36 protein-coding genes, 1 tRNA gene and 1 pseudogene (1 of these 38 running past the window's edge) are annotated in these 57,671 nt (G+C 40.7%); 13 read left to right on the top strand and 25 right to left on the bottom strand.

Annotated features, from left to right (window positions below; genetic code table 11):
• The 3 genes from AC2SLL_RS08620 to pheA form a co-directional block, all read right to left on the bottom strand.
• A protein-coding gene (locus tag AC2SLL_RS08620) for a bifunctional prephenate dehydrogenase/3-phosphoshikimate 1-carboxyvinyltransferase (RefSeq protein WP_486531286.1) crosses the window boundary here: on the bottom strand, positions 1-1,207 show its 5' portion. 1,094 nt of this gene lie to the left of the window's left edge; 1,207 of the gene's 2,301 nt are visible here — the first part of the coding sequence; its start codon is at positions 1,205-1,207; its stop codon lies off the left edge, out of view.
• A gap of 299 nt (positions 1,208-1,506) precedes the next feature.
• Positions 1,507-2,610, bottom strand: a complete 1,104-nt coding sequence (hisC, locus tag AC2SLL_RS08615) for a histidinol-phosphate transaminase (protein WP_486531285.1) — start codon at positions 2,608-2,610, stop codon at positions 1,507-1,509.
• Positions 2,611-2,808: 198 nt separating this feature from the next.
• A complete protein-coding gene (pheA, locus tag AC2SLL_RS08610; RefSeq protein ID WP_486531284.1) occupies positions 2,809-3,981 on the bottom strand; it encodes a prephenate dehydratase in 1,173 nt (390 codons plus the stop codon).
• A gap of 535 nt (positions 3,982-4,516) precedes the next feature.
• Here pheA and AC2SLL_RS08605 point away from each other — a divergent pair.
• Positions 4,517-5,464 (top strand): transaldolase, encoded by a 948-nt coding sequence (locus AC2SLL_RS08605; RefSeq protein WP_486531283.1) that lies wholly within the window; start codon positions 4,517-4,519, stop codon positions 5,462-5,464.
• A 342-nt stretch (positions 5,465-5,806) separates the two neighbouring features.
• Here the strand turns inward: AC2SLL_RS08605 and AC2SLL_RS08600 are convergent, their stop codons facing one another.
• Positions 5,807-6,358, bottom strand: coding sequence for an adenine phosphoribosyltransferase (locus AC2SLL_RS08600; RefSeq protein WP_486531282.1), 552 nt, complete (start codon positions 6,356-6,358; stop codon positions 5,807-5,809).
• Between the two features lie 172 nt (positions 6,359-6,530).
• On the opposite strand from AC2SLL_RS08600, the gene AC2SLL_RS08595 reads away from it, so the two are divergent.
• The 3 genes from AC2SLL_RS08595 to AC2SLL_RS08585 all read left to right on the top strand — a co-directional run bounded on the left by AC2SLL_RS08595 (position 6,531) and on the right by AC2SLL_RS08585 (position 9,261).
• Entirely contained in the window at positions 6,531-6,695 is a 165-nt protein-coding gene (locus AC2SLL_RS08595) for a rubredoxin (RefSeq protein WP_486531281.1), read from the top strand.
• Positions 6,696-6,820: 125 nt separating this feature from the next.
• Positions 6,821-7,789 (top strand): alpha/beta fold hydrolase, encoded by a 969-nt coding sequence (locus AC2SLL_RS08590; protein ID WP_486531280.1) that lies wholly within the window; start codon positions 6,821-6,823, stop codon positions 7,787-7,789.
• Between the two features lie 464 nt (positions 7,790-8,253).
• Positions 8,254-9,261 (top strand): alpha/beta fold hydrolase, encoded by a 1,008-nt coding sequence (locus AC2SLL_RS08585; protein WP_486531279.1) that lies wholly within the window; start codon positions 8,254-8,256, stop codon positions 9,259-9,261.
• 223 nt (positions 9,262-9,484) lie between these two features.
• On the opposite strand, the gene argJ is transcribed toward AC2SLL_RS08585, so the two are convergent.
• From argJ to cysS, 6 genes are all read right to left on the bottom strand, one after another.
• On the bottom strand, positions 9,485-10,726 hold the full coding sequence (gene argJ / locus AC2SLL_RS08580; RefSeq protein WP_486531278.1) for a bifunctional glutamate N-acetyltransferase/amino-acid acetyltransferase ArgJ: 1,242 nt from the start codon (positions 10,724-10,726) through the stop codon (positions 9,485-9,487).
• 79 nt (positions 10,727-10,805) lie between these two features.
• Complete coding sequence (gene xthA / locus AC2SLL_RS08575) at positions 10,806-11,621, bottom strand: exodeoxyribonuclease III (RefSeq protein WP_486531277.1); 816 nt, start codon at positions 11,619-11,621, stop codon at positions 10,806-10,808.
• Positions 11,622-11,699: 78 nt separating this feature from the next.
• Positions 11,700-12,347, bottom strand: coding sequence for a pyridoxamine 5'-phosphate oxidase (gene pdxH / locus AC2SLL_RS08570; RefSeq protein WP_486531276.1), 648 nt, complete (start codon positions 12,345-12,347; stop codon positions 11,700-11,702).
• 50 nt (positions 12,348-12,397) lie between these two features.
• On the bottom strand, positions 12,398-13,759 hold the full coding sequence (gene glmM, locus AC2SLL_RS08565; RefSeq protein WP_486531275.1) for a phosphoglucosamine mutase: 1,362 nt from the start codon (positions 13,757-13,759) through the stop codon (positions 12,398-12,400).
• Positions 13,760-13,920: 161 nt separating this feature from the next.
• Positions 13,921-15,390, bottom strand: a complete 1,470-nt coding sequence (gene guaB / locus AC2SLL_RS08560; RefSeq protein ID WP_486531274.1) for an IMP dehydrogenase — start codon at positions 15,388-15,390, stop codon at positions 13,921-13,923.
• A 387-nt stretch (positions 15,391-15,777) separates the two neighbouring features.
• Positions 15,778-17,295, bottom strand: a complete 1,518-nt coding sequence (cysS, locus tag AC2SLL_RS08555; RefSeq protein WP_486531273.1) for a cysteine--tRNA ligase — start codon at positions 17,293-17,295, stop codon at positions 15,778-15,780.
• Between the two features lie 139 nt (positions 17,296-17,434).
• Here cysS and AC2SLL_RS08550 point away from each other — a divergent pair, with 139 nt between their 5' ends.
• Positions 17,435-18,100: a cob(I)yrinic acid a,c-diamide adenosyltransferase gene (locus AC2SLL_RS08550; protein WP_486531272.1), complete on the top strand. Its 666-nt coding sequence runs from the start codon at positions 17,435-17,437 to the stop codon at positions 18,098-18,100.
• A 134-nt stretch (positions 18,101-18,234) separates the two neighbouring features.
• Here the strand turns inward: AC2SLL_RS08550 and AC2SLL_RS08545 are convergent, their stop codons facing one another.
• Positions 18,235-19,275 carry a hypothetical protein gene (locus AC2SLL_RS08545; protein WP_486531271.1) on the bottom strand — a complete coding sequence of 347 codons (1,041 nt, stop codon included), beginning with the start codon at positions 19,273-19,275 and terminating at the stop codon, positions 18,235-18,237.
• Positions 19,276-19,602: 327 nt separating this feature from the next.
• Here AC2SLL_RS08545 and AC2SLL_RS08540 point away from each other — a divergent pair, with 327 nt between their 5' ends.
• The 7 genes and pseudogenes from AC2SLL_RS08540 to AC2SLL_RS08510 all read left to right on the top strand — a co-directional run.
• Positions 19,603-20,481: a glycerophosphodiester phosphodiesterase gene (locus AC2SLL_RS08540; RefSeq protein WP_486531270.1), complete on the top strand. Its 879-nt coding sequence runs from the start codon at positions 19,603-19,605 to the stop codon at positions 20,479-20,481.
• A gap of 225 nt (positions 20,482-20,706) precedes the next feature.
• The gene (locus AC2SLL_RS08535) at positions 20,707-22,098 is read left to right on the top strand and encodes an acyl-CoA desaturase (RefSeq protein ID WP_486531269.1); all 1,392 of its coding nucleotides are present in this window, start codon (positions 20,707-20,709) and stop codon (positions 22,096-22,098) included.
• A gap of 210 nt (positions 22,099-22,308) precedes the next feature.
• Complete coding sequence (locus tag AC2SLL_RS08530) at positions 22,309-23,901, top strand: protein adenylyltransferase SelO (protein WP_486531268.1); 1,593 nt, start codon at positions 22,309-22,311, stop codon at positions 23,899-23,901.
• Between the two features lie 389 nt (positions 23,902-24,290).
• On the top strand, positions 24,291-26,573 hold the full coding sequence (locus AC2SLL_RS08525; RefSeq protein WP_486531344.1) for an NADP-dependent malic enzyme: 2,283 nt from the start codon (positions 24,291-24,293) through the stop codon (positions 26,571-26,573).
• Positions 26,574-26,773: 200 nt separating this feature from the next.
• Positions 26,774-28,027 (top strand): tRNA nucleotidyltransferase/poly(A) polymerase-related protein, encoded by a 1,254-nt coding sequence (locus AC2SLL_RS08520; protein ID WP_486531267.1) that lies wholly within the window; start codon positions 26,774-26,776, stop codon positions 28,025-28,027.
• Positions 28,028-28,107: 80 nt separating this feature from the next.
• A tRNA-Ile gene (locus tag AC2SLL_RS08515) sits at positions 28,108-28,184 on the top strand.
• A gap of 110 nt (positions 28,185-28,294) precedes the next feature.
• Positions 28,295-28,664, top strand: a pseudogene (locus tag AC2SLL_RS08510) (transposase domain-containing protein); the annotation flags it as partial.
• Positions 28,665-28,994: 330 nt separating this feature from the next.
• Here AC2SLL_RS08510 and AC2SLL_RS08505 read toward each other — a convergent pair.
• The 13 genes from AC2SLL_RS08505 to AC2SLL_RS08445 form a co-directional block, all read right to left on the bottom strand.
• Positions 28,995-31,409, bottom strand: a complete 2,415-nt coding sequence (locus AC2SLL_RS08505; protein WP_486531266.1) for a TonB-dependent receptor — start codon at positions 31,407-31,409, stop codon at positions 28,995-28,997.
• A 243-nt stretch (positions 31,410-31,652) separates the two neighbouring features.
• Complete coding sequence (locus AC2SLL_RS08500; RefSeq protein WP_486531265.1) at positions 31,653-32,339, bottom strand: RraA family protein; 687 nt, start codon at positions 32,337-32,339, stop codon at positions 31,653-31,655.
• A 91-nt stretch (positions 32,340-32,430) separates the two neighbouring features.
• Positions 32,431-34,650, bottom strand: coding sequence for an IucA/IucC family protein (locus AC2SLL_RS08495; RefSeq protein ID WP_486531264.1), 2,220 nt, complete (start codon positions 34,648-34,650; stop codon positions 32,431-32,433).
• A gap of 4 nt (positions 34,651-34,654) precedes the next feature.
• Positions 34,655-36,736 carry an IucA/IucC family protein gene (locus AC2SLL_RS08490; RefSeq protein WP_486531263.1) on the bottom strand — a complete coding sequence of 694 codons (2,082 nt, stop codon included), beginning with the start codon at positions 36,734-36,736 and terminating at the stop codon, positions 34,655-34,657.
• 238 nt (positions 36,737-36,974) lie between these two features.
• The gene (locus AC2SLL_RS08485; protein WP_486531262.1) at positions 36,975-38,450 is read right to left on the bottom strand and encodes an MFS transporter; all 1,476 of its coding nucleotides are present in this window, start codon (positions 38,448-38,450) and stop codon (positions 36,975-36,977) included.
• 46 nt (positions 38,451-38,496) lie between these two features.
• Complete coding sequence (locus tag AC2SLL_RS08480; RefSeq protein WP_486531261.1) at positions 38,497-39,111, bottom strand: GNAT family N-acetyltransferase; 615 nt, start codon at positions 39,109-39,111, stop codon at positions 38,497-38,499.
• Between the two features lie 110 nt (positions 39,112-39,221).
• Entirely contained in the window at positions 39,222-40,625 is a 1,404-nt protein-coding gene (locus AC2SLL_RS08475) for a lysine N(6)-hydroxylase/L-ornithine N(5)-oxygenase family protein (protein WP_486531260.1), read from the bottom strand.
• 66 nt (positions 40,626-40,691) lie between these two features.
• Entirely contained in the window at positions 40,692-42,500 is a 1,809-nt protein-coding gene (locus AC2SLL_RS08470; protein ID WP_486531259.1) for an IucA/IucC family protein, read from the bottom strand.
• A gap of 25 nt (positions 42,501-42,525) precedes the next feature.
• Positions 42,526-44,052, bottom strand: a complete 1,527-nt coding sequence (locus AC2SLL_RS08465; RefSeq protein WP_486531258.1) for a pyridoxal phosphate-dependent decarboxylase family protein — start codon at positions 44,050-44,052, stop codon at positions 42,526-42,528.
• A gap of 89 nt (positions 44,053-44,141) precedes the next feature.
• Positions 44,142-45,491, bottom strand: coding sequence for a diaminobutyrate--2-oxoglutarate transaminase family protein (locus tag AC2SLL_RS08460; protein ID WP_486531257.1), 1,350 nt, complete (start codon positions 45,489-45,491; stop codon positions 44,142-44,144).
• Between the two features lie 565 nt (positions 45,492-46,056).
• Positions 46,057-48,168 (bottom strand): Fe(3+)-hydroxamate ABC transporter permease FhuB, encoded by a 2,112-nt coding sequence (gene fhuB, locus AC2SLL_RS08455; RefSeq protein WP_486531256.1) that lies wholly within the window; start codon positions 48,166-48,168, stop codon positions 46,057-46,059.
• On the bottom strand, positions 48,155-49,294 hold the full coding sequence (locus tag AC2SLL_RS08450; protein ID WP_486531255.1) for an ABC transporter substrate-binding protein: 1,140 nt from the start codon (positions 49,292-49,294) through the stop codon (positions 48,155-48,157). Before AC2SLL_RS08450 ends, fhuB begins: the two co-directional genes overlap by 14 nt.
• Position 49,295: 1 nt before the next feature.
• The gene (locus AC2SLL_RS08445) at positions 49,296-50,060 is read right to left on the bottom strand and encodes an ABC transporter ATP-binding protein (protein ID WP_486531254.1); all 765 of its coding nucleotides are present in this window, start codon (positions 50,058-50,060) and stop codon (positions 49,296-49,298) included.
• Between the two features lie 214 nt (positions 50,061-50,274).
• Here AC2SLL_RS08445 and AC2SLL_RS08440 point away from each other — a divergent pair, with 214 nt between their 5' ends.
• The gene (locus tag AC2SLL_RS08440; RefSeq protein WP_486531253.1) at positions 50,275-51,549 is read left to right on the top strand and encodes an SIP domain-containing protein; all 1,275 of its coding nucleotides are present in this window, start codon (positions 50,275-50,277) and stop codon (positions 51,547-51,549) included.
• A gap of 351 nt (positions 51,550-51,900) precedes the next feature.
• Here AC2SLL_RS08440 and AC2SLL_RS08435 read toward each other — a convergent pair.
• Positions 51,901-57,671, bottom strand: a 5,771-nt coding sequence (locus AC2SLL_RS08435; protein WP_486531252.1) for a Calx-beta domain-containing protein, incomplete at its 5' end; no start/stop codon positions are given.

Here is a 57,671-nt window from a genome sequence, read left to right as displayed (position 1 = left end):
TTGGTCTTAAACCATTAATACCGACACCATGAATGATGACTTGACCATTTTCTGGCCCTTCTATCGTTACCCCCATGTCTCTAAATGCCTGTAGAGTGGCTAACGCATCCTCTCCTTCCAAAAATCCAGTAACCTTAGTGATGCCTTCTGCTAAACTGCCTAGCATAATACTCCGGTGCGATATCGACTTATCGCCAGGAACTGATATTATCCCTTTGACTTGAACACTTGGTGTAATAATGTAAGCACTGGAAGTTGATTTATGATTAGACATAGATTTATCCGTAGTCGAAGGTTCCGACAAAGTTGTTGTATATGGGGTGCTGGTAAGCATATGACCAAAGTGTTTTCGCGCAGATTGCGCTCTTCCAAGTAGACCTAAAAGCTCAGTCGATTCTTCATTGTCTATGAGATGACGTAGCTTAGCCAGATACTCGCTGTACTCATCAAGCGCATTAACTAAGGCGTGCTTATTAGCAAAAAAGATATCGTGCCACATTACAGGGTCGCTTGCAGCAATGCGGGTAAAATCTCGGAACCCACCTGCAGCATAACGAAAAATATCCATATTATCATCATGACTGGCCAACTGGTCAACTAAGTTATAAGCCAATAGATGAGGTAAATGACTCGTATAAGCAAGAATTGCATCATGGTGTGCAAGATCCATTTTCATTACCGTTGCACCAACAGATTCCCATAGGTTTATAATACTATCAATCGCATACTGTGAAGTCGTTTCAAGCTCACACACGATAACACTATGGTTAACAAATAGGTTGCCTTGACGGGCATGAAAGCCAGACAGCTCCGCCCCTGCAATTGGGTGTGCAGGTACTAGCCCCGAAGGTAGGTTGGTAAATATCGATTTAGCGGCATCCACTACATTTTGCTTGGTGCTGCTGACATCACTAATAATACAATCCTGATTTAATATGCCTTGATCAATAGCGCACTGTATGTCTGACAAAACCTGAGGTACTGCTTTGACAGGTACAGCAATAATCACACAATCAGAGCCACTAGCAACGTGTTCTAAAAAAGCACCCCCTTCATCTATGACCGATTCGGCAATGGCAGCTTCAATACTTGGTGCATGTTTATCAACTGCGACAATACGTTTTGATAGTTCCCGGTCTCTTATGGCTTGTGCAAGACTGGCACCGATAAGTCCTAGACCAATAATACAAACTTGCTCAAACAACATACACTCTAAACCTTACATGGTAACAACACTGTTTTATAACAGTAGCTAATAACAACTGATAATGCTACGACAAACAATGGGCTTAACTTAATAGTGAGGTATCTTTTATTAATGACGCCTATTACTATTCACTAAGCTCGATGATTTACTATGACTGTGTTTAACCACCATATTAAACAACGGGCGGTATTCATACCAAACTGTTAATACCAAACTGAAATAAGCTAAAAAATAGAGCCACAATATAGCTCCTTAATGACCTACAAATATCCAAGATATTAAGATTAAAAGATATGTATCTAATAAGACTCAAGGGTATCGCGTAGGGTATCAATCAAACGTGTATTATCCTCTGGAGTGCCAACCGTAATGCGTAGCCAACTATCAAGACCATATCCAGCTAACATTCGCACAATAACACCTTGTTCTAGTAATGCCTGATAAATACCTTTTGCATCGCCAACATTGACCATCACAAAATTGGCATGCGATTTAATATATTCTAACCCCAACCCATCAAACTGTTTGCATATCCAGCGCATCTGACCATCATTGATTTTCCATACCTTGGCAATAAAGTCTTGATCACCAAGTGCAGCAATGGCAGCAGATTGCGCCACTAGACTCACATTGAAGGGTTGGCGAATCCGGTTCAACATATCCGCTATTTCAGGATGACTCAAGGCATAACCTACTCGCAAACCAGCCAGACCATATGCCTTTGAAAAGGTACGAACAATAATAACATTGTCAAACTCATCGATAAGTGCACGATTATTACTCTCTGGCGTATACTCAATATAAGCTTCATCAAGAACCACTAAAATATGACTGGGTATTTGTTTTACAAATTTACGAATCTGCTCGCCAGTTAGTAGTGTACCTGTAGGATTATTAGGATTTGCTATAAACACTAACCGTGCATTTTCAGTATTTTGTATAGCCTCAAGCATAGCATCTAAATCATGCCCATATCTCTTGGCAGGTACTTCTATGCCAGTTGCGCCTAACATTTTAGTTACCATTGAATAAACGATAAACGCATATTCGCTATAGATAATGGCATCATCATTAGCAACAAAAGTACGGGCAATGATATCTAATAAATCATTTGAACCATTGCCTAAAGTAATTTGATCAATATTGGTATCAGTGTAATCAGCAATGGCCTGCTTTAAGTAATAAGCATTACCATCGGGATAACGAGCCAGCTGACCTAATTGCTGAGTAATCGCTAAAGTAACATAAGGCGAACATCCAAGAGGATTTTCATTGCTGGCCAACTTTAAAACATCACTTACCCCGTATTCACGGGTCAACTCCTCTATGGGCTTACCTGTTTGGTATGCCTTAAGATCTAGTATACTGTCGTAAGCGGGTGTGGCAAACGTTTTATTACTCATAGTTCTACCTAAAATATTGAAGATTAAGGGCTATTTTTATTTTGAAAATATTGAATATATAGGGTGTTTAGCATGACCTTACCCATAAATCATTAGTTAGCAGATTACCTTAACCAAACACCAAGACCAAATACCAAGACTAATCCTCACGTTATCATCCACTTTACTGAATAAGTCATGATCAAAGAGTCACTAACTTTAAATAACGGCTTTAGGATAAGACCCAAGTACACGCACTTCTTTAACGATTGGTTTAATTTCTTCAATCGCCGCTTTTACATTGTCGTCATCAATATGACCTTCCATATCTATAAAGAAGACATAAGCCCATTTGTTTGGACGCTCTGGACGAGTCTCAATACTGGTCATTGACACACCGTGTTTGGATAATGGCTGTAAAATCTCGATCAAAGCACCCGCTTTATCATGGGCTGAAACGACAATGGAGGTCTTATCAGCGCCAGAGGGGGCAATATCTTCATGACCAATAATTAAGAAGCGGGTGGTATTGCCTGGGTTATCTTCAATATTTTCATGAAGTTTATGCAAATTATATTCAGCAACAGCAACGTCACCTGCGATAGCGGCAGAGTGCCATTCGTTTTTTAAACGTCTTGCCGCTTCACCATTACTTGAAACCTGTACACGCTCTACATTGGGGTAGTTAACATCTAACCAATGCCGACATTGAGCCAAAGACTGTTGATGTGAATAAATACGACTTAGGCTGTCAACTTTAGTGTGTTCAGCAACCAAAAAGTTTTGATGAATAGGCAATTCCACTTCACCGATTATCTTTAACGATGATGCCAGAAACCCATCAAGTGTATGATTAACTACCCCTTCAGAAGAGTTTTCAACCGGAACAACACCATATGCTGCTGAGCCTGACTCAACCTCACGGAAGACATCGGTAATCGTGGTTAAAGGTACTGTTGTAGAAGCCTTACCAAAATGTTTGAGTGCGGCTGCATGAGTGAATGTACCAACAGGACCTAAAAATGCTATCTTCTGAGGTGCCTCCAAGTCTAAACATACTGACATAATTTCACGAAACAGACGTGCCATTTTTTCATCGCTAATGGGGCTATCTGATTCTTGATTGCGGCGCATAATATTTTTCAACACTTGAGCTTCTCGCTCAGGCCGATAAAAAATAGGATCTGCTTCCGCCTCGTTAGCATTTTCTTTTTTGAACGCCGCAACGCTTTGAGCTATTTTAGCGCGTTGACTAATAAGCTCAAGGATACTACCATCGACACTATCAATTTGATCTCGAAGCTCAGATAAGGATTGCGTTAGAGCCGAATCACTACTATTTACGTGGTTATTTATACTATTATCAGTATCGTTTTTTGATTGTGAGGTCATAAAAAAGCCTATGGGTCATGTTATGATAATTTTTAAAAGTGACTGCTTTAAAACTGCCTATCTTTAAGTTTAAGGCGATTATTTTTAAAGAAAGAGACCGTTTTTAAAGTGACTAAATAAATCTTATATTATTTTACACTCATTTATTTAAACTATACCAAACTTATGGCCTGTTTTGGTAGCAAGGTATTTCACAAAAAATATAAACTGACAATATTTAAAAAAAGTCATCCTTTTTTAGTTACGTTTTAATAAAATTAAGATTATATTTATGACCATATGTATGGTTATCAGTATTTAGTACTTTCAATAACATGACCACCTTTGTATAGTAGCAATTTTTTAGCATCTGTTTTTCCATGCTGAGTAAAATGCTAAGTAATAAGCACTAAAGCCAAAACCACTTACTAATTTAGCACGCTTAAAACTCTACAAATAACTATTCACAAAGTTGGACACAGTGATATTGTTTATTGAAGTGCGGTTTTGTTTATTGAAAAGATTATAATCGATTATAACCTAATAGGAATTTATAATGAGCGCCTTATCACAATTAAAAACCATGACAACCATTGTTGCCGATACAGGCGACCTTTCGGCCATCCAACGCTTAAAGCCTGTCGATGCTACTACCAACCCGAGTTTAATCACTAAGGCATTGACTCATCCTGACAAACAGGCCATGTTATCTGATACGCTAAACCGCTTTTCTAACCGTGGCGACAGTATGATTGATGATGTCATTGACAACTTAACTATACAGGTGGGCTGCGACATATTAAATCTTATAGAAGGTCGTGTCTCAACTGAAGTTGATGCGCGTCTTTCATATGATACTGAAGCTACCATTGCAAAGGCCCATGAATTTATGGAAGCGTATAATCGAGCAGGTGTCGATAAAGAGCGTATTTTGATTAAAGTTGCTGCGACTTGGCAAGGTATCAAAGCCGCTGAGCAACTCGAAAAAGAAGGTATCCATTGCAACTTAACCTTGATTTTTGGTCAGCACCAAGCAGTAGCTTGTGCTGATGCTGGCGTAACGCTAATTTCACCTTTCGTTGGACGTATTTTAGATTGGCAAAAGCGAGAGCAAAACCGTCAAAATATTCCACCAAGCGATGATATGGGTGTGCAATCAGTCAAACGTGTTTATCAATACTACAAACAACACGGTTATAACACCCAAGTTATGGGGGCAAGTTTCAGAAGTATCGATCAAATATTAGCGTTAGCAGGGTGTGACTTATTAACCATTGCCCCTAATCTATTAGATGAGTTAGCCGCACTGGACATACAAGTTGAGCAGCAACTCTCCACAGATATGAGTAGTGAGACCATGCAAAAAGTCAGCTTAGACGCTGATACATTTAGTGCCGCCTATGAGCGAGATAGCATTACTCAGACGCTATTGCCTAAAGGCATTGAAGGTTTTATTAATGCAAGAGACGAATTGACAGCAGCACTGCTAAAGCTTAGCAAATAACCCTTACTCTGTTTTTAAGTTGCTTTAGCATAAATAATAATATGTTTGGTATCGTTATCATCCTTTGGTTGTAAAATAAGTGAAAGCTCTATATGAATACATATAGAGCTTTCTTAATTCATACTTAATGCACATGACATATGATAAGTGAAGGTGTGGGGGCTTTTATAGTAGTTTAAATTTTATGGTTTAAAATATCTCAATTATCGCCAACGTGAAGCCAATTTATACTCTATATATCTTTCTATATATCATTATTTGCATAATAACGATTGCTGCTTAACTAAAATTTATCTCTCTTTAATCCTCATAGTCTAAAGAAGCACTCATACTAGGCCTACCCTAACCTTCTAATACTGAATAAACAGGTACAGGAAACTCACTATGTAAATCTACTAAGTCAAGCAACACCAACACACCAGCAACATCATGTCCGGCATCAACACATAACTGATAAGCCGTGTTCAACGTACCACCCGTTGCCAATATATCATCCACTAACAACACTTTTGATTTCTGTAAACCATCTTGTATTTCTAAGGTATCAGTACCATATTCTAAAGCATAAGACTTATTGGCGACTGGAGGCGGTAGCTTACCGGGTTTGCGCAATAAATACATTCCTTTACCCAATCGACCTGCCAATAATCCTGCAAAAATAAATCCACGAGCTTCAATGGCAACCATGCAATCTACCTCATCTAATAAACCTTCAGGCAAAACCGCTAGCATCTCGTCAATGACAGCATTGACATGATGGCGCAATAGTGGCGTAATATCATAAAAATCTATACCCGATTTCGGAAAATCATGAACAGTACGAATAATATTCCAGAATTCGTGCTGTGTTGCTTCAGATGTATTAGGTTCTGTCGTATTTAGCAAGTTGGTCATAAAGTGGCCTAAATAAATGATTTAAATTTACTGATGATTTAAATTTTATCATAACTAGGCATTATTAAGTCATTGTAATGATTTTAATCCCAATAAATTGAATACATGGTGGAACGCATTTTTGTTATAATCCAACCACTATTTTTTGATTTATGTATCTTGGAGCTGTTTGATGAAAAAATGGGAATGTATCGTTTGTGGTTGGATATATGACGAAGAGCTAGGATGTCCTGAAGAAGGTATCGCACCCGGTACAAAATGGGAGGATATTCCAGAAGACTGGACTTGTCCAGAATGCGGTGTGGGTAAAATTGATTTTGAAATGATGGAAATTTAATAGGCTAAACTACTGTCAATGAGAGCGTGCCATTGTCTATTTAATCAGTTACTTAACGCATGGTTTTAAAAAAGGTTATTGAAGTTATTGATCAATATTAAAACTATCACTTAGGGCAATAAACTATGGGTCAGTTGTTCCCTCCGCTTCATATTCATCATTGGGTACCCTCCCCTATAACTGATTTCATGCAACAAGCTTTTATTCAAGTATCAGATGACATCACACTATGTGTAGAAGTAGGCGGCAACCCCAAAAGTCCACCAATACTTTTAGTTATGGGGTTAGGATCACAACTTATATTTTGGCCTGAAAGCTTTATAAAACGGTTAATCAATGCCGGCTTTTACGTTATACGTTTTGATAACCGAGATATTGGACTCTCCTCTAAAGTTAAATCATCTACTGGAGAGCGGGTAAACCTCTTGCCTGCTATGCTTAGACTACAACTTGGATTAAACAACGCTAAATACCCCAGTAGCTATTCTCTTATCGATTTAGCCGACGATACAGCAAGCCTCATTCAATCTTTAGGGTTTTCTCAAGTTCATGTTCTTGGTGCCTCAATGGGCGGTATCATAGCCCAGCTGTTAGCCGCTAAATACCCACACCTTGTCAACCGTCTGGCGCTTATTTTTTCTACCAATAACCGTGCTTTTCTACCCCCACCCAAGCCAAAACAACTCTATACCTTAATTAAGCGACCTACTAGCCATAGTGAAGAAGATATTGTGCAACATGGCAAATGGTTTATAAATATGGTTGGCTCTCAAGGACATATTGATGAACAGGTCGTAGGTCAAATATCAAGACTAAGATACCATCGTTGTTTTTATCCTACTGGTCCAGTGCAGCAGCTTAATGCCATTCTAACGACTGGCTCCATAAAAAAGTATTCTAAAGAGATCAAAGCGCCAACACTTATTTTGCATGGTACTCATGATGGACTAGTACCAATGTCACACGGTTTAGAGCTTGTTAAGAGCATCCCTAACGCTACTTTTAAGCGCATCCATGGAATGGGACATGATCTTCCCGATTACTTCCAGCCGTTTATCGTTAGCCAATTAAAAAAGCACATGTTAGATATATAACCCTCTACTTTTAACTATCTACCTTCAAACGACGACCATGAATAACCATTTTTAATAGTAATTTAATAATGCCAATCCACTGTGGTTCATTAAAATGACATTATAATTCTTTATTATTCGAATACTTAATTAGCTAATTTAAATAATCAACCTTTGCCATGATTGTCTCAAGCGCAAATAAACAAATGTATCTGTCATCACAAGTTAATCCATAGACATAAGAGTCAGACGCCGTTGATAAAATTTAATTAAACACTATTCAAACTATATTGTTGCGATAGCATTATAGATAAAACCTTACCTTAAGATAATTTATATAAGAATTTTAAAAATCCAATAAACCGTGACTATTAAAATCGGATCATTTTTAAGTTTATAAGAGATCTTATTAGAAATTACGCTTCATTTAATAGTTTAGTACGCTAATCTTGGTCATTGAAAAGCACACTATTTATATGTAAATCATGCCTAAATCAAATTCGCCTTATCAAATAAGAACCAAAGCATCCAAATATGCCGACTTTATGACCGCTTATAAAGTCAAAACACCAAAGTATAAATTTTATCTCGAGCGAGGTGGTTGCGACAATGACCCCATTATCTTATTGATTATGGGATTGGGTGCGCAATCTTTAGTATGGTCAAATGTATTTTGTAAGCGGCTTATTGATTCTGGGTTTCAAGTGATTCGCTTTGATAATAGAGATATCGGCAAATCTAGCAAGCTTAAACACAAGAATAAGCTAACCAAGGAGCACCAAACTCTAGCTAAGCAACTTAAATTAATATCTAGATATAAACTTGGTTTACGTTACAAGCAAATTGATAACAATGTGCCGTATACCCTTTATGATATGGGAGAAGATGTTAATCAGCTGCTAAATGCTTTAGACATTGATCAATGCCATGTGCTGGGTATGTCAATGGGTGGGATGATTGCACAAATTGTTGCTGCCAAGTACCCCTACCGAGTTAGCAAACTTGGTCTGTTGGCTACCAGTAATAACAAACCTTTTCTACCGCCTCCAAAAATCGACGCATTAAGAGCATTGACTAGACCTTTACCTGATAATAAAGACTCTGCTACTGTGATTGAAAACAATGTAAACCTGCAAAGAGTAATTGGCTCGCCAGACTTCTTTGATGAAAATCATGCCACTATGAAGGCTGAACTTTTTTTCAATCGGCGTTTTTATCCAAAAGGCGTGACTCGCCAACTATTGGCAGTGATGGCGACAGGTTCACTTGAAAACATTGATGCCATTATAAAGCAACCTACTTTAATCGTTCATGGCACTCATGATAGGCTGTTACCGCCTGCTCACGGTAAATCGCTGGCTAAAACGATACCCCATGCTGACCTAAAGTTAGTCACTGGATTAGGACATGATATACCGTATCAATTAGCACGTTACTTGGCTGATTTATTTGCAGAGCATTTTAGTGAGAATCAAGAGTTAGATGCTGAATAAGTGAAGGATAAGAAACATAAAAAGGCAGAAATAAGAAAAGTCGCAGTAATCTCAAAGAAGGCATCTAAAATTAATAGAAATCGTCTAAAATTAATAGAAGACACCTAGAAAATGGTAGTAGCAATTCACAAAAAAAGAGTGCGACATCGCACTCTTTTCAACGTCAACAGTGACTTAATACCTTAATAACTTAATCTAATTGATAAGCTAGTGCGACCAAGTACTAACTGCGATAATCTGCATTAATTTTCACGTAATCATATGACAAGTCACAAGTGTATACTGTATCACTTGCCTCACCCACACCTAAATCAATATGCATGGTAATTTCAGGGCGGCTCATGACTTCTTGACCTTTTGCTTCAGTATAATCACTATCAAGCTGACCACGTGTACAGATACTCACATCATCCAGCTTAATGGCAACTTTAGTGGCATCAAGGTTATGTGCTTTAGAGTATCCAACAGCCGCTAATATACGTCCCCAGTTTGGGTCACTAGCAAAAAAAGCCGTCTTAACAAGAGGCGAGTGAGCGACAGCATAAGCAACATCACAACAATCTTCGGTAGACGCACCCCCCGTTACTTTGATGGTAATAAATTTAGTTGCTCCTTCGCCATCACGAACGATTAATGTTGCAAGCCGTTTAAAAACCGACAAAAGTGACTGAAATAGAGCCTCATAATGTGGATGTTGTTTGGTATCGATATAGGGTTTTGTCTCATCGCCTGTGGCAATTAATACGCAGCAGTCATTGGTTGAAGTATCGCCATCGATAGTAATACGGTTAAAAGACTGATTAGATAACTCGGCAATCATATCCTGTAATAAGGACACTGAAATATTAGCATCAGTCGCGACAAATCCAAGCATGGTTGCCATATTAGGACGAATCATCCCAGCACCTTTAGAAATACCAGTGACATGGTATTTCGTGCCTTTATCAATTTCGACAGACTCGCTCGCTATTTTAGGAATAGTATCTGTTGTACGGATAGCATTTGCCGCTTCTAGCCAGTTATTACCCGCCAGTGAGGCTAAACAGTCATCAAGACCATTAATAATGGCATCGCTATTTAATGGCTCGCCAATAACACCCGTTGAAAAAGGTAAAACCTGCTCGGTAGCGTCGCCAACTGTATTAGCTAAAGACTCGCACACGCCCATTGCGCGATTATAACCCTCCTCTCCTGTTGCTGCATTGGCATTGCCTGTATTAATGACTAAGTATTTAACCGGTTTTTGCTCTGACTTTAGCGCAGTAAGATGTTCTCGTACAATATGAACTGGCGCTGCACAGCATTTATTACTGGTAGTTACAGCTACTGTTTTTGCCGTATCAGCTAATTTAAATACAACTAAGTCATCACGATTTTTATATCGAACACCCGCCGCTGTTACGCCAATTTCAATACCATCAATGGCATGGATTAATTCTGGCGGTGCTATATTTCCTACTGGCATATTATTCCTTACAATAAGAGAAGATTTATAGTAGTAAGCGCCTATTTCTAATACTCAAATCCATTCTAGAAATCGATTTTTAGAAATCAAACACAGCCCATATTGGCGCATGATCAGACGGCTTTTCCATTGCTCGTAGCTCATAACTTATACCTGCTGCCATACATTTATCTTTAATGTCAGCCGTACACAGAATATGATCAATTCTTAAACCCCGTTTAGGATCATCATCAAAACCACGGCTACGATAGTCAAACCAGCTGAAAAGTTCATTGGAGTCAGGATAATGTAGGCGATAAGTATCGAATAGCTCACGGCTCATTAGCGTATCATACCATTCACGCTCCTCGGGCAGAAATGAGCACTTTCCTGTTCGCAGCCAGCGTTTTGCGTTAGCTTCTCCAATACCTATATCAATATCTTGTGGAGAGATATTCATATCGCCCATAACAATCAGAGTACGCCCCTCTTCTTTTAAGAGGTCAATATATTCGGTTAGTGCCGCATAATACTCCCGCTTCATAGGAAATTTAGTGTCATGGTTACGACTCTCCCCTTGCGGGAAATAGCCGTTTAAGACGTCAACTTCTTTTCCATCAAATACATAGCGGGCATGAATAAACCGCTTTTGTGCATCGTCATCTTCGCCCAAGAACCCTTTTTGAACAAAAATTGGGACAGCTTTTGAAACCAGCGCCACACCATAATGGGCTTTCTGACCGAAATACTCTACATGGTAGCCAAGAGATTCCACTGCAGCTAATGGAAACTGCTCGTCATGGACTTTAGTTTCTTGTAGCCCCATCACATCGGGATCTAAAATATCTCTAACCGCTTCTAATTGATGTTGTCTTGCTCTAATACCATTGATGTTAAAACTTACAAAACGGGTCATAAAACTAAAATCCTAAATTTATAAAGTAGAAATCACTTGGCCTATTCAACAGGTAAGTGCTATCAAAAAAGTGCCTGACTAAGGTAATAAACGCTGAATAATCCATTCAGTATTATTACTATCTTGCTTATAAAGCAATCTATCATGCAAACGGTTTGGTCTACCTTGCCAGAATTCAAACTCCGAAATATTGATCTCATAGCCACCCCAAAACTCTGGTGTTGGAACATGGCTACCTTCGGGATATTTATTTTTCAGCTCAATAAAGGCAGCATCAATTTCCTCACGGTTTTCTACTACACCACTTTGTGGTTGGCTGACCCAAGCACCTAACTGGCTTTCATAAGGTCTTTTCTGAAAATACGCTTCAGTTTTAGCCCGTTCAATTTTGCTAACTTTGCCTCGTACTCTTATTTGCCGCTGCATGTCATGCCAAAAAAACAAACCTTCAGCAAGTGGGTTGTCAGCAATATCTTTACCCTTATCACTTAGATAGTTAGTATAAAAAACAATGCCTGACTCGGTAATTTCTCTTAGCAGAACTACTCTAACAGATGGCATCTGGTCTGCACCGCAAGTTGCTATACTCATAGCATAAGGCTCAGGGGAATTATACTCGACTGCCTCATTGATCCATAATTCAAATAAGTCAAACGGATTACTAGGTGCATTTTTCTGAGTTAACACACCTTTATCATATGACATTCTTTTATTGGTAAAATCCATAACTTGTCCTTACCGTTCTCATTATACTGGGTGTTTTTTAGTATTGATTACTAACTGGCCATAACTTGTTCAACTTTGTTGGCCAACTGATGCGCCAATTGATGACATTCTTCTTCATCATTAAGCTCTACCATGACTCTAATTACTGGCTCAGTTCCAGACTTGCGAATTAATATACGACCACGACCTTCAATAGATTGTGATGCTTCTTCAAAAGCAGAGACCAGTTCTGGAAAGTCATAAGGATCTTTCATTTCTTTGAGACGAACATTGACTAACGTTTGAGGTAGAAGATGAAAATCCCCTATTAGATTACTTAATGATTGTCCCGTTCTCGCCATCACAGATAATACCTGTAAACCAGCAATAATAGCATCACCTGTACGACTCTTATCTAAGCACAAAATATGGCCAGAAGGCTCTCCACCTAAAATCCACCCTTGTGTTTCAAGGCCTTGCATCACATAACGATCACCCACTTTTGCTCTTTCAAGTGGAATATCAGCTTGCTCTAACGCTAATTGTAATCCCATATTGCTCATTAAAGTACCGACAACCCCTGCTACTTTAGTTTCAGATTTAGTGGCTAATACATATAAGATACCATCTCCATCTACAAGACTGCCTTTCTCATCTACCATAATGATTCTATCGCCGTCGCCATCTAAAGCAATGCCAACATCGGCATGGTTCTCAATCACGGCTTGCTGTAAAGAGTCTGGGTGTGTAGACCCACACCCTCTATTGATATTTGTACCATCAGGTTTATTATGAAGTGGAATAACTTTTGCGCCTAGCTCTCTGAGCACTCTGGGACCAACGCTATAACCTGCGCCATTAGCGCAATCAATCACAACGGTCAAGTTTGTCAGATCATACTGATAGGGAAAGCTTCCCTTACAGAACTCAATATAGCGACCTTTAGCATCTTCAATGCGGTAATTCTTACCAAGTTTAGAGGGATCAGAAATCGTCATGTCTACTGTAGTAGCCGTCATGATTTCATCAAGTTTTTTATTAATAGCCTCTTGCATGGCATCCGTCAACTTACGACCGTCACCTGAAAAGAACTTAACACCATTGTCCTGATACGGGTTATGTGATGCAGATATGACCACACCTGCATCAGCATGGAAACTACGAGTTAAATGAGCAATAGCGGGCGTAGGCAACGACCCCACCATATGAACATCGACTCCAGCAGCATTAAAACCTGATTGGAGAGCAGCTTCAATGACGTAACCTGATAACCTTGTATCTTTGCCAATAACAACACAAGGTCTACGATTTTTATTATCATTTTTTTCGATAAGCACTTGACCAGTCACAAATCCAAGCTTTAACAAAAAATCTGGAGTAATAGGAAATTGACCAAAACATCCACGAATTCCGTCGGTTCCAAAGTAGCTCATTTGACCCTCTTTATTGGTTAGGTTTTATTTAAAAAATTTTAAAAAATCAAAACTATTATCTAATCAATATACTACAAAAAAGACCAAAAGGAGCAAGCCTTTTGGTCTTTTTTAGTTAAGCTAATATTCGCATTTAATAAATATCCGTTGCATCGTTGAGGTTACAATCTGTAGTTTGGTGCCTCTTTGGTAATTTGCACATCATGTACATGAGACTCTTTCATGCCAGCAGACGTAACCTTAATAAATTGTGGTTTGGTGCGCATCTCATTAATTGTGGCGCAACCGGTATACCCCATAGATGAGCGTAATCCTCCTGCCAATTGGCTGACAATGCCACTCACAGGTCCTTTATAAGGTACACGTCCCTCAATACCTTCAGGAACAAGCTTTTCAACGCCTTCTTTCGCATCTTGGAAATAACGATCAGATGAGTTATTTGACCCAGACATAGCCCCTAAGCTACCCATACCCCGATAAGCTTTATAATAGCGACCCTGAAACAGCTCAACTTCACCCGGCGCTTCTTCAGTACCCGCCAACAGAGATCCAACCATAATAGAAGAGGCGCCTGCTGCGATTGCTTTAGCCATATCGCCTGAAAAACGTATACCACCATCAGCAATAAGAGGAATAGAGTCTTTTAAAGCAGAAGCAACATTGTCGATTGCTGAAATTTGTGGCACACCAATACCAGCGATAATACGCGTTGTACATATAGAGCCCGGACCTATACCAACTTTAACCGCATTAGCACCTGCATCACGTAAGGCTAAAGCCGCATCGCCTGTGGCAATATTACCGCCTATCACTTGTATCTGCGGATAATTCTTTTTAATCCATGCCACTTTTTCAATGACACCTTTTGAATGACCATGTGCTGTATCAACCACCAACACATCCACTGCTGCTTCAATTAAAGCCTCAACCCGTGCCTCAGTGTCTGCACCTGTACCAACCGCAGCCCCTACTCTAAGACGGCCCCGAGAATCCTTACACGCATTTGGATTGTTTTCAGCTTTATTGAAATCATTCACTGTAATCAACCCTTTTAAACCAAAATCATCATCTACTACCAATACTTTTTCAATGCGGTGTTCATGCAATAGTTTTTTAATATTCTCATTACTCTCCCCCTCTTTAACCGTAACCAATTTATCTTGAGGGGTCATGACATTTCTAACCGGTTGACTCAGGTTTGTCTCAAAACGTAAGTCACGATGGGTAACGATACCCACTACTTTACCACTTTGCTCTTCTACAACAGGTACACCAGAGATATTATTTGCTCTAGTAATTTTTAATAGCTCGCCTACAGATATATCAGGATTAACCGTAATTGGATCGACAACAGTACCGGCTTCAAACTTTTTAACACGACGTACTTGCATGGCCTGTTTGGCAATATCCATGCTCTTATGCAATATACCCATACCACCAAGCTGCGCCATGGTAATCGCCATTTCAGACTCAGTTACCGTATCCATAGCCGCAGATACTAAAGGCAAATTTAGTAAGATATCTTCTGTTAGCCGAGTTTCCAAAGAAGCCGTTTTAGGAAGAACCTCTGAATAAGCAGGTAGCATTAAAACATCATCAAAAGTTAGGGCATCATCTACGATTCGCAACATACAGACCTCTTAGCCGGGTAAAATAGCGCTTTATTATAACAATAATTATGAAAATTTGAGAGTATAAAAATGTGATATCTATGAAAAACTTGTTTTTAATTGATAAGACAATATAAGTCTATGAATCTGAATATAATAGTTCAACTATGTTGATTCAGGCATGATTCGAATATGAGCTTAGATATAAGTTAATTATACCCATTCAAACATCGTCGTTAGGTTTAAAAAAGACCCTAAAAAAGGGACTTAAATTATAGGAATAACGATAAAAAAAGGTGGCCTATTAGCCACCTCCATAAGCTATATAAGCTATATAAATTACCAAACAGATATATTTTACAGGAAAAATATTAAATAGAGATATGTAGATCCCTACCCAAATATTTGTTATGTACGTCTCCATGTAGTACCAAGTTTTCCGTCTTCAAGTTCAATGCCATTTGCTTGTAGCAGGTTACGTATCTCATCAGCTAGGCTATAGTTCTTAGTGGATTTAGCATTATTTCGTTCTTCAATCAAGTCAGAAATTTTACTATCACTAAGCTCGGTGGCGCTCTCATCGCCAACTTGAGCTTGCAAAAAATCAGTTGGATTTAATTGACCAATATTCAACACACTTGCTAAATCTCTTAGTTGATTCGAAAGTATTTTGATTTCGCATACCTTAGTCTGCTGATCACGAACTTTTTTGTTTAATTCTCTTGCAATATTAAATAAGACACTAATGGCTAAGGGTGTATTGAAATCATCATTCATTGCACTTATGAAATCAGTCACATAGCTATTATTTAAAAACTCATTTGGAGGATTATTAGTATCCTCCTCACAATTTTCAGCCAAAACTATTTCGGCTACTTTTAAGGCTTGGTATATACGAGTGAGAGCTGCATGCGAATCTTTTAGGGCAACATCCGAAAAGTTAACTTGGCTACGATAATGGCTGGATAAAATAAAGAAACGAATGGTTTCTGGATGAAACTTGTTCATAACCTCACGAATGGTAAAAAAATTACCTAGAGATTTAGACATTTTCTCACCATCAACATTTATAAAACCCACATGCATCCAATTATTAGCATAATTACACCCTGTTGCTGCCTCAGACTGTGCAATTTCATTTTCGTGATGTGGGAACTGTAAATCATGACCTCCCCCGTGAATATCAAAACTATTCCCTAAGCACTTAGTTGACATTGCTGAACATTCAATATGCCAACCAGGACGTCCATTACCCCAATTTGAAGGCCATTGCGGTTCATCTGGTTTTGCTGCTTTCCACAGTACGAAGTCAAACGGGTTTTTCTTATGCGAATTGACATCTACCCGAGTACCAGCCTCCATATCTTCAAGTTTACGTTTTGATAATTTTCCATAATCCTCAAAAGTCTCTACTGAGTAATAGACGTCTCCATCTTCTACCGCATAGGCGTGTTTTTTCTCTTTAAGAGTAGCAATCATATCAAGCATATCTTCAATGTGATCTGTTGCTTTTGGTTCAATATCCGGATTAAGGCAACCCAAAGCAGCGGCATCTTCATGCATAGCTTTAGTAAAACGATTGGTCAATACGCCAATAGATTCATTGTTTTTATTAGCACGAGCAATAATTTTATCATCGATATCTGTTATATTACGCACGTACGTCACGTCATAGCCAAGACACTTAAACCAACGTACTACTATATCAAAAGCTACCATGACCCGAGCATGACCAATATGACAATAGTCATATACCGTCATACCGCACACATACAAACCAACTTTACCCGGCTGAAGAGGTTTAAAAATCTTTTTCTGGGTGCTTAAAGAGTCACAAATTTTAAGAGAACTTTGGCTTTGCTGAATCTGCTGTGTTAAATCTTTATTTGGTGCTAATACATTAGATGCGCTAGCTATTAATGACATGTAAACCTCAAAATCCTGATTATTTTATTAAGTAGCTTATCTTACCGAAACCTTACTCAAAATACTATTAATTGATATATTTTATACTAATATTGTATAAAAATATTTAAAATATAAGTCATCATAAGGAGTTAATTCAATGGGAAATCGTCTAACAAAAATATATACTCGCACCGGTGACGATGGTTCAACTGCTTTAGCAAACGGTAAACGGGTCAATAAAGCCGATTTTACCTTTATGGTATTGGGTGATGTAGACGAGCTAAATGCACACATTGGAATGATTTCTGCATACGTCTCAACGTTATATAATAGTATTGAGAAAGATACTAACCAGAAAGATACTAACCACATTAAAGAAAATAAAGTAAACAAGTCATTGGCTAACACGAGTAATCAGATTTCCGAGCTTAGTAATACACTAAGTATTATTCAGCATTTGTTATTTAACATTGGTGGCGAATTAGCAATGCCTGAGTATCAAGGTATTGGTAAAAACCACATTGAATGGTTAGAGCAAGATATTGACCGTTTAAATAGTCATCTAAAACCCCTTAAAGACTTCATTTTGCCAGCAGGATCTGTACTCGTTAGCCAAATACATATTGCTCGAACTGTATGTAGAAGAGCTGAAAGGGGAGCGGTACAGTTAAAGTCAAATAAACCCAACTCAATGTCCCTTAATATTCTCAAGCTACTAAACCGACTCTCTGATTGGCTATTTGTTCTAGCAAGATATTGTGCAAAAATCGAACATTCCAATGAGGTGTTATGGAACAAATCTATTTTAGAAAAATTAACTTAATTAATTTCTTAATGAATTTAAAGAAGTATTTCTAAAATACTTGTATCACTACAAAAAGCCCTATAAATTAATAATAGGGCTTTTATAAGTTATCATTTATCAAGTTGTCTGCTTAATCTTCTTGTGCAGCAATTCTAGTAAGTACCTTCTTCTTCGATAATAACCATTTCAATACTTTCATCTGAAGGCACATTAAAGTCCGCTGGATCATCAATATTCACTGGTGTTTTTACAGACGGAGTCTCAGAGGCAGAAGGTGTTGGAGCAGGCCTAAGTTCAGGCTTAGCTTGTGGTTCAGGCTTAGCTTGTGGTTCAGGCTTAGCTTGTGGTTCAGGCTTAGCTTGTGGTTCAGGCTTAGCTTGTGGTTCAGGCTTAGCTTGTGGTTTAGGCTTAGCTTGTGGTTTAGGCTTAGCTTGTGGTTTAGGAGTCGGGGGTTGTGGAGGCTGTGGGGTTGCCTTAGGTGTGGGTTCAGTATTTTGAACTGGTTTAGGTTTTTCTACGCGTCTAACTGGTTCGGGTGCCGCTGATGCTATATTTCTTTTCTTAGCTTCAGATTGGCGTTTATTAGCCATTGCAACCTCAAACTGAGATGTAGCGATAATATCCGAAACTGCACTAATAATTTCAGGTTGTCCAACAATTTTAGCGGCAGTTTGACCACTTTGCATACCCACTACATAGGTAAAGTTATCACTAACCAGCATATTATTATTAAGAGTAATATTTTCGTCTTCCAGACGCTGGGAGAAACTTTTACCCTCTAAAGAGGCAAAGGCTTGATTTGCACGGCTGACATCTTTAGTCGGTAAGGTCAAGCTCACTTTAGCGCCACAAGTTACCATGCCATTGTCATTAATGGGCTGCATATTCTTCACATTTGAAAGATCTATCAAAATAGATTCTACTACACCATTAAATGCCGTTAAATCTAATGAGGTATCAGCGCTATCTGCATAGCTATTTATGAGAATTTGGGAGCGGCTCTTGATGGATTCTTTAATAGACTTTTCAAGTTTACTCGTTGCAATATCGTCGTCACATTTTACCAGTACTAAAGGGGGTTCAACTTGAGCAGTATCTGCTGAATGACTCTCTGATACGTCAGCATCAGTTGAGTCTGCCTTTTTGTTACAACCCGCCAATGGCAGAGTGCTGAGTGTTAAGCTACATAACATGCAAATACTCAAAAAACTATTTTTATTCGACCTGTTTTTAACCGTCAACTTCATTACTACCTCTTAGATAAACTACAGACTCATTTAGACTGCATATGTATTAAAGAACACTAGAATTTATGTATAATAGCTCTGTAAATTAAGTAATATGACTGAGTATATAATTCTTTTATAAGCTTAAACTGCAGTTATAATCTTAAATTTAAGTTACTGTATTCAATTAGCATAATATTATACGTCAATTAATATCCTTTTGTTAGTTCACTTATTACATAAGCATAAATATCTTAAACCTACTTTTAATAACATAATCTAGATCGTATAAAAATGCTAAATTCCATTAAATTAAATAACAATACTCCTATAGAAACAAACCTTTTAGGGCATCGCGGTGCACGTGGTGAAGCCTTTGAGAACAGCCGCCATGGTTTTGAGCATCTCTTAAAAATTGCTCAACAATCAAACGGTAAGGTTAGCGGTATTGAATTTGACGTTCAACTAACCCGTGACAATCATTTAGTTATTTTTCATGACGATTCGTTGTCTAGACTCTTTAGACAGCAATCTAGGGTTGACCAATTAACTTATTATGAATTGACAAAGCGGCTTGGATTCACGAATGATTTTATGTTACTAAATGATGTTTCTACTTTGCTAAGTGAATTCAAGCACATTGAACTAGAAATAAAGACCCACCCACGTACGAATCATCTCAACCTTATGACTGCCTTAGTTAATACTCTAAATCAGCCTATTTTTCACGCTCTACCAATTATTCTCACTAGTTTTGACACACACTTACTACATCTAATGAGAACGCGACCGGTTTTGTCTCGTTTCAAAAAAGGGCTTCTCGTCGAGCCAATCAAAGGCTTTGGTTATCCTTTTTACGATAATCAGCAAACCGCAAAATCAACTGATAAAACTCCCTTTCACAACCATAGCCCTCAAGTCCATCAACAGGAACTGCTTAAAAATCGATATATAATGAACCTTCCTAATTTTGCTCGCCAGCTTGGTTGTGAACACTTAGGACTTCACTATAGCCTATGTAACTTGAATATCATTAATCAATGTAAGCGTCTTGATTTATCTACAAGTGCATGGACTGTGAATGAACCGCAAGAGGTTTTTAGGTTAATTGATCTTGAAATAAATCATATTATTACGGATTATCCCTCTCGTATGTTAACACTATTCAATTAAAGTGAAAGCAGGGAAACTCATTAAATAGTATAGACACACAAAGAGAATTTTTTGATAATTATAGATATTTTTACTTAATTGTTTATCTATCCTTTCTTAATTGTTATTTAAATTTTTATAAGCTTAATAACTCTGATTTTACAGTGTATGAGTGTTCACTTTATTATCAATTTACTGTATGCTTAGCCCTACTAGAACTTTGCCCTTTTTAGGAACATATATATAATGACTCTAATTACATCTACAGCGTTTAAAGCTTTAAGGTCTGCTAGTACACTACCCTTATCATCTATAAATCTTGCTGTAAGTACTGGTAAAAAGATCCTTGCCAGAGTAAAAACTCCAGAACAAGTCGAGCCGACTTCAAATCACGCTGCTCTAACCCATCTTTCTTCGCTCAATGAGTATAACGATAATAGTTCAGTTGAGAATGAGCTGGCCTTCAAACGCGCTCCTGTCAATTGGATACCTGCAGTTTTCTTGATTGCTACCCCTATCGCTGCAGCCGTGATTACTCCTTGGTATTTAATGACTCATAGTGTCAGCGCGCCTGTTTGGGCATTATTTGGCGCAGTTACTGTGTGGACAGGCATGAGCATTACGGTTGGTTATCATCGTCTGTTATCGCATCGAGCGTATAAGGCACACCCAGCAGTTAGAAATTTCCTGCTGTTAGGTGCTACGATGGCTGTTCAAAGCTCGGCATTTGATTGGTGCGCAGGCCACCGAACTCATCATCGTCATGTTGATGACCCTATGGATGATCCGTATTCAGCAAAACGTGGATTTTGGTTTAGCCATATGGGCTGGATGCTTCGAAAATACCCAAGTGGTGTCTATGACTATAAAAATATTCCAGATCTAACCCGCGACAAGGTTCTACAAATTCAACACAAATATTATGGATTATGGGTACTTGTATCTAATGTTGGGGTGTTGAGTGCACTGGGTTGGCTAGTAGGTGACGTCTGGGGTACATTAGTACTCGCCGGATTGTTACGTCTGGTTATTAATCACCACTTTACTTTCTTTATTAACTCACTTTGCCATATGTATGGTACGCGCCCTTATACTGATTCAAACACGGCACGTGATAATTGGATTTTAGCTATTCCCACTTGGGGTGAGGGTTATCATAACTATCATCATTTTTTCCAATACGACTATCGAAATGGTGTTAAATGGTGGCAATATGATCCTTCCAAATGGTTTATCGCTGCACTTGCTAAATTTGGCTTAGCAACTGACCTGCGTACAGTAGATGATTTGACTATCAAACATGCTGAAGTAAATATGCAGTTCAAGCGTGCGCAAAAGAAGATCGAAGAACTGTCAAATATCACTACCGATACCAATCATGGTGTACTACCAACGTCAATGCTAACCTTCCGTGATCGCATCATGTTTGAATACGATTCATTCAATGAAACGGTTAAAGAATGGCAAAAGCTAAAAGCCAAAGCCATTGAAATGAAGAAAAATGAATTTGCAGATAAACTTAATGAAGTCGACGAAATGCTTAAGGAGCAATACCATATCTTAGAACAACGTATTAATGCTCATGATCAAAAGTTAAAACAAGCATTTCATACAGTGGATATAAAAACTGTTGCTTAACAGTTATCATCACTTAATGGTTTCTCCTCCCCTTCATCTAACGATGGAGGGTTTTTTTATATGGAGGTTTTTTATATAGAGCAACTATTATTTAAGCATAACCACAACATGTAAGTCATATTAATGACAGATTCGATTTGTTACTATCAATCACATAGCATTAATTAATTCGCTAAAGTATAAACCAAACCTGAAATTTAAAGAATCTCTATGAAATTTAATAATAGTTATGCCAAGCTTGATTCTCGTCTTTTTCATAAGCAACTGCCGACACCTTTGCTAAACCCGCGGGCAGGTCATTTCAACCCCATAGTGGCTAAACAGATCGACTGGGATAAAGATAGCCACCTCATGGATAACTGGGTACAGATACTGTCAGGCAGCTGTATACCAGAGGGGTTTGAACCGTTAGCAATGGCGTATGCAGGACATCAGTTTGGACATTGGGCGGGACAACTTGGTGATGGGCGTGGTCTATTAATGGCCCAAGTGGTAGGCAATGACGATAAGCTTACTGATTTACATTTAAAGGGTATGGGGCTAACACCATTTTCACGTATGGGAGATGGCCGCGCAGTACTGCGCAGTACTATTAGAGAGTATCTATGTGGTCATGCGATGTCATCTTTAGGTCTTGCTTCCTCAAATTCCTTAGGCTTTATTACTTCTGACACCCCAGTACAGCGTGAGCGTCTGGAACCAGGTGCCGCTTTACTTAGAGTCGCTGACACTCATATAAGATTAGGCCATGTGGAATGGATAGCCAGCTTTGCTCCAGATTTATTGCCAAGCTTTACTAAATATATGATTGAGACTTACTATCCCAATGTCATTGATTCAGACACCCCGATTCTAGATTTTATTAATCAAGTGGTTATTAATACAGCAAAAATGATTGCCGATTGGCAATTAATAGGTTTTGCTCATGGCGTTATGAATACTGACAACTTATCAATTACAGGGAGTACACTTGATTATGGACCGTTTGGCTTTCAAGAAAGATTTGATCCAGCATGGATTAATAATCATTCAGACTATTCAGGTCGTTATGCTTACCAGAATCAACCCGCTATTGGACGTTGGAATCTAAATATTTGGATGATGCATTTTATACAGTTGTCTGGTAAAACTATTTTTCATAATGGGCGACATAGCTTAACCAAACACTCAGAGATCATTAGCCGAAACAATTTAGATGAATGTCTATCAAATTATGACATATATTTTAGTCAACACTATCAACAAGGTATTTGCGCCAAACTTGGATTGTCTTGGCCTAATGAAAATGGTGCTTTAATTGATGAGACATTAAATAAAAAGTTGGCGCTCGCTTTTGAGCTTCTACAAATAATTGAGGATAATCAACTGGACTATACAAATAGTTTTAGATCATTAATCGCTATTATAGAACCTGATAAACACAGCCATGAAGCTCAGTTATTAAACACTTTAAACAGTGAACTTAAACAAACTCAACTGCATAGATGGCATGTTTGGCAAAGAGATTACCTTCAATATATTGACTCGCAAATTGAATATAGCGCTTATCATAAGGCCTCTACCCCTGTGTTTACAAAAGACTCAATAGTTAATAATATTAAACAAAACAATCCAGCCTATATTTTAAGAAATTCAATGGCACAAAAAGCCATTGCAAATGCTGAATTAAATGATTTTAGTGAAGTTGATAGGTTATTTGAATTACTTAGAACGCCTTATGAAATTCAAAATAAAGCAACAATGCATGATATTTTACCACCCAATAAAGATGACAAACCCATCATTGTCAGTTGTTCTTCCTAATTAAATAACTGGTAGTTTAGCTTGTGCTACTTTTACTAATAAGTACTACTAATAGCTAAAATTATTAAATATTAGCCATCAACCCGGAATGACAGGTTAGAATATTCACGATGATCTTAACTTAAAATATTTATTTCTATTTAAATTACAATATGTTTAAATAATAAATCTTGTCATTTATTTTCTAAATACAAGGTATTTTTACAGTATTTAACATAGGTTAGCTGTGGTTAAAGGCTGTAATGATGCTAGAATACTCAAGTTAATTATTGTACTTAGAGTGTTCCAACGGGACTTCCTTTTTCAATATCATTTTGGTCTTAATCATGAGCGATAATATTTCTACCACGACTACACCTTCTACTTCAAATTCTATTAAAGATGCGCATATGAGCAAAGAGCAGTTTGAGCAATCTGCTCTGCATTATCATGAACATCCTACTCCTGGAAAAATATCAGTTAACCCAACTAAACAGATAGCCAACCAACGTGATTTAGCGTTAGCCTACTCACCCGGTGTGGCCGTACCCTGTTTGGAAATTCAAAAAGATCCCAAACTGGCAGCTAAATACACCGCTAGAAGTAATTTGGTTGGTGTTATTACGAATGGTACTGCTGTTTTAGGATTAGGTAATATCGGTCCATTAGCGTCTAAACCTGTTATGGAAGGTAAAGGCGTCTTGTTTAAAAAGTTTGCAGGGATAGATGTTTTTGATATTGAAGTCGCTCAAAATGACCCAGATAAATTTATTGAAGCAGTAGCCTCGCTTGAACCAACCTTTGGGGGTATAAATTTAGAAGATATTAAAGCCCCTGAATGTTTTAAAATTGAGCGTGAACTTCGTGAGCGTATGAACATCCCAGTATTCCATGATGATCAGCATGGTACGTCAATTATTGTCGGTGCGGCCTTAATGAATGCCTTGCAATTAATTGGTAAAAAGATTGATGATATTCAAGTTGTTTGTTCTGGTGCTGGTGCTGCAGCAATATCATGCTTGGACTTGATATGTGCATTAGGTGTCAAGAAATCAAACATTTTTGTTTCTGATTCACGTGGTATTATTTCTACTAGCCGAGAAAATTTGGATGAATCTAAACTGCGTTATGCACGTGACACCGATGCTAAAACCATCGACGATGTAATAGAAAATGCAGATATGTTTTTAGGTCTTTCAATGCCCGGTATCTTGAATCAAGATATGGTTAAACGAATGGCTAAAGACCCTATCATCTTCGCACTGGCTAATCCCACTCCTGAAATTTTACCTGAAATCGCCCATGCTGCTCGTGATGACGTCATTATGGCGACGGGTCGTTCCGACTACCCTAACCAAGTTAACAATGCATTATGTTTTCCATACATTTTTCGTGGTGCTCTAGACGTCGGAGCTACTACGGTTAATGAAGAAATGAAAATTGCCTGTGTACATGCCATTGCAGCTATGGCGCATGTCGAAGCCACGCCAATGCACGGTCAAAAATATGTGGATACCGCAAAGAGTTTTGGTAAAGACTATCTAATTCCAGGACCCCTTGAACCAAACTTAATTATTGAGATTGCCCCTGCGGTAGCAAAAGCTGCCATGGACTCAGGTGTGGCGACGCTCCCTATTAATGATTTTGCCGCCTATCGTCAAAAGCTTTCGGAGTTTGTCTATAACTCAGCGTTTGTAATGAAGCCACTTTTCGCGCGAGCTAAAAAGAATCCGAAGCGTATAGTATTTTGTGAAGGTGAAGATCCAAATATTCTACGTGGTGTACAAGTCGTTGTGGATGAAGGATTAGCTTATCCTATACTGGTTGGTCGCCCTTCTATTATTGCAGCTCAAATTGAAGCATTAGGCTTACGTCTGACTGATGGCGATAATATAGAGATTGTCAACCAAGACTCTGACCCTCGTTATAGAGAGTACTGGGAGTATTATTATGAGAAAAATAAACGTAATGGTGTGAGTATAGAGCTCGCTCGCAGAGATGTCCGCCGTAAAACAACTTTAATTGGGTCATTATTAGTTGAGAAAGGTGAAGCTGATGGTATGATTTGTGGAACTTTCGGCCACTATAAACTGCACTTAGATTACGTCAGTAAAGTCATTGGAAAATCAAAAGGCTTTAACGACTTTTATGCGATGAATGCTGTATTGACCCAAGACCGTAATATATTTATTGCGGACACCTACATTCATGATAATCCTACAGCGGAGCAACTTGCTGAAATGACGGTACTGGCAGCAGCTCAGATGCGCCGTTTTGGTATTGCACCACGTGTAGCTCTATTATCTCACTCCAACTTTGGGACTTCAGACCTTGACAGTGCCGTTAAAATGCGCAAAGTATTTCAACTATTAACAGACATGCAAGTCGATTTTGAGTTTGACGGGGAAATGCATGGTGACGCCGCCTTAGATGATCGTATCCGTCACAATGATTTCCCGCATTGTAAATTAACGGGTTCAGCTAACCTACTCGTTATGCCCACTTTAGACGCCGCAAACATTGCGTTTAACCTTCTTAAAACGGCGACACATAGCGCTTCAATTGGACCAATTTTATTAGGATCCGATAAACCTGTACATATTTTAACCCCTTCTGCCACCGCACGTCGTGTTGTCAATATGACTGCTTTAGCGGTTACCGAAGCTCAGGATATCGACTCAGACTCGCAATAAAATAGTCCTATTTAAAATATTTATTATTTAGAAGCCAGCTTTAACGCTGGCTTTTTTATTGGTCGATTTGATGTCATTATTTAGTTAATATAGATAGTCAAAGAACTTTAAAACCGATGCAGGGCAATCGAGTGAAAGTACGCAGCAAAAGTTTACCCTATTTCATCATTCTTATTAGCCAAATTTAGGATTAGTTGACTATGCATGTCTATATTGTTGGTGGCGCGGTGCGTGACCAGTTTTTAAAGCGCCCTGTCAAAGATAAAGACTATGTGGTTGTTGGTGTAACGCCACAACACATGTTAAATGCAGGGTTTACACAAGTTGGTTCTGACTTTCCCGTATTTCTACATCCTAAAACAAAAGCCGAATATGCCCTTGCTCGTACAGAGCGCAAGTCTGGTAAAGGTTATAAAGGGTTTGAAGTTTACGCTGCACCTGATGTTACTATCGAACAAGACCTTAAACGTAGAGATCTGACAATAAATGCAATGGCTATAGAAGTGTGTGGTCTACATGATGATACGCCAATTACAGGTAATGTCATTGATCCATATGGAGGGAGGGATGACATTGCAAGTAAAACATTGCGCCATGTATCCAGTGCGTTCTCTGAGGATCCTCTTAGGGTATTAAGAATAGCTAGATTTTACAGCCGTTTCTATAATAATGGTACTGCTACAAGTAACTTCATCATCGCCCCAGATACAATTGAATTAATTAAATCCATTAATGAGTCAGGGGAATTAGCGCACTTAACGGCAGAGCGTGTTTGGCTAGAAACCAGAAGAGCGATTATGCAGGATGCCCCCCACGCTTATTTTAAGTGCTTAATAGAGATTGGTGCCCTGCCCTATTTGTTCCCAACGCTCGCAGAAACTCTAAGCAATGGTTTTATTCAAAAACTTGTGTTTCATGCGCTCTCTCTATGTGGCGACTACCATTTGCCATTAGCTAACCGCTGGGCCGTGTTGCAGATGAGTTACATGCCAGAAAAATACTTAGCACTATTAGGGTTTAACAAACCTAATAGCTTTAACAGTTCTAATAGTGTTGAGCGTATAGAAACTAGCGATGAAGCAAAGATCTGGACAAGCAAAATTAATCATCTAAGTGTGTTATTAACAACGCCAAAGTCAATAACTCAATTTGCCACATTATTTGCCAACATGTTTGCAGATCTTGCCAATCTGGAAAACCTAAATGCTCAAACGTTAACCAGTCTTATTAATTTAACGAAAGCCCATAAAGATAGCATTACTCTGAATGCGCTAATAAACACTTTTTATGTGGTTAAAACTGCTTATATACACTGCCAGTTTGAAGAAATAATTGGTGCATATAATAAAATAGGTATGGATAATATTGATAGTAATTTAGAAGGCCGTGACATTGGTAACGCCTTAAATAGTGCGCGAAGCCAAGCGATCGATTCTTTTATCAATAAAAATTAGTGCTATATTAATTTTAGGGTTGCAAAGTTTAAAAAATAAGGTATTATAATGCGTCTAATTAAGTGAAACGCTTAATATTTGGGCCCATAGCTCAGTTGGTTAGAGCAGAGGACTCATAATCCTTTGGTCGTAGGTTCAAGTCCTACTGGGCCCACCATATTTGTTATTATAAGCATTCAAGGCTTACCATCATATTCGGTAAGCCTTTTTTTATGCAAGTTTAAGCAAGTTTCCGAAATCATAGAACTACAATGGTACGTATAGAATGTTGGCTGGAAAGTGTTAGATCCTATGAACACTAATATCGTAATGGCAGCACTAAACCAAACGATAACGGGCAGAAACCATCCGAAATATGTGATTCATCATAGTGATTGAGGGGTTCAGTATTTATCCATTCGCTATACTGTTAAGATGGCTGCTTCTGGCGTCATTATATCTGTTGGTACGACAGGTGATCTAATCTACTCGACTCTCCCCTTGCGCTCGGGCAAAGCAGTGCTTTGCTGTTTCCTCGCTCATACATAATGCGGTAGCTGAAACGGTTAACGGGCTTTATAAAACACAGATGATGGATTATTTAAAACAGCAGTGGCAAGGTGTGAGCGATGTTGAATTAGCAACTCTTGAATGGGTTGTCACTCGAGCACAGCTCTTGCCTTGCAAAGCTAAATCGATACTTAATCGATTTTTAACGCTTTTCAGGTTTAATAAAACACGTTTGCATAGCACAATTAATTATGTGTCGCCTTTTGAGTTTGAGAGACGATACTATGATAGTCTTAGTGAGTCAGACAAAGCTGCCTGACTCAAGTAATCTACTCTCCGATATAGAGTCGGGACAGTTCAAACAGGCGCATGCTTTAAATAGGCTGTAGTAACCGTCAAGCAAATATAAAACCCATCAACATAAAAAAAGAGGTCAGTTCATTACTGCCCTCTTTTTTATGACTGATCTTAATTAAGATTAGTAGTCAATGGTATAACTGATACCATAAGTCGTACCTTGTGAGGGTAGGCGGTTCATCGCCCCATAGGTCGTCTGATGATAAACATTCAAGTAATCTTTATTTAGTAAGTTGTACACCCCGTAATCGACTGTGCCTTGTCCTTTAGGCAGTTTCACCTGACCTACCAAATCAAAGGTAGCATAGCCTGATACTTCATTTGCCTTGGCATCAGGGTCTTTGCGCTGATCTTTATAAGCTTTGTCTGTGCCATCAATAGCCAGTGCTTGCAAGCGGATATTACTGCCATTGTTGAAGTTATATTGCGCATAGGCCGTCCCTTTAAACGGTGATATACGATCCGCACCAAGCTCTAACCAGTCGCCATCTTTTTTGTATTGACCACGCGTATAAGCTAGTGTGCCACCCAGTTGCCAGTTATCACTTAACTTTTGGCTAATGGAAGCTTCTGCCCCGTAGACACGTTCATCGGTATCCACAACCTCAACCGTATAATCCTCTGTAAATCGAACGGTTTTGTCCGATTCATTATAAAATCCGCTCAACTTAGCATTGGTATTACCGTGCGTGCCTTGCCACCCAAGCTCATAGTTATCCACTTCAATCGGCTGCACATTATCTGAGTTAACAACGAAGCCTGCACGAACATCACGTAGGGCTCGCTGGATATCAGCAGTAGTAAAGCCTTGTGAAAAGTTGGCAAAGATTTGATCATTTGGGGTAATCTGATAGCTGGTGCCTAGATTAAATAAGGTTTTATGATGGTCAGTATTACCGGATTCTACTCTGCCTGCTTGGTAATCAATACCATAAGCATTTGCTACAGGGGCAATACGGGGGTCCTGAAAATACTCTTCTAGCACCTGCTCATAAATGGGGGTAAAGCTATCGGTATCTGATTTGAGCTTTTGATAACGTACCCCTGCGCTGGCATGCCACTTATCTGTGACATCTATATCAGCGTTGACAAATGCACCAATTTTATCAATGGTCGTATCTGGTCCACCATAATAGGTACGGCCATTAGGCTCAGATACCAAACCATTGCTAGCCATAAATTTATTTAAATCTTGACCATAATAAGTCTGCTCACTTTTTTCACGCTCATAATCTGCGCCATAGCTTATAAGTGTTGGCATATCTTTGATATCAAGCTCGGTTTGCATGGCGGCGCGTACACCCTCTATTTCGATATCTGCTTCTGACTGAGTCGCTATCACAGCCGCACCTGCCAGCTTTTTCAGTGTATCTTCATCGGTTAACCCATTGGCTACCCATTCACCGACTGCCTGAGCGCTTGCGTCTTTACCAGATGGATAAAAACGCCCTTTTTCATCTCTATAATACCCCGTAATGCTTAGATTGGAGTTTAGAAAGTCATTATGATTATAGTTTAGGTTAACTGAGGTTTTACGGGTCTCTGGCTCATGTTTGATATGCGCCCCATCGATAGCACGCAGTGAAGGTGTAGCACCAAATAACACTTCTAAATTATCGCCATAATCTGGACCATAATCTGTGTCTTGTTCATCATTATAATAGGTAACAGCTAAGTTTAGGCTTTGTAATTCATCAATATTTGCCCCCACATTTGCATTTACACTAAGCGATTGAGTATCTTGCTGATCGGTCTGGTTAACATCTGGGCTAATACGATTGCCATGACTATCAAACTGCCCGCCCTTATCCTCATAATCAACATCTAAGCGCCCCCAGATATTGTCACCGCCATAGGCTAGAGTCTGACCGACATTATAGCCTAATGAATTAGAGTCAAAATCTCGAGCAGCGCTCATACCGATACGAGTTTGACCTTGAAACCCATCTCCTTCCATCGACTTGGTTACCAAGTTAATGAGGCCGCCTGCAGCGCCCGACCCATAAATACTGGTTGCCCCTGATAGTACTTCTACTCGTTCAAGTTGCGCCGGATCAATACTATTTAACTCTCGTGATAGATTACGAGACCCCGTTAATGGCACACCGTTTAATAAAAACTGAACTGGTCGACCATGCATGGTAGTGCCATAGTTACTTGTTGCACCACTACTGGTACCCAAGCTTGGGATTAATTGTGCCAATATATCACCTGTGGTACGGCTGCCCACAGCTTGAGCATGTATCTCTTCTTCTGCAATCACTTGAGTCACCGCAGGCATTTCACTGATTTTTTGTGCAAGTACCGTCCCTGTTTTTGCGAACCCTGTTACTACCACTGTATCTAGTGTTACACTTGGCCTATCTGCCGCTTCCATAGCTGATGAGGTATTGTCTGTAGCTGCACTGGTGGTCATCGAATTAGCATGAGGACTCGTATCATTTTGAGCTGCGGTAACATTCGTATCAGTTTGTGCATATAGTTGCTGACTGATACATAAACTTAGAACAGATAATGCAAGGTGATGATTTTTCATAGAATAATCTTCTCTTGTTGGACTTATTAAGGTTTGCTTGCAGATAATCAACTAACCAGCGAAAGTTATCTTTTTGAGTGGTAACCTGTCCTGCCTTGATTAAGACCAATAAGACAGGTTACTAAATACAGTTACAATTAACACTCTTTTAAAAAAAAAGTATTGAATATGTAATCAATAATACAAATGCTATTCTAAATGATAATAATTTTTATTTCTATATTTTTTATAAAAAAATATTCTTTAATCTAAATCTTTTATGTCGCTAGTCGTTTGCGGTTTTAACCTGTTAACCAGCTGATCTAACTGATTATTTTTATAAGCATCCATAAATAGCTGCAGCTTAATATCATCATTTTGCTGCTTTTGTTGACAGCGTACTAATAACGCATTTGCCTGTGACACGGATAAAACAAACACACCATCATTATCCAGTACTGCCAAATCACCAGTTTTGATACACACAGTGGCACGGTCATCTGGTAATTGATAATACAAATCGCTCTTTATCTCACCTTGCCGACCTTGCCTGTTTGCGGTCGTTAATGAACTGATACCCTGAGCAAATACAGGAAAGTCCAACTGCTTTAACGCTTGAGAGTCCGTTACCTCTCCCAGTACGATGACTGCTATTAACTGCTCATATATAGCCGCACAGGTACGTAGTGCTCCCCAGCAGGCTTTGTTTTTTAACAACTGTGCATCAATGCACAATATGTCTTTGGGATGAGCAGATCGTAATGCCTCGTTAATCGCATCGGTATTATCTGAATTTAGACGTACAGTAAGCACACGTCCAGCCAGTGATTGAGTACAATGTAATACTGGTTTTATACCCGCCAGATATCCCTGCTCGGTTAAATGTCCAATGGTCGAACTATCAATGTGCTGATAGGCGGCGATCAAGGACTCAATGGTCGGTTCTGTCATATTCCTCTCTTTATCATAAATAAACTTAGCCTTTAATTTGATGCTGGCATTAAATTTTTTTTGTCTAAAGCACTCATGGTAAAGACTAAAGTTAAGTATTGGGTTGGTTGTGGATATCAAGCTTTGATATGGACAATGGATTGTTCACTCTGCTCTCCCCTGCTGGCATACTGCCGTGCGCTTGTTGACCGCGTTCAATTACCGGTAGCATCAATGTCTTATGCGGATAATAGGGGCTGTCCAATAAACTCTCTTTTAGAATTAAGTACTGATCAGCATCAAAATCTAGCTGTAGTAACAGTTGTTCTATCATCCTTTTAACGGTGGCCCATAACTTGACTTCAGCCATACCATAGTGAGCCGCTAACGATTCGATAATAGCGCGAAGGTTTACCAAGATACCTAAAGACTGTAAGTAAAATATTAAGGCCTTCGGCGTGTCTCTATACAGTCTGTTTTTGAAATTAGGAGGGCTTAGATAATTAGGGTCATCTATCTTATGCCGGCCCAGCCACGGCAGATGGATACGTACGGAGTCATGATCACGCAGTAACACCCCACTAAATTGATTGTCTTTGATCACCATGACCACATTTTGACCATGCAGCTCAGGTATTAACCCTAAGCGTATGCAGCGTAGCATGGTACCCAAAAATACATGACACAGACGGGTAAAGCATGCCATAACCTGCATTTTAGTCGCATCACAAGCCAGCTGACTTTGAGTGCCGTGGTGCTGCGTACCCTCAGTAGTTGACGGTAAATGATCCATATCTTCTCGGAATGACTCGATCAGCTCATCAAAAATATGGTGTGATGACTGGTCTTTGTACACCAGCATACCCAAGCTTGCCATTGGCAACAGGCGCACGGAATTATCACTCAGCTCTTTTGGTAAACAGCGCAGTAGCACACCTAAATGGGTGGGTTTTTCTTGATAAAAGCTTGGGTTGATTGAGCTTTTGTCATGGCGGTTTTTAGGTGGCATATATCCCCACCAAAGGCGCTCATCCCACAGCCACATCTGCTGTTTTAGCACCACATCACGCTGGCAGGCTTGTACCAATAAGGCTTGATTTTTTTCTGCATTAATCAGTTTTAATATCGGTAAATAGCGCTTCGAGTTTAACGCATATACACCCAAAGGCAGCTTAATGCTGTAAGCAGTATTGCGACAAAACAGCATACTGCGCATCGATGCACTGGCATGACTCACCAATTGATTAAAACGCAGCTTAACCACGGTTTTATTCGCCAAATCATCCTCAAAAAAAGCATTCAATTCGTGCGCCATCTGCCAAGGGTGGATAGGAATAGCAATATGAGAGCCTGCTATGCCGAGTGCTTGTAACTCTTGCGCCAGTATCTTTTTCTGTTGATCATTGAGCAAATAATGAGCCGGCTGCAAAGCTGTCTTCGTTTCCTGATCTATGGTTGTCTGTATGTGCTCTAATTGCTCTGAGATCATTAGGTGGGATTTGTTTACTGCCACCCAATTAAGATAAATAGGCTGATCAAATTCAGCCATATAGTACTCATAATCTTGCTGGCTAAAGCCAAGCTTTCCCTTCGCCAGAGGATGAAAGGGGCGATCAATCAAAGAAGCCCATTGCTCAGCAGCAATCAAGCTTTGATACCAGTGCTCTTGTTGATAAACCAACGATGACATCTGTGCCTGTGCCGACCACTGCTGCGCCCTGAACGACGCCATTAAGCTCTCTTGTAGCTTTAAGACGCCGCCTTCAGGTAGCGCCTCCCCACGCTCCTGCATGGCAGATAATAACAAGGTCAATAGCTGTTCAGCTGAGTCTATTGCTTGTAATTGAGAAGCGGCATCACCTTCTATAGCATGTACATCTGACGGCTGTTTGTTTGTATTGCTGTTATTATTTTGATTGGCCACGACCGGCGTAAATAAAAGAGGCAAACACGCCTCTTTTAATAACCACTGGCTACAATGATTTGGGGCAATCAATAACAGCAGCTGGTTATCATTGGGCAATAAAATAACCACCATAGGGGTGTCATGGTGACAAAGCGCCTCTGTCATCGCTTTGTCATAAGGCCCTGATAAGTGTTGCAACTGACCCCAAAGACCCTCGACATTACGCAAGCACAAAAGATCATTAGCCTTCCCTTTTTGGGCTAAGAGCGTGGGGGCGTACTCACGGCTACTGGTGGTAATGACATTCTCAGGTGCTAACCATTGTTCAAGTTGACAGCATTCTAACAACTGGTTAATAAGTCGCCACTGGGCTGTTTCTAGAGCCTCGCTATGGTTTTTTGTCTGTACTGGAAATAAGCTTAGCATGGCATCAATCTCTTTTACTGCTGGTCTGCAAATCGGTTTGATTATCGCTAGCAGCCTTATACAACGGATTATTTAAATATTTTATGGGAAATACCGCATCACCAAATAATCGTCGCTTTGCCAATGACTCAATACGAGTCTTTTGGGCAAAGACATCAAACAGCTTATAACGCGCGTGATGCTCTGGATGAGCCTTTTGATACTCAGAGATACACTGTGCCACTTGATACCAAAAATGCTGCTCTGGATAGCTATAATGAGTGTGCAAGAATATGGCCATATCAGCAAATGCCACAAAAAATAAGCAGGCTACGGTCATATCACGAATACCATCTGTATCGTCGGTTTCGATAAATGAACCTCGATTTAAAACGGCATGTGCGGCAGGTAAGCTAAAGAAATTAGGACGCAGATTTCGTCTTGCTAAGTGCTCAGGAGAATAACGAATACCATCATGCAAATCTTTTAAGAGCACTTTAATCGGATACCCCTCTTCATGTACTAACACGATATTTTGTGCATGACATTCTAGGGCGACCCCATGTGCAAATAACATATGAATAATGGGTAGAGTACTAACCTCAATCAGCTGTTTTATCCAGCGCTCTACTCCATATTTTTGTATCCAAGGGTCAATTAATAGACTACCATCACTATTTATATAACTGACCCCATTTAACGGAAAGGCTTGCTGATTGTCCGAGAGATACTCACTCGCATTTTCGCGCCAAATCGCACCAAGACCGCCATAAATATCAGGATGCTGATACCCTTGCTCACGCAACACCTCATGATCTAAGCAAATACCAACTGTCTCTCCCAAAAATGCAATATTTAATGCAGCAGCGGTCTTATCTTCTGCCGTCAATTGATTTAGCCACCGAGTGACTATCGCAGCATTCATTACCGTATGTTTTGCCAAGATACGAGTACTTGAGGTATTGATCAGATGCATGCTCAGCTTTAAATATGGCTTACCCTCTGACAGCATAGACAGCGACCGTATAGATTGTTGTGCTTGATATTGCGTGTCTGTGGGTCCTAAATAAACCACTTGCTGCGTAGTTAACAAATGCTGCAGCGCATAAATAAGCGTGTTTTGCCACTGCCAAGGATGGACAGGCAGCAAACCATACTCTTTATCATTAGCCACAATCGCTTTTAGAGTTGTCATTAACACCTCATAATCACGACTGCCTAAATACTGCTTAACCCAGTCATTTATAGATACAGACTCAACACTATTACTCACAAGCAAGCGGTAATCTATTGCCAGCCAAACAACGTCAATATTGTGTGCAAACTCTGGCCCATACTGATAGTTGTCATTTAAATTAAACCCAATACGCGACTTAAAGCAGGGATGATAAGGGTGTCCTGCCATCAGGTAGCCCTCTAACTGAGGATAAGTCAGCGCTTGAATATCCGTTGGTACATAAGGGGTCATTGCTTGTGCCTGAATCTCATTAATCAAGGTATGGCGCAGCTCTTCGATAAAGGATTGGACTAATTTTGGAGACTGATTTGTAGCGGTCTTAGCCTGCTCTGTGCCCACTTGTATAGACTGGATATTAGTCGAATCAATATTTAATATAATGTCATTAATAACGCCTTCTAAGGTGGCAGATTGCGACGACTGTCCCTGCTCTACTCGCATTACCTCTTGGTCATTAAAACGAATCAAATCAAAACTATAATGAACGGCACCTTTGGCGACATAGCTGATATGCTCGGACACTGGAATCACAAAAGTGTGATCTGTATTTTGAGAATTACCAGTTGCATGGTTTACTGAGGTAGGTTGACAGTCATAATTGATAATCTCCTCAAATAATAGCGCTTGCAATAGCTGCTTTATAACCCGCTGCTCTATACGCTGCAACTGCTGTTGGGACAATACCCGCGGCGTAATATCATTATCGTTATTGGTTTTATTGCTTTGGCTTTGACTGCTTTCATTAACCGAATGGTTCATACTTTGGGACGCCAGCCTCTGTGTTGTAGCGTACGCCTGCCATGGCCAGCTTGCCTCTAAAACCGGCGCCGTTACCGCGTGCTTTGTATGGTAATACTTTGTTTGTTGCATAGATAAACCCCTGCTGACTGTTATCAATGTAAGTAATTAAATATTTCGTTAGACTCTGTATTACTATGTATTAATGTCACTTTGATCAGTTACAGTGCTGATTCATGCTACTGATACTTCTCAATAATAAAATGATAATCATTTACATATATAGATTAAAAAAAACGCCTAAACAGCCTGATCTTATAACTTCAATGCTAATATTAAACGAGGACTCCTTTGGACTCTCTTTATGCTGCTATGGCAGTTTTCGTGTAGAAATAAGCGTTAGTAGCAGCATTATTGCCAGACCAAAGAACACTTCTTGCATGGGGGCAACTAACGCATCAGAGGCAGATAGACTTGGCATTATTTTTCTCAAAAAACCCAGACCCTCACTGTTTATGTACAAAGTCGCCAGCGCAATAAAGACAGTGGATACAATGCGGCGACTGATGTTATTTAATGCTGCCCCCTCTGTAACAAGATGCTTATCCAAACTACCAAAGCCGACTGTCGTGGTCGGTAAATAGGCCAATCCAACCCCTACGCCATGTAGACTCATTACCAACATTACCAGCCAAATATTTGGGCTAGATAGGCACCAAACCAACATCAGCATGGCTGCACCACTGATAATAACGCCGGCACTGCCGATCTCTTTTGCACCATATCTATCAACAATACCACCGGCAACCTGCGTGGTCATACTGGCAACCAAGGTGGCGACCATTAAGACCAAACCGGTCCACATAGCGTTCTTATGCATGACATCTTGAATCACAATAGGTAAAAACAACAGCCCCATCATCAGCCCAAGGGTCTGGGTTATGCTTAACACAATGCTATGCAAGTAGGTCTTATTAGCAAACAAACTTACCTTAAGAAGTGGGTTTGGGTGTCGGTATTCATAGCGCCACCAGATAACAGCACTCACAATAAAAGCAGCCAATACCGCCAGTTGAACCAAGCCACTTGATATCTCGATTACTGAGTTTGACTTTAAACTATTTAGCCATAACGTCAGCGCCAACAGCCATGCCACCAGACTGACGAATCCATTTTTATCAAATAAAGTATTGTTCGTCTGCTGTGCTTGAGACTCCGGCAATAAGGGCACCCACCACGCTGTCATAGCCACAACTAAAATACTAAGTGGCAAAGTAATGCCAAATAACGTCCACCAAGCAAAATGAACCACTAAATAGGCACCCACCAAAGGGCCAAAGGCTAAAGACATCATAATGACAATGCCCCACAAGGCCATCACCCGCCCTTGCTGATTGCTAGGGTAAACCTGATACAGCATCCCAATTGATAAGGGGATAATCAAACCACCTGCCAGCCCTTGAATGGCTCTTGCAGCGATAATAAACGACATATTGCTTGCCAACATACCCAGCACTGATCCTGCCATAAACCCAGTAATGGCAAAGATATATACACTCTTAAACTTAAAGAGTTTACTCAGATAGCCACTGAGCATCAGGCCCACACTCATTGCCAGTACATAGCCATTTAGCACCCAGCCACCCATCACAATATCTACAGAAAATAGGGACATAAAAACAGGAATAGCAGGGTTTAATGCGCTATTGCTAAAGCTGACGACTGTACCGCCTAACAACAAAGTCCATAGTACACGGCGTATCTGGCTGCTGTCTAAACGCTCAGGCGGCCTTTTTTGGATAACACGAGATCGTAGCTGTAAAAAATTTGTCTTAAGCGGGTTCAATGTTAATAAAATTCCAAGATGAGTAAGATTAAATAAGTATTAATTATTATGAATCAGACGCTTCTGCTTCTCCGTAAAACCCTAAATAACCTCGAGACTCATAGAACTCATCACGATAGCAAAAATAAAGAGCCGCTTTTTTTTCAGGCATATCAACCAAACGCTGTATCTTATAAGCAAAGCTATCTGCCACCCACTGATACACCTCTGTCTTGCTATCAGGCTCAGTGACAATCTTTTTGGCATCGGTATGCTCAAAAATAAATCGAGAGATCATCATCCCTGTTGGTCTTAAATAGCCTCGGCCCACCACATCAGGCTCGCCAAGTAAGATATGCCAGCCCATATCTGTCGGTTTGGCCTTGTAGTATAAAGACAGTCGATCACGATAAGTCTCATAAATCTCGGTATAACCTATGGGCTTGTCGTCACACAATATGATGTAAAGACGCTGATGGTCATCAACAATCATTTTTTCAAAATGCATCTTTAACTGTGGCATGGCCAGATGTAGCTGCCACTGATCCACAACGTGCTCTGCGTGCATCCAGCGATACAGTAATGACATATCTTCCGGATACTTAACGGGACGCAGGCCAAACTGTTTTTGATTGACTTGAACAGAAAATGTATCGGGCAGACCTTGGGCAATGCTTGGCATAAATAGTGTCCTATAAATAAACAATAATAGATAAAAATGACAAGCCATGTGGACCAATACAAATAGGTGCAAAGATTGGCTTTTTTATACACGGCTTATAAGCTAGATAATCACTGCAATAAAGCATCAGTAGACACACCAAAGTCTTGGAAAACGGTAAGCGCTTGGGTGTCATATACCAGCTCGCCTTGTAGCTGGTTAACGATACAGCCGGCACGATACGCTCCTAAGCCTAGGTCTGGTGCTCCAATACCATGCGAATGGATTTCTTGGTTTTGGACAAACACTTGACCCGTCGCCCCGCCGGACGTAGCTTGTGGTGTACTGCCTGCGGTAGCGTGTTTAAGCACCAAAGAATAATCATAATTAATTTGCGGCTGATCAAAAGCATCTCGCTCTATATAATCGGCTAAAGAATCTAGACAACGCGGCAACCCGTGACTATACCCTGTTCCTGCGATAACACAGTCATAGTCGACCACAAATTGACGCTGCTGCTCACGCTGATTTAATGTCAGCTTAAGCTTTGAGACAGCTTCTGGATCGTTATCTGAATCAGTGACACCTTTACCTTGAGCATCGATCACTTCACAATGTGCTATTAGCCTTGAATATGTCGGCTGATTGGCAATACTGCGCTCATATAGCCGGCCATAAATATCTGTAATGGTGCTAAACCCCATACCTTTATAAAGTAGGTCTTGTGTTTGTAGTACAGAGTGCTTGGTCATATTGGGTAAATGATGGAAATAATGGGTATAAGCAGGGCTAAAATGCTCAAGTCCTAGTGGCGAGTATTCCATTGGGAAAAATCCAGCTGAGCGGGTCACCCAATCCAACTGAAACTTGGGCTGATTTTGGTCATCAAACTGCTGATCAAATAAAGCTCGATACACCTCGGCAGAGGATTGACCCGAGCCCAATACCAGCACTTTAGGCCGCGTATCTGACCCTGCAATGTGGTCATAATCAAAATTATCTGCAAAATCTGCGGTATGCATACAGCGGTGCGGTGCCTGATCCGCCAATGGTTGTAATACGTCAGGTAACGTCGGCTGTGTCCCTGTACCAATGACTAAGTTTTTAGCGTGGTAAGTGTTTATCTTGCCCTGCTCACACACCTGTACGACATACCCCGTTTTATCCTCCATTAAAGCCACATCTCGCACTTGGGCATCAAAAACCAAGCTATCTAACTGCGCGGCTACCCACTGGCAGTAGTGATTGTATTCTTGACGAAAAACCTTAAAGTCTTCCAAAAAATAAAACTTTAATAAGCGCTGATGATGATGCAAATAATTCAAAAAACTATACTGACTCGTGGGGTCAATTAATGTTACTAGATCCGCCATAAAGGGCACTTGTAAAGTAGTATGTGGCAGTATCATCCCCTTATGCCAATCAAAGTTGGGTTTTTGTTCAAAAAACTTGCTCTCAAGCGTGGGCTGTTTGTCTAACAATGCTGCCAAGCTTAAATTAAACGGCCCAATACCTATTCCAATAAGATCTAGCATCTGCGACTCCGATTTAGCCAATAATATTTATTTATGATTGTATGCTTTACCTCAGTGCTGCATGCACTAGCCTTCTGCTAATGGATTAGGGATATCGACATATACCGACTGTGTCTCAACAGGGGCAGTTAATTCATCTAAGGCATACAAACGGGTAAGTAAGTTGCCTTTAAATGGCAAGGTTGGGCTGCGTAACAACAGATCAAACAATGGGCGATGGGGGTACTGCGCCTCAAGGGTTAGCAGACACTGCTTAAACTGCTCTAACAACTCATCTTCACTGGCCAGACCTGTACGAGCAATCGCCGTAATGAGACCGAAGATACTATTACCCACCAAATAATACGCCACACGTGAATCGGCAAAGTTTTCAGGGATAACACATTCAGCCTCACTGATTAGCGCTGGATTGGCATCAATAAGTGCTGTCGCATATTCGGCAATATAGCCAAAGCCTTGGTTATCACGTGCCCAAAATTTAGTAGGATAGCCCTCTTGTAGCTCAATCAAGCTATTTTGTTGATGCACCTCAAAACCGATACCTTGCTCATAATACATTTGGATCAACGGCACGAACCCAACTTGCAAATAAGTATCAAACCATTGCCGTGCAATTAGTGGTAACGGCTCATTGGTACGTTTATGGATGGCTTTAAATAAGGTATTAAAGCGATTGGTCAATCGCATGGGGTGATCTTGGCTTAAGCTTGCCAAATTAGTGACTGCCGACTCTGCATCAAAAGGATTGTCACGTAAGATACAAATTGTCTCATTAACAATCGTTCTATCTATCTTAAGCGCAATCCAAGCTGGGTCGTTGAGCACCTCAATGCTTGGATATTGGGTTTTTAATTGCTTGCCGTAGTCACTGCGCCATATGCGACAAGCGTGCATGCCTCGGTAACATTCTTTAGGAAGGTTAATACGTACTGAGTTAGTAATGGCCACGGATAAAGATACTTTAAACATCCAAGGGGCATCAAAAGCAGCTAACGTGCGTACGGAGGTGGTGGGATGCAAGTGCCAGCCCATCTCGCCCATATCAAACAACTGACTGTCTTCAAGCAAACGCTGATACCAGTCTTGCTGCTGCAAGAATTTAGCCTGCCAAGGGTGCAAAGGTAATAGCTTATAAGTGGGGTGCTGCTCAAGTAGCGCCAGCTGATAACGACTCATACTCAGAGCATCATTATCCATATGATCAATAAGCTGCTGTTTTAATGCCTCACTAATACTGTCTCCATCGACGAAGTCATCTGCAATATATTGTGGGTCTACCAACCAGTAATGCAGCCGTGTCTTGCTTTGTGTTTCTGGTGCATATCGTGCCCATTCTTTATCATAAAACCCAGCTCTACCCTTCGGAGTTGGATGCATTGCGTGCCCATAGATTAGGTTTTGCTCGGTCTCTATAAAATCTAAATCTTCCTCTAAGATGTCATCAATCTCATCACTGCGCTGCGCCAAAATAATCTGTAGCCCCTCATAGCTCTCAAGCCAGCGCTTCATCACACCATTACCATCAAGTGCAGCAGTATTATTACCACTACCCTTATTTTGTCGATACGTTAAATCTTCAATAATGAGTGCCGCAAGGCTGGCTGGTGCTAATCTCTCCCACGAAGACTCGTTTAAAATAGAGGGTATGTCGGCCAGACGATGCTGCCCCAATTTGCTCACATTATCCAAAGCAACTGCCATCGTAATATCTAGCGGCTTAAGTGTGAACACTAACAAATGTCTGCCCTGAGACAGCTGCTTTTGTTGGGCATTTTGCTGCTGATTGTCAATTACTTTGCCTTGCTGCGTTTCAAAGGCATAAGCATTAATTAGATTTTGTAGCACCAATCGGTCGAGTGTCTTTTGTTGAATCATCTGTGTTTTCCTTCAAATTATATTTTTAACCATTTTCGGCTATAAGGGTGCGACCTAGCCTGCTTATCTCATCCAAAATATCTTGAATATCAGCCGCTTGGGTCTCAGGATTTAAAATAGTGAACTTAAGACAAAACTGCTGCTTGTACGCAGTTGTTGCGATATTGGCGCTGTTTGTAATAAACAGTTGCTGGGCAATTTTTCTATTGAGCGTAATCAGTGCTGCATCAGACAACCGCGCCTGCTGGTCTGCTACTGACGCTAGCGGTACCGAGGTAGGCCGGTTGGGCTCTAGTGGAACTGCATCAGACTTTGGCGCGTAATAAAACAAGACGCTACTGATGAGCGGATCATGTATTAACACAAAGTCTGGGTGCGCGCGAATCAAATCAGCGGCTTGCTGCGCGGTATCCACACAGGTATCAATTAATTCACCATAGCCGTTAGTTCCAAGCAGATCTAATGCCAGCCATAGCTTTAGCGCATCAAACCTACGCGTTGTTTGTAGAGAGTAGGTCACCAGATTTGGGATATTATCTTGATCATCATCGGTTGGATTTAAGTAATCACTGTGCTGACGGATACTCTCAAAGTGGCATTTATCTTTTAGCAAAAACGCCCCACAACTGATAGGTAAGAAAAAATGCTTATGAAAATCAAGCGTGATTGAATCTGCTTGATGTATTCCCTCAATCCACTCTCGATAACGCTGTGATAACAGTAATGCACCGCCCCATGCAGCATCGACATGCAGCCAGACACCCTGCTGCTGGCAAAGCGTTGCAATATCAGCCAGAGGATCTATTGCGCCAGCATCTGTAGTGCCTGCGGTAGCAACAATGGCCATGATATTGTCAGCACCGTAGTGGTCAATGCGTGCTTTTAGACCATACATGTCCATCCTGCCTTGGTCATCGGTATAAACAGTTTTAACCGAACCGCTCCCCAGACCTAACAAACTGGCATTTTTGGCAATAGAGAAATGGGCTTGATCCGAGCATAAAATGAAGGCTGGTGCCTGACCACCCAGACCCTCATGCTGAACATCAACACCCTGTTGCTGATAATGCCGATTGCGTGCCAGCAGTAGCCCCATCAAATTACTCTGAGTCCCACCACTGGTAAACACACCACCTGAATGCGTCTGTGGTGATGAATCAAAACCACTGAGCTGACATAGCCAGTCAATAAGCTTTTGTTCAATATACGTGGCCGCTGGGCTTTGATTCCATGAATCCATGCTTTGATTGGTTGCGGCAATAATCAGCTCAGCGACTTGTCCAATCACTAAAGTCGGTGGATGCAGGTGTGCCAAGCAGTGTGTATGGGCAGTTGATACACAGTTGGGTAATAGCTGCTGCTCTATATCTGCAAGTATGGCCTGCATATCACGGCCTTGCGGGGTAATACTTAAATCTAAAGCGTCTTTTAGCTGCTCACATTCGCCGCCTAAATATAGGTTATTGTTATCTAACCACTGTTTAATCAAACGACTGGCTTTTTGTATATCGGCAAGGTATTGGGTACTGGTTTGGTGAGTTAAAATTTGCAAAACATTCCTCATCCTTAGCGACAAAATCATGCTGGCTGGTGGCGTATTGGCCTCTTATCGAAGAGACTGTGGACGACACCCCTTGTGTATTAGTGGGTGGCCTGTAACGCGGCGCGAAATTTTTGTAACACTTGCTCAAGCTCTGAGTCAGTAATGGTTAAAGGTGGCAAGAAGCGCAGTACAGAGCCCATACGCCCCCCTTTTTCAATCACTAAACCTTGCTTGAAACATGCCTGTTGAATGCGTGCTGCTGTCTCTCCATCAGCAGGATGACTGCCATCAGCCTGTTTGGGCTGCTTGGGATTAATAATTTCCACGCCAATCATGAACCCTCTACCCCGCACATTACCAATGCGTGGCTCTTGCTTTTGTAGCTGCTGCAGCTGCGTCATAAATGCTGAGCCCATGGCCGCAACTTTCGCTGCCATATCGTTTTGCTCTAGATACTTTAAGGTCGCTAGCCCTGTCGCCATCGCCAATTGATTGCCTCTAAAGGTTCCAGAATGGTTGCCCGCTTGCCACTGGTCATATTGTTTTTTGATGCCCAGCACAGCCATAGGTAGCCCGCCGCCGATGGCTTTTGACATCACCACCATATCTGGATCTATATCTGCATGTTGATAAGCAAACCAGCGACCTGTACGGCAAAATCCGGTTTGTACCTCATCTATAATCAACAAGATATCCAGTGCTTTGGTCACTTGACGAACATGCTTTAGCCACTCAATCGGCGCTGGGTTAACACCGCCCTCCCCTTGTACAACTTCTAAGATAACTGCTGCAGGTTTTGTTACCCCACTTTCAACATCCGTCAAGAAGTTCTCAAAATAGACCATATGAGCTTCTAAATCTTGCGGCTGCGGCAGTCCAAATGCACTACGGTATATATTGGGATAAGGCATAAATTGCACCTGCCCCATTAGCCCCTCGACCCCTTGTTTGGGGCTTAGGTTGCCTGTGACGGCTAAGGCGCCATGTGTCATACCGTGATAGCCGCCACTAAAGCTAATAATGCCTGATCGTCCCGTTACCTTTTTGGCAAGTTTAATCGCTGCTTCTACCGCATCTGCCCCTGTAGGACCACAAAACTGTAAACAATACTCCGTGTCATCGGTTGCCAAAAGATTATAGACGAACTCACTAAACTCATCTTTTAATGGCGTGGTTATGTCTAGTGTATGCATGGGCATGTCACTATCGAGCAACTGCCTGATGCTTTGGATAACCACGGGATGATTGTGTCCCAGTGCCAATGTACCGGCACCTGCCAGACAATCGATGTATTTATTCCCCTCAACATCCGTAATCCAGACCCCTTTAGCCGACTCAATAGCAAAAGGTAGTTTGCGAGGGTAACTTAGCACCTCAGACTCAAACTGATACTGACGATTTAAATAATTCTGGTTATTTCTTTTTTTTGCTGAGAAGGAAAGATACATAATAAAGCCCTTATGGTTTTGAATAACTTAAGCCTACAAGTCATTTGCAAATAAGTTATACGCTAGTTTTGCGTAATACCAAGCGTGTGTTTATCCGTTGCTACAAGTAGATGCCTTCAAAATAAATATCAATGTAAAAGGCAGGTGCTCTAGCAGATAGATTGCAGAATGAGATAGTCACCAGCGCAAACTAAAAAGAGTATTTACGATTACAATCATAAATACTCTTTTTATTTATAATGATAATCATTATCGTTTGATAGCTATATTCTTACTGACATTAAATCTGCTGTCAACCTAAAATTGGATTATTTATTTAGAAAAATAATACGTATTAACCCCTGCTAAATTATTGATATTAAATAACTAATTTTTGTAGCAAGCGTCAGGTAAGAAACCCAAGTTAAGAGAATCTAAAGCTAAATCTTAAGCTAGATGGAATTACCCATTTACCTTATTAAAATCTGCGATTGTCAGCGACCGCAGTGTTATTTTTGGTAAGACTGCGGTCGCTACGTGCTATCTTATCGGCACGGTCATTTAGGCTTTTGGTTAGGTATTGTCATTATGGATGTACCGTGCTGCGGCGAATGAGCCATATAAAGTAAAGCCCCCCTATAATGGCGGCAATAGTGCCAGCCGGCAGCTCATAAGGAAAGATGATATAACGGCCTATCCAGTCGGCCAGCACCATTACCCCTGCTCCCAGTAGCGCTGCCAATGGCAACTGTTTTTCAAGTTGTACAGCGCCCAAAGAGGTCGCTAAATGAGGCACCATCAGTCCAATAAAGCTCAACGGCCCTACCGCCAAGGTGCTGACCGTACTAAGCGCAGCAACCACAATTAATAGTGACAGCCGATAAGCGGTAACCTTAACGCCTAAGCTGCGGGCAACCGGCTCGCCTAGCCCTAATACGCGTAAGGGCTTAATCAATAACATGCTCAGCACTAGGAGAATCGCAGCGGCGGTAATCAAATACCAAACGGTTTCTGGACTAGCGCTATAAGTCGTGCCAGATAACCAACTGAGCATCGCCTCAAGCCTTGGATCACCGGAGAGTTTGACCATGCTCATTACGCCATCCATCATAGCGGCAATCCCAATACCGACTAGTAGTAAATAAGCAGGCGTGACTTTGCTTGCCAGCCAAATAATCAGCAGCAACACTAAGAACGCCCCTGCTAGTCCCGAACCGACCAAACTCAGTGCGCCTGCTTTAACACCAAACATAGGTAATAATAAAAACCCAGTAATCACACCTAAAGCCGCACCTGAGCTAATACCAAGCACTTCAGGGCTGGCCATTGGGTTTCGGGTTAATGTTTGTAATAGAACCCCCGCTGTCGCTAGCATCACCCCAGTAGCAGCAGCACTAAAGGTGCGCGGCAGTCGGTATTGACTGGTTAACGCCCAATTGGTACTCAAGGTAACACCTGAGATATCTTTTACCAATACGCTTACAACAGCAATTAGCAGCAGTAATCCCACTGTCCAGAGATGCCAGTTAATGGCTTTGCGTTGCGGGCTTAGCATAGGAGTAATCGGCGCCACACCTTGACGTCTTTGACGTAAAATAAGCCAAATAATCAGTGGTGCACCTAAAATACCAGTGATAGAGCCTGCCGGTATCGGCATACCTAGTACAGGCTCTAAAAGCAGCCCTACATTACTGGTGAGCCAAAGTAATAAAGCACCGAACCCAAAGGCTGCAATCAATCTACGCCCAATATGAGCAATACCTAACGCATTGACCAAACTGGCAGCAGCCAGACCGATAAATCCAATCAGGCCCACTTCACTAATGACCAGCGCCGTCACAACCGCAGAGATGCCAATCACGATCAAACGCAAAGCATTAATAGGCACTCCCAGACGCTTCGCTTGCATATCATCAAGGCTCATCAGCGTTAATGGCTTTAATAAAGGCACGCTCAGAGCTGCCAATACGGCGACTGAAATTAACAGCTTCATACTGGTATGCCAGTTATTCTGAGTCAAAAACCCTGCCGCCCAAGACAACACACCCACACTGCGCTCGGTAAAAAACAGCACCAAGGTACTGGCTATAGATGCCAATAAAATATTAACCACCAGTCCGGCTAAAACCAATATCAGCGGATTAAAACGACTCGGTGCCGACAAACTAAATACCAAGCCTAAGCTAAAGAGAGCTCCAACAAAGGCAATCCAGACACCGCCATAAATAGCCAAGCTTGGCACAAATAAGGTAGTAATCAATAAGGCTAATTGAGCGCCTGTACCAATGGCCAAAGTGGTATCAGAGGCCAGCGGGTTTTTTACCAGTTGCTGTAATAACACACTGACCACCCCCAGCAGACCCCCTGCCAATAAAGCCACTAAACTGGTCGCAACCAGTTTTAGCTGTATTGCCATATCCGCAACATCAAGTACAAAGCTTGGTTTGAACAGATCCATTAACGGCAGTGACCACAGTGTGTTGATTAAAACAGCACTGCTAGCACCAATGCCCAGCAGCAATAACAGTAATAATGCCCAAGCCCGCCAATGCTTAACCTCTACCGCTGAAGATAAAGATGAGGCGGTAAACGTGGTATCTGCCATTGCTTGTTTTTGAGGCGGTTGACACTTTTGAGAGGTGTTTTTCGAGGTATGCCGAGTTTTATTGGGGGTAGGTTGACGATTATTTGATGTCATGCGTGCGGCCTCCAACTAAAGTTGCTGAGGCAAGATTTTCTGCCAGACTTGTGAGTGATGCCATACCACCATAAATCCATATCGGCGGCAAAATAGTCATACAGCGGCTATTGGTGGAGGTATTGGGATTGGCACCATAGCCCAAACGCTGCCAAACCAAACTGTCTTGTATTTGGTGCTGCGTTATTGGATTAAGTGGCCTAATTACCAACAAACACACATCAGAATCAAGCTGGGTAAGATCCCCCATTTGGATAGGCACAAACCCCCAGTCATTGCCTTTATCCAGTGCTACTAACTGACGTTCCATTTGATTGAGCACCGCATTAAATAAGCTATTGTTTGCATACATCCGCATATTATTGGCATCAACAAACTGAACGACAGCAAACTTTTTGACCGCAGGGTATCGCTGTTGGAGTTTCTTTGCTGCCTGCTCAATACGCCGCTGACTCTCATCGATATAACGCTCTGCTTGTGCTGGATTATCAATCAGCGTGCCAAGCTCACGTGTCGGCTCTGCATAATCAGACCACTGAGCAGTGTCATCTTGACTGGCAAACATAACCGACTGGGCTGGGACATTACCATACACCCCACGTGAGTGCTCATAAAAAAAGTTATCTATAATTAAATCGACAGCCAGCTGCGCTGCAAGCTCAGCATTTGGTAGGTAGCGTATGCCTAAGTCATGCACAGAATCTGGTAGTTTAGGCTCATCAACCCATTGATCCCATACTCGGGTATCCCCAGTTGCAATTGGTGGGTGCCCCATGGCGGTCAGCGTGGCGGCTACACCCCAATCAGGTGACACCACATGAAGAGAGGAGGCCAAATGATTGTTTGCTTCATCAGTCGTATCTGCATTTGCAGAAGCTACTGCATGAGCATTCGGCTGTGCTTGCGCAGTCTCTAATGCTTGATCGGTGTGACCGCAGCCAGTTATTGTTAATATCAGAGCAGCACAGCCAAATGTGAGCAGCTGTTTAATAGCGGTATATTTGGTAGCAATAGAGGGAATAAAAGTAGCTTTTGTGAGACAGCGAGTAAAGACAGTTGGCGTAGCTGAGGCAGCTTTATTAGGGATAGATAGCTTCTTTTTGAGGAAATACATGCGGACTTTCATACTACACCACTGCTACAGGTTGACCGTTAATCGGATGGGTTAATAGCTGCATATCCACATTAAAGATATCTTTTAGCACGTGTGGCTGCATGATATTGACCACCGTATCATCGTGGCATATCTGTCCTGCTTTGAGCGCAACAATACGGTCTGCATATTGAGCAGCAAGATTAATATCATGCACAATCATGACCACACCCAAGCCTTGGATATTTACCAGCTCTCTGATCAGCGCCATAACCTCTATCTGATAGCCTATATCCAATGCCGCCAGTGGTTCGTCCAATAGCAAATACTGCGTATCTTGAGCCAAACACATGGCCAACCACACCCGTGCCCGCTCCCCGCCTGACAAGGTAGAAACAATACGATCAGCAAAAGGCACCACTTGGGTTAAGCGCATCGCCTCATTGACTTTGTCACGGTCTATTTTGCTGGGTTTTTGTAGCCATTTTTGATGCGGATAGCGCCCTAACATCACAAGCTCACTGACGGTAAAGGAAGCAGCATCAGGCAGCTGCTGCGGCAAATAGGCCAGCTTTTTTGCCAAATCCTTACTGTCATAAGCATTAAGCGGCATATCATCCAGACTTAATGACCCCGCACTGGGTGTCATCTCTCCGGCCAACGCTTTAATGAACGTAGTTTTCCCCGATCCATTATGTCCAATTAATGCCACCAATTGGTTAGGGGTAATCTGGCAATGAATACCATGTAATAGCGTATTGTCTTGACGAGTTATAGAAAGCTCTTGGGCTTGTAACATAAAATTGCCGTATTTAAAGTGAGGAAAAATAAAGCGATACGAGATATGTTCATCTAAATATTATATTATACATTACGAATGTTAATAAAAACAATTCTCATTATTAAATGACCTTTACCCCATTACACCATGCCTTTGTAGTAATGAGAATCATTATCTACTATAATTAAACAAATAACAGACGATCCTCTACACACGCTCATCGAGATATTGTATGACCAAAACCATCGACTCCCTAAATAAACCCTCAGATGGTCAGCGTCACTCGCTGACACCTATCCATCACCCCGATGCACAACATATCCTTGGTCATATTAATGAAGAGCACACTGAAGATTTGTCTGATTTAATACGTGTGTTCCATCACATTGACCCATCGCAGCTACAAAATGCCCCTATAAAGTTAGTTAAAATCTATCAGCAAGGATTTGATATTCAGGTACAACTGACCACCGATACCGAAACAGAGCACCTTTATTTTATTGCCTTTGATGCCCCTATCGAGAATATAGAGGAGCTACCTCTACAATTTGTGCTTCTTAAACAAAAAGCGGATAAACAAATTGGTAAAAGAACCATCAAGTTAACTGATAAGTATTTTGAGGTAAAAGAGCGCTATTATGTCACTAAGAATATGCTGCGCTTGGTCATAAGCCCATTATCACAACCCCTTGGAGACAACCAGCAGGATAAGCAGCATAAGCAACACAATGACCCCTACCATTACCCGTGCTCAGTAGATACGGTGCTGATTCAAGAAGCAGGTTATGCTTATTTGTTTGATTTAGCTACTTTTGACCCTGTCTCATTTGAGCCAATAACAAACCAGGCTACCAAAAAAAGCAAAGTTCGCCAGCACTGTTATTACACCTTGCGTAAGGCATACCAAAATGAGTTAGACTCTGGTAAACCATTGGCATGGATTGATATTTTTATTCATGGCGATACACCAGGCGGAAACTGGGCAATGGCACTGCAAGCAGGAGACATCATCAAGACCAAACGTGAAATCCCAGAAAAACTCGCTCATCTTGGTGCACTTGGTGGTGGCTCAAGCACCCTTTCAACAACTGATGCAAAAATCAGTAGCAATAACGGTCAAACACGCTGTCTATTGATTGCTGATGAAACATCAATACCAACAGTGGCTAGGTTATTAGAGCTTTGGACACAGCCCACGCCACCATTGGTTATTTGTGTCACCCAAGACCCAGCAGATCAGGACTACCTTGAACAAGTCGACTTTAGCAATGCTCTAACCGATAGGCCAATTATCTTGCCACTTAAGACGAATGAGGGTAAATTTGAGACATTGGCTAGGCGTATTGACGCCTGTTTGGAAAATTATTTAAATGAAAATCCCACCCATATAAACCGAGTATGGGGTGCTCTTGAAGCCAGCACCACCAAACAGCTACGCCGACTATTACAGTCAAGATTGGGGCTGACACGCTCAGAGATAGTTGTTAAGGTGTATTGGCGCCGCTAGAGCGGATGTATGCTTTATTCAGTATAAAACAGGGCTTTGGCTATTAACGGGCTTTGGCTATTAACAATATATAAGCTATGGGATTTATGTTGGTATATTTGTTGGTATAAGCAAAATAGTAAAATATTAAACCTTTAATTAATAATCAACAACTTATCTATACAATGTGGTTAATACTGGGCGCACCAAATTTATTAAAAAGATCATATAGAAAGGCTTGCCGTATTACGGCAAGCCTTTCTTGTGTCTAAGACTATCAACTTATTATTAAGACATTTTAAACCTTACTTTTTAGTTTATAGAAAAAAACGCCCCCCTAAGGAGACGCTTTTATTAATTTTAAGTTAATTATTATAGTATCGTTGGCGTATTATCAATGTCCAAGTAAACTTTAACTGATCCAGCTTCAAACATATTGTAACCTGCTTGATCGCTGTTAGCGCTCTCTGTAAATCCTTGTAGATTGATTGTATCCTGATCATTGGCATTAATAAACAAAGTATCACCTGGTGTGCCTGCCGCATTTTTAGTGATTCTTTCAACAAGCGCTTCAGTAAGAGTCAAAGTCTGTGAAGAAATATCCACTAAATCAATGATTTCAATATCGCGTATGGTAACTCTGCCTAAGAATCCAGTCACATCCTCATCTCCAACATAAGAATCGAATTTAAGAGTATCTGTACCAGCATCACCATCAATTAGAGCATCTTCAAAATCTACGATTAAAGTATCATCGCCATTATTGCCATTTAAGTAGTCCTTACCAGTCCTACCTTGTAAGACGTCATTTCCACTACGTCCATATAACTGATCATCTGAATCATCACTACCGATAATCACATTATCAGTATTATTACCAAGCAATTGAAGGGTATTTACATATTTAACAGTCGCAATAGCTTCTGTAGTGAACCCGCCATCACTAATCTTATAGTTAAATTTAGCAATACCATCTGCATTATAAGTGACGGTTACTCCATTAGCATCTACAATTGAACCAACTGCTATTGGCTCAAAGTCAGTTGCACCATTAAACTCAGTAGCAAGTCTTGTATTGTCATTAGCCATTAGAGTTAAGGCATCAATGTTAACAGTCTCAACTTGGTTTGTAATGATAAAATCATTATTGGCTGTTAAACGATAGACATCAATTAATTGTTCTGATGCCACAAGATCCCCATCAGCATCACGCACATTAAAGTAAATTGGTTCTTTATACCCTAAAATAGTCGGTGCTGTTTGATAGGTATATTGACCCTTACTATATGCAGTGCCATCAGGTTTCACTCCGTCATCAAAGTGCAAATAAAATATACCGCCAGTAAGGCTTGACTTCTGTGTAAGCAAATGCTGCGATGGGTCATAAATAACTGTCGAACCATTATCAGCAGTAACTGTATTAGTCTCTTTATCATACTCATATGTTATACCGCCAACAGTTACTGAAACAAAATCGCCACCATCAGCCCCTAATCCCCCTATAAAGTCTGGAGCATTACCACTAATTAAGTATCTATCATCTGTGAGAGGGTTAGGTAATGAATTTAATAGCTGTTGCGATAGAATACTAAAGTCTGCTTGCTCACCATTCAAGTTTTCTCCATTAACCCCATCATAGGCTATAGGATCAAGGTTGGTTGCATCAACATCGTTAGGGTCTCCCATAGCATAGGCAAACGCGGTAATGCCTTCTGGTGCCATCGTACTACCAGAAGTTAACCAGTCAGTCCATTGTATTTCTTCATCTGCTTGAATACCATTATCAGGATTAGGCGCATATTCATTACCTGAACCATTCCTAACTGTACCAAAAATCCCACTGCTATCATCATCAGACCTGTTGTAAAAATTAGTAAAGCCGCCAGGTGTAATATAACTATCTCGAACTGTTGAATCCGACATACCAAAGGTAGCTTCACCATCGGTCAAAAAGTAAGTACGGTTATAGTCTGCATCAGCAATTGCCCCAGCATTATCAAACTGATTGATTGCTTCACGAAGCGCCGCATCATAGTTAGTGCCTCCTCCAACTACAAAATCAAATAAAATATCTATAGCTGCCTTACCCGTCAACCATTGACTACCGTTGACATCATAACCATCAGTAGAAAATTCAACGAACTGAAATTTGGCACTTCCTATGTCTTCATACGCTTCAACCATTTCAAGTATGGCATTTTGTGCCGCTTCTAGGCGGTTAAGGTTACGCTCATAAAAAGCAATGTCCCCAATGTTATTTTCATCAAATGTAACTGAGTATAGAACAGGATAACCATTCGCATCATATACTATATCACCTTCAGCTGTATATACATTTATACCTGCATTATAAATAGCATCAGTAGATAAATCACTTAATATAACCAACTCTCCATTACTGTCAAATATGGGGAATTCTTGAGTTATACCTGCATCAAAACCCATACTGCCCGAAGTATCAAGCACTATTTGCACATTGGATGTTACAGGCTCCAATAATATTGGCGATTTACCTTCAGCGACTGTTGGTCGATCGTCTTCAACAAATACACTTATAGGCATGGCAATTGAGCCATCAATACCATCATTAACAACTGTATTAAATTTTAGCTCTAGTACATCTTCACCATCATTCTTAGGATGATCTATAGCATGTAGCAAGGTAACCGAGTATGGTGCTTCATAATTGCCATTAACATTAATTGAACTCTCACCAACTTCGATAGTCATAACCTCAACGTCTTTACCATCTACTGTTGCTGTGCCTTTCAGCGTTCTATCAGCTGGTATCCATTCCCACGATACAACATTGCCTTGTACAGTAACGTCTGGGCCTGTTGGCTCAATGGTAAAGTCATTTGGATCAAAGTTATCAACGTCTGTAAAGGTAATAATGCCACCTGTATCAATCGCTGAGTCTGTTTGATCATCTTTAAGCTCTTTATGCTTCTCTTCAGCAATTGCTCGTGCCGCTTTTAAAGCCTCTTCTGCTACAGCGACCGCATCAATAAAGTCTTGATTAAATGGATCAGAAGCAAGGTTATTTTTTGCAGTTTTAACAGCTTGTAATTCAGCGGTCAGTTCGCTGTTGACAGCATCTTTAAACACAACATCAGCTTCATTGTAGCTCACGTCATCTGTAATACCATCATCAGCAGATGTAGCAGCCGTTAAACCTTCTTCTGATACGCGAGTAGAAGTAATCTCTAGGATTTGCGGTGCATCATTAGTACCTTGAATAGTAATATCTAGCTTAGCAATATCTTCAAGTAAATTACCATTTTCAAGCGTCGTACCATCACCGATAGTATAATTGAAGCTGTCCGTTAGTGTTGTCGCTTCAACTATATTTCCTTCATTATCCGTATATTTCTGATTTAGCTTCTGCACTGCTTCCAGCTCATTATTAATCTTATAGGTATAAGATCCATCAGCAGCAATCGTCAAGGTACCGTACAACCCAGCAATGGTTGTTGTACCAGAAACGGTTTCTTCTGTTCCAGCACCTTCATCAGCACCCGTTCTGATAGAAGTCACTTTAACTGGGCTTCCATCTTTGTCATCAGCAGCGTCATTAGCACTTCCACCTGTAATAACGTTACCTACTGCATCTACAGTTTTCTCAGATTGAGTAAATGTATCGTCAGTGATGTCGTTAGGTGTACCACCATCATCTACAAGTGTAAAAGTACCACCTTCTTCACTAGCAACGTTTGCATCGTCGTTAGCTGTGATGTCATCGTTAGTGATAGTTCCGATACCTTTCGCTTTTTCAATAACGGCGTTATCACTTGCGTTAGATAACTCTACATTAAATACTTCCGCGATTTCCCAAACTCTATCTCTTGTTACCTCAATAGTCACTTCCTGAGTCTGTGTAACAATTCCAGTTACAGGATCAGTCACGCTGTTTGCTGGATCAAAAGTTAATGTGTCGTTAGCGGCTATAAAGTCGTTAGCAGCTGTTGCTGTTCCATCAACAGTCTTCCAGTCTACTGTTACGTTTTCTTGAGCTTCACCTGTGAGTGTCACTGTAAAGGTGAGCTTGGTTGTTGCGTTCGGATCACTAGGATCTGGGTTACCTTCTTCCACTTTAACATCATTAATTGTGAGTTTAGGTTTCTCATCATTGTCTACAATAGTTGTTCTAACAGTATCTTTGTTAGTATCAACTGTCGCAGCTTCAAATCCACCAGCTGAAGGATTGCTAATAGAAACTTCATAAGTCTCATTACCTTCATACATTGAGTCATCTTCTGCGTCAACAGTGAATTCTATTGAAGAAGTGCCTTTAGGAATGGTTACCGTTGTCGTTGTCATTACTACATCATTAGCATCAGCAGTTAAGTCATTACCAGTCGCCTTATAAGTATAGGTAATATCAACTGTCATATCTTCAGCTGCTACTATTGGCTCACCATCTTCATCTCTGATAGTGACTTTATAAGTCGCTTCTTTACCTTCATTAACGTTTGTTGCACCAGTAAGCTCAACAGTTACACCATCTTTAGGATTGGTTGGGTCTGTACCGTCTTCGTCATTGATAGTACCCGTACCAGAATCTGACTCTCCATCTTTAGAGACCGTTACTATAGTAGTTTCGCCATCATCAGCTAAGTTGTCATCAATAGTTGGATAGCTTACTTTAAATTCAGTAACACCAGCTGGAACAGTTATCTTACCTGTTGTCGCATCATAAGTGACACCATTAGTGAACTCTAAGTTGGCAACATCAGCATAGTAATCTTCGTTTACGGTAGCAGTACCATCTACAATCGTGAAGTCATAAACTTCGTCTTTATCACTTTCTGAAACTTTAATAGTATGGGTTAGTTTGTCACCCTCTATCGCTGTAGCCTCTGAAACAGTAATATCAACCTGATCGTTATCTAGAATAGTACCAGTATCATTATCAACATTGATATCATATCCAGTATCAGTCGCATCAGACTTAGAAATAGCTAGTTTGATAACTTCTGATTGTTCTGATAATGAATCATCTTTTGGAGTGATAATAATTTCTGGTGCTTCTGTTGAACCATCTGGTATAGATAGTTCTACACCATTGTCAAAGAAGTCCTGAATTTCAGCAGCTGTTGTCAAAGTAACAGGATTGTTACTCGAATCTGTGTATGTTATTTGCTCAATATCATCCACACTGACAGCTGGGTCTTGCATTTTTTCAGGTTTAACATTAACAATTAGAGCTTCATTACTGGTTTTATTATTATCAATAAACACTTTGAAGTTTAGAGTATCACCAGCACCCTCAGTGGCTTCATCTTTAGTAGCATCAATGCTAACTGTCGGCTTGTCACCCTCTTCTAGTGTGCCGTCATCAGCTGGTTCATCCAGAATTCTGCCTGTCGCATCTGGATCTGTGATGTCATAACCTATCTGCTCATCAGTAGCTGTAGTAGGCTTGCTGATATCCAGTTGCAGCTCCTCTGACTTCTCATAAACGTCATCATCTTTAGGTGTGATAATAATTTCTGGCGCTTTGTCACTACCCGCTGGAATAAGAACGTCAATGCCATTGTCATAGAAGTTTTGGATATCAGCTAACTCTGTAAGCCTAGTAACATCACCATTTACATCAGTGTAGGTGATTGTGCCAATATCGTCAGCGCTTACACCATCAGCGTTATTTGGTTTAACATTAACAATACTGTCTTCTTCACTGGTCTTGCCATTAGTGATAGACACTTCAAATACTAACGAGTCACCAGCGCGTTCTGTCGCTGTATCTGTTATTACGTCAATTCCAATTTCTGGCTTGTCGCCCTCGGTTGGGTTGCCGTCTGCATCGGCTTCGTCTTTGATGACACCGGTGTCTTTTGTGCTGGCGCCTAGGTCAGCTCCGACTGGGTTGCTGATCTCCAGAACCACGTCTTCTGATTGCTCATAGATGTCGTCGTCTTTTGGTGTGAGCTTGATGACGGGGGCGTTGGTTTCTCCTGCAGGAATTAAGACGGTTGTGCCGTTCTCTAAGAAGTCGGCGATGTCGGCAGGGTCGGTCAGTACTACGGCGTTACCGTCGACATCGGTATATTCTATTTTGTCGATGTCGGCAGGCTCAATGCTGCTGTCATTGCCTAGTTTGACATTAACCGTGGTGTCGTCATTGCTTGGGTTGGTTTGAC

The sequence above is a fragment of the Psychrobacter sp. CX97 genome (assembly GCF_057396285.1).
The sequence above is the reverse complement of the archived record's forward strand: the minus strand, read 5'-3'. Positions and strand labels throughout refer to the sequence as shown.

Coding starts and splice junctions, on each gene's coding strand:
- AC2SLL_RS08470 (WP_486531259.1), bottom strand. CDS start 42,500: ATGATTCAACAAAAGACACTCGACCGATTGGTGCTACAAAATCTAATT.
- AC2SLL_RS08505 (WP_486531266.1), bottom strand. CDS start 31,409: ATGAAAAATCATCACCTTGCATTATCTGTTCTAAGTTTATGTATCAGT.
- fhuB (WP_486531256.1), bottom strand. CDS start 48,168: ATGACATCAAATAATCGTCAACCTACCCCCAATAAAACTCGGCATACC.
- AC2SLL_RS08445 (WP_486531254.1), bottom strand. CDS start 50,060: ATGTTACAAGCCCAAGAGCTTTCTATAACTCGTCAAGACAATACGCTA.
- AC2SLL_RS08450 (WP_486531255.1), bottom strand. CDS start 49,294: ATGAAAGTCCGCATGTATTTCCTCAAAAAGAAGCTATCTATCCCTAAT.
- pheA (WP_486531284.1), bottom strand. CDS start 3,981: ATGACCTCACAATCAAAAAACGATACTGATAATAGTATAAATAACCAC.
- AC2SLL_RS08525 (WP_486531344.1), top strand. CDS start 24,291: ATGAGCAAAGAGCAGTTTGAGCAATCTGCTCTGCATTATCATGAACAT.
- AC2SLL_RS08595 (WP_486531281.1), top strand. CDS start 6,531: ATGAAAAAATGGGAATGTATCGTTTGTGGTTGGATATATGACGAAGAG.
- AC2SLL_RS08490 (WP_486531263.1), bottom strand. CDS start 36,736: ATGCAACAAACAAAGTATTACCATACAAAGCACGCGGTAACGGCGCCG.
- AC2SLL_RS08540 (WP_486531270.1), top strand. CDS start 19,603: ATGCTAAATTCCATTAAATTAAATAACAATACTCCTATAGAAACAAAC.
- cysS (WP_486531273.1), bottom strand. CDS start 17,295: ATGTCATTAATAGCTAGCGCATCTAATGTATTAGCACCAAATAAAGAT.
- AC2SLL_RS08495 (WP_486531264.1), bottom strand. CDS start 34,650: ATGCTAAGCTTATTTCCAGTACAGACAAAAAACCATAGCGAGGCTCTA.
- AC2SLL_RS08460 (WP_486531257.1), bottom strand. CDS start 45,491: ATGTATCTTTCCTTCTCAGCAAAAAAAAGAAATAACCAGAATTATTTA.
- AC2SLL_RS08600 (WP_486531282.1), bottom strand. CDS start 6,358: ATGACCAACTTGCTAAATACGACAGAACCTAATACATCTGAAGCAACA.
- pdxH (WP_486531276.1), bottom strand. CDS start 12,347: ATGGATTTTACCAATAAAAGAATGTCATATGATAAAGGTGTGTTAACT.
- xthA (WP_486531277.1), bottom strand. CDS start 11,621: ATGACCCGTTTTGTAAGTTTTAACATCAATGGTATTAGAGCAAGACAA.
- AC2SLL_RS08520 (WP_486531267.1), top strand. CDS start 26,774: ATGCATGTCTATATTGTTGGTGGCGCGGTGCGTGACCAGTTTTTAAAG.
- AC2SLL_RS08590 (WP_486531280.1), top strand. CDS start 6,821: ATGGGTCAGTTGTTCCCTCCGCTTCATATTCATCATTGGGTACCCTCC.
- AC2SLL_RS08545 (WP_486531271.1), bottom strand. CDS start 19,275: ATGTTATGTAGCTTAACACTCAGCACTCTGCCATTGGCGGGTTGTAAC.
- AC2SLL_RS08500 (WP_486531265.1), bottom strand. CDS start 32,339: ATGACAGAACCGACCATTGAGTCCTTGATCGCCGCCTATCAGCACATT.
- AC2SLL_RS08550 (WP_486531272.1), top strand. CDS start 17,435: ATGGGAAATCGTCTAACAAAAATATATACTCGCACCGGTGACGATGGT.
- guaB (WP_486531274.1), bottom strand. CDS start 15,390: ATGTTGCGAATCGTAGATGATGCCCTAACTTTTGATGATGTTTTAATG.
- AC2SLL_RS08440 (WP_486531253.1), top strand. CDS start 50,275: ATGACCAAAACCATCGACTCCCTAAATAAACCCTCAGATGGTCAGCGT.
- argJ (WP_486531278.1), bottom strand. CDS start 10,726: ATGCCAGTAGGAAATATAGCACCGCCAGAATTAATCCATGCCATTGAT.
- AC2SLL_RS08475 (WP_486531260.1), bottom strand. CDS start 40,625: ATGCTAGATCTTATTGGAATAGGTATTGGGCCGTTTAATTTAAGCTTG.
- AC2SLL_RS08585 (WP_486531279.1), top strand. CDS start 8,254: ATGCCTAAATCAAATTCGCCTTATCAAATAAGAACCAAAGCATCCAAA.
- AC2SLL_RS08535 (WP_486531269.1), top strand. CDS start 20,707: ATGACTCTAATTACATCTACAGCGTTTAAAGCTTTAAGGTCTGCTAGT.
- glmM (WP_486531275.1), bottom strand. CDS start 13,759: ATGAGCTACTTTGGAACCGACGGAATTCGTGGATGTTTTGGTCAATTT.
- AC2SLL_RS08530 (WP_486531268.1), top strand. CDS start 22,309: ATGAAATTTAATAATAGTTATGCCAAGCTTGATTCTCGTCTTTTTCAT.
- AC2SLL_RS08480 (WP_486531261.1), bottom strand. CDS start 39,111: ATGCCAAGCATTGCCCAAGGTCTGCCCGATACATTTTCTGTTCAAGTC.
- AC2SLL_RS08605 (WP_486531283.1), top strand. CDS start 4,517: ATGAGCGCCTTATCACAATTAAAAACCATGACAACCATTGTTGCCGAT.
- hisC (WP_486531285.1), bottom strand. CDS start 2,610: ATGAGTAATAAAACGTTTGCCACACCCGCTTACGACAGTATACTAGAT.